This window comes from Candidatus Nitrosopumilus sp. bin_7KS (assembly GCF_054095835.1).
In genome coordinates, this window is sequence record NZ_JBSWSO010000002.1 from 282,855 (window position 1) to 340,525 (window position 57,671).

The 57,671-nt window shown below is 30.2% G+C and carries 57 protein-coding genes, 2 tRNA genes and 1 other RNA gene (2 of these 60 cut by a window edge); 33 read left to right on the forward strand and 27 right to left on the reverse strand.

Annotation, left to right across the window (positions count from 1 at the left end):
- Both ACW9W4_RS02050 and ACW9W4_RS02055 read right to left on the reverse strand, forming a co-directional pair.
- Nucleotides 1–650: the 5' portion of a glycosyltransferase family 2 protein gene (locus ACW9W4_RS02050; RefSeq protein WP_457760866.1), read on the reverse strand. The gene continues 241 nt to the left of window position 1, outside the view; only the first 650 of its 891 coding nucleotides appear in the window; its start codon is at nucleotides 648–650; its stop codon lies beyond the left edge, outside the window.
- Nucleotides 651–2,093, reverse strand: a complete 1,443-nt coding sequence (locus ACW9W4_RS02055) for a B12-binding domain-containing radical SAM protein (protein WP_457760867.1) — start codon at nucleotides 2,091–2,093, stop codon at nucleotides 651–653.
- 59 nt (nucleotides 2,094–2,152) lie between these two features.
- Between ACW9W4_RS02055 and ACW9W4_RS02060 the strand changes: the two genes are divergently transcribed.
- Entirely contained in the window at nucleotides 2,153–3,730 is a 1,578-nt protein-coding gene (locus ACW9W4_RS02060; RefSeq protein WP_457760868.1) for an ArnT family glycosyltransferase, read from the forward strand.
- Nucleotides 3,731–3,742: 12 nt separating this feature from the next.
- Nucleotides 3,743–4,885 carry a lipopolysaccharide biosynthesis protein gene (locus ACW9W4_RS02065; protein ID WP_457760869.1) on the forward strand — a complete coding sequence of 381 codons (1,143 nt, stop codon included), beginning with the start codon at nucleotides 3,743–3,745 and terminating at the stop codon, nucleotides 4,883–4,885.
- A gap of 29 nt (nucleotides 4,886–4,914) precedes the next feature.
- Here the strand turns inward: ACW9W4_RS02065 and ACW9W4_RS02070 are convergent, their stop codons facing one another.
- Nucleotides 4,915–5,904, reverse strand: a complete 990-nt coding sequence (locus ACW9W4_RS02070; RefSeq protein WP_457760870.1) for an NAD-dependent epimerase/dehydratase family protein — start codon at nucleotides 5,902–5,904, stop codon at nucleotides 4,915–4,917.
- Between the two features lie 364 nt (nucleotides 5,905–6,268).
- Between ACW9W4_RS02070 and ACW9W4_RS02075 the strand changes: the two genes are divergently transcribed.
- Together ACW9W4_RS02075 and ACW9W4_RS02080 are read left to right on the forward strand one after the other, a co-directional pair.
- Nucleotides 6,269–7,078, forward strand: a complete 810-nt coding sequence (locus ACW9W4_RS02075) for an FkbM family methyltransferase (RefSeq protein ID WP_457760871.1) — start codon at nucleotides 6,269–6,271, stop codon at nucleotides 7,076–7,078.
- A gap of 57 nt (nucleotides 7,079–7,135) precedes the next feature.
- On the forward strand, nucleotides 7,136–8,059 hold the full coding sequence (locus tag ACW9W4_RS02080; protein WP_457760872.1) for a GNAT family N-acetyltransferase: 924 nt from the start codon (nucleotides 7,136–7,138) through the stop codon (nucleotides 8,057–8,059).
- Here ACW9W4_RS02080 and ACW9W4_RS02085 read toward each other — a convergent pair whose 3' ends face one another.
- The gene (locus tag ACW9W4_RS02085; protein WP_457760873.1) at nucleotides 8,060–8,692 is read right to left on the reverse strand and encodes a PIG-L deacetylase family protein; all 633 of its coding nucleotides are present in this window, start codon (nucleotides 8,690–8,692) and stop codon (nucleotides 8,060–8,062) included. It lies immediately after the preceding gene.
- A 76-nt stretch (nucleotides 8,693–8,768) separates the two neighbouring features.
- Here ACW9W4_RS02085 and ACW9W4_RS02090 point away from each other — a divergent pair, with 76 nt between their 5' ends.
- The 3 genes from ACW9W4_RS02090 (at nucleotide 8,769) to ACW9W4_RS02100 (ending at nucleotide 11,443) form a co-directional block, all read left to right on the forward strand.
- Nucleotides 8,769–9,959, forward strand: a complete 1,191-nt coding sequence (locus ACW9W4_RS02090) for a glycosyltransferase family 4 protein (RefSeq protein WP_457760874.1) — start codon at nucleotides 8,769–8,771, stop codon at nucleotides 9,957–9,959.
- A gap of 69 nt (nucleotides 9,960–10,028) precedes the next feature.
- Nucleotides 10,029–10,439 (forward strand): hypothetical protein, encoded by a 411-nt coding sequence (locus ACW9W4_RS02095; RefSeq protein ID WP_457760875.1) that lies wholly within the window; start codon nucleotides 10,029–10,031, stop codon nucleotides 10,437–10,439.
- A 29-nt stretch (nucleotides 10,440–10,468) separates the two neighbouring features.
- Entirely contained in the window at nucleotides 10,469–11,443 is a 975-nt protein-coding gene (locus ACW9W4_RS02100) for a glycosyltransferase (RefSeq protein WP_457760876.1), read from the forward strand.
- 39 nt (nucleotides 11,444–11,482) lie between these two features.
- On the opposite strand, the gene ACW9W4_RS02105 is transcribed toward ACW9W4_RS02100, so the two are convergent.
- The 4 genes from ACW9W4_RS02105 to ACW9W4_RS02120 all read right to left on the reverse strand — a co-directional run bounded on the left by ACW9W4_RS02105 (nucleotide 11,483) and on the right by ACW9W4_RS02120 (nucleotide 15,388).
- Nucleotides 11,483–12,550, reverse strand: coding sequence for a GDP-mannose 4,6-dehydratase (locus ACW9W4_RS02105; RefSeq protein WP_457760972.1), 1,068 nt, complete (start codon nucleotides 12,548–12,550; stop codon nucleotides 11,483–11,485).
- A 110-nt stretch (nucleotides 12,551–12,660) separates the two neighbouring features.
- Nucleotides 12,661–13,683, reverse strand: coding sequence for a glycosyltransferase family 4 protein (locus ACW9W4_RS02110; RefSeq protein ID WP_457760877.1), 1,023 nt, complete (start codon nucleotides 13,681–13,683; stop codon nucleotides 12,661–12,663).
- A 35-nt stretch (nucleotides 13,684–13,718) separates the two neighbouring features.
- The gene (locus tag ACW9W4_RS02115; protein ID WP_457760878.1) at nucleotides 13,719–14,312 is read right to left on the reverse strand and encodes an HAD family hydrolase; all 594 of its coding nucleotides are present in this window, start codon (nucleotides 14,310–14,312) and stop codon (nucleotides 13,719–13,721) included.
- Nucleotides 14,309–15,388 carry a hypothetical protein gene (locus tag ACW9W4_RS02120; RefSeq protein WP_457760879.1) on the reverse strand — a complete coding sequence of 360 codons (1,080 nt, stop codon included), beginning with the start codon at nucleotides 15,386–15,388 and terminating at the stop codon, nucleotides 14,309–14,311. The genes ACW9W4_RS02115 and ACW9W4_RS02120 overlap by 4 nt, the downstream gene beginning before the upstream one ends.
- A 52-nt stretch (nucleotides 15,389–15,440) precedes the next feature.
- On the opposite strand from ACW9W4_RS02120, the gene ACW9W4_RS02125 reads away from it, so the two are divergent.
- The gene (locus ACW9W4_RS02125; RefSeq protein ID WP_457760880.1) at nucleotides 15,441–16,229 is read left to right on the forward strand and encodes a hypothetical protein; all 789 of its coding nucleotides are present in this window, start codon (nucleotides 15,441–15,443) and stop codon (nucleotides 16,227–16,229) included.
- A gap of 41 nt (nucleotides 16,230–16,270) precedes the next feature.
- Here the strand turns inward: ACW9W4_RS02125 and ACW9W4_RS02130 are convergent, their stop codons facing one another.
- Both ACW9W4_RS02130 and tes read right to left on the reverse strand, forming a co-directional pair.
- A complete protein-coding gene (locus ACW9W4_RS02130; RefSeq protein ID WP_457760881.1) occupies nucleotides 16,271–18,430 on the reverse strand; it encodes an STT3 domain-containing protein in 2,160 nt (719 codons plus the stop codon).
- A 72-nt stretch (nucleotides 18,431–18,502) separates the two neighbouring features.
- Entirely contained in the window at nucleotides 18,503–20,167 is a 1,665-nt protein-coding gene (tes, locus tag ACW9W4_RS02135) for a tetraether lipid synthase Tes (RefSeq protein WP_457760882.1), read from the reverse strand.
- Nucleotides 20,168–20,285: 118 nt separating this feature from the next.
- On the opposite strand from tes, the gene ACW9W4_RS02140 reads away from it, so the two are divergent.
- Genes ACW9W4_RS02140 through ACW9W4_RS02150 form a run of 3 tightly spaced genes read left to right on the forward strand, consistent with a single transcriptional unit; the run spans nucleotide 20,286 to nucleotide 21,713 of the window.
- Nucleotides 20,286–21,053 (forward strand): TrmB family transcriptional regulator, encoded by a 768-nt coding sequence (locus tag ACW9W4_RS02140; RefSeq protein WP_457760883.1) that lies wholly within the window; start codon nucleotides 20,286–20,288, stop codon nucleotides 21,051–21,053.
- Between the two features lie 2 nt (nucleotides 21,054–21,055).
- Nucleotides 21,056–21,505, forward strand: a complete 450-nt coding sequence (locus ACW9W4_RS02145) for a metal-dependent transcriptional regulator (protein ID WP_457760884.1) — start codon at nucleotides 21,056–21,058, stop codon at nucleotides 21,503–21,505.
- 43 nt (nucleotides 21,506–21,548) lie between these two features.
- Entirely contained in the window at nucleotides 21,549–21,713 is a 165-nt protein-coding gene (locus ACW9W4_RS02150) for a hypothetical protein (protein ID WP_457760885.1), read from the forward strand.
- Here ACW9W4_RS02150 and ACW9W4_RS02155 read toward each other — a convergent pair whose 3' ends face one another.
- Complete coding sequence (locus ACW9W4_RS02155) at nucleotides 21,714–22,133, reverse strand: secondary thiamine-phosphate synthase enzyme YjbQ (RefSeq protein ID WP_457760886.1); 420 nt, start codon at nucleotides 22,131–22,133, stop codon at nucleotides 21,714–21,716.
- A gap of 170 nt (nucleotides 22,134–22,303) precedes the next feature.
- Here ACW9W4_RS02155 and ACW9W4_RS02160 point away from each other — a divergent pair, with 170 nt between their 5' ends.
- Together ACW9W4_RS02160 and ACW9W4_RS02165 are read left to right on the forward strand one after the other, a co-directional pair.
- Complete coding sequence (locus ACW9W4_RS02160) at nucleotides 22,304–22,720, forward strand: hypothetical protein (RefSeq protein ID WP_457760973.1); 417 nt, start codon at nucleotides 22,304–22,306, stop codon at nucleotides 22,718–22,720.
- Nucleotides 22,721–22,752: 32 nt separating this feature from the next.
- Nucleotides 22,753–23,805: an mRNA surveillance protein pelota gene (locus ACW9W4_RS02165; protein ID WP_457760887.1), complete on the forward strand. Its 1,053-nt coding sequence runs from the start codon at nucleotides 22,753–22,755 to the stop codon at nucleotides 23,803–23,805.
- Here the strand turns inward: ACW9W4_RS02165 and cutA are convergent.
- On the reverse strand, nucleotides 23,802–24,113 hold the full coding sequence (gene cutA, locus ACW9W4_RS02170; protein WP_457760888.1) for a divalent-cation tolerance protein CutA: 312 nt from the start codon (nucleotides 24,111–24,113) through the stop codon (nucleotides 23,802–23,804). The genes ACW9W4_RS02165 and cutA overlap by 4 nt on opposite strands.
- A gap of 88 nt (nucleotides 24,114–24,201) precedes the next feature.
- On the opposite strand from cutA, the gene ACW9W4_RS02175 reads away from it, so the two are divergent.
- From ACW9W4_RS02175 to ACW9W4_RS02190, 4 genes are all read left to right on the forward strand, one after another.
- A complete protein-coding gene (locus ACW9W4_RS02175; RefSeq protein WP_457760974.1) occupies nucleotides 24,202–25,377 on the forward strand; it encodes a site-2 protease family protein in 1,176 nt (391 codons plus the stop codon).
- Between the two features lie 44 nt (nucleotides 25,378–25,421).
- Nucleotides 25,422–26,336 (forward strand): TIGR00269 family protein, encoded by a 915-nt coding sequence (locus ACW9W4_RS02180; RefSeq protein ID WP_457760889.1) that lies wholly within the window; start codon nucleotides 25,422–25,424, stop codon nucleotides 26,334–26,336.
- 33 nt (nucleotides 26,337–26,369) lie between these two features.
- Nucleotides 26,370–26,681: signal recognition particle sRNA (gene ffs, locus ACW9W4_RS02185), an RNA gene on the forward strand.
- Between the two features lie 31 nt (nucleotides 26,682–26,712).
- Complete coding sequence (locus ACW9W4_RS02190) at nucleotides 26,713–27,045, forward strand: DUF5655 domain-containing protein (RefSeq protein WP_457760890.1); 333 nt, start codon at nucleotides 26,713–26,715, stop codon at nucleotides 27,043–27,045.
- Here ACW9W4_RS02190 and ACW9W4_RS02195 read toward each other — a convergent pair.
- Both ACW9W4_RS02195 and ACW9W4_RS02200 read right to left on the reverse strand, forming a co-directional pair.
- Nucleotides 27,042–27,320 carry an acylphosphatase gene (locus tag ACW9W4_RS02195; protein ID WP_457760891.1) on the reverse strand — a complete coding sequence of 93 codons (279 nt, stop codon included), beginning with the start codon at nucleotides 27,318–27,320 and terminating at the stop codon, nucleotides 27,042–27,044. The genes ACW9W4_RS02190 and ACW9W4_RS02195 overlap by 4 nt on opposite strands.
- A gap of 50 nt (nucleotides 27,321–27,370) precedes the next feature.
- Nucleotides 27,371–28,105, reverse strand: coding sequence for a 50S ribosomal protein L2 (locus tag ACW9W4_RS02200; protein WP_179362848.1), 735 nt, complete (start codon nucleotides 28,103–28,105; stop codon nucleotides 27,371–27,373).
- 116 nt (nucleotides 28,106–28,221) lie between these two features.
- Between ACW9W4_RS02200 and ACW9W4_RS02205 the strand changes: the two genes are divergently transcribed.
- The 3 genes from ACW9W4_RS02205 to gatE are packed head-to-tail and all read left to right on the forward strand — an operon-like array spanning nucleotide 28,222 to nucleotide 33,656.
- Nucleotides 28,222–30,408 carry a CDC48 family AAA ATPase gene (locus tag ACW9W4_RS02205; protein WP_457760892.1) on the forward strand — a complete coding sequence of 729 codons (2,187 nt, stop codon included), beginning with the start codon at nucleotides 28,222–28,224 and terminating at the stop codon, nucleotides 30,406–30,408.
- Nucleotides 30,409–30,440: 32 nt separating this feature from the next.
- Nucleotides 30,441–31,730: a Glu-tRNA(Gln) amidotransferase subunit GatD gene (gene gatD, locus ACW9W4_RS02210; RefSeq protein WP_457760893.1), complete on the forward strand. Its 1,290-nt coding sequence runs from the start codon at nucleotides 30,441–30,443 to the stop codon at nucleotides 31,728–31,730.
- A gap of 12 nt (nucleotides 31,731–31,742) precedes the next feature.
- Complete coding sequence (gene gatE / locus ACW9W4_RS02215) at nucleotides 31,743–33,656, forward strand: Glu-tRNA(Gln) amidotransferase subunit GatE (RefSeq protein WP_457760894.1); 1,914 nt, start codon at nucleotides 31,743–31,745, stop codon at nucleotides 33,654–33,656.
- Nucleotide 33,657: 1 nt separating this feature from the next.
- Here the strand turns inward: gatE and ACW9W4_RS02220 are convergent.
- The 6 genes from ACW9W4_RS02220 to ACW9W4_RS02245 all read right to left on the reverse strand — a co-directional run bounded on the left by ACW9W4_RS02220 (nucleotide 33,658) and on the right by ACW9W4_RS02245 (nucleotide 39,279).
- Nucleotides 33,658–33,742: transfer RNA gene (locus ACW9W4_RS02220), tRNA-Leu, on the reverse strand.
- Between the two features lie 239 nt (nucleotides 33,743–33,981).
- On the reverse strand, nucleotides 33,982–34,521 hold the full coding sequence (locus tag ACW9W4_RS02225) for a 5' nucleotidase, NT5C type (protein ID WP_457760975.1): 540 nt from the start codon (nucleotides 34,519–34,521) through the stop codon (nucleotides 33,982–33,984).
- 8 nt (nucleotides 34,522–34,529) lie between these two features.
- Nucleotides 34,530–35,591, reverse strand: a complete 1,062-nt coding sequence (dnaJ, locus tag ACW9W4_RS02230; RefSeq protein ID WP_457760895.1) for a molecular chaperone DnaJ — start codon at nucleotides 35,589–35,591, stop codon at nucleotides 34,530–34,532.
- Nucleotides 35,592–35,639: 48 nt separating this feature from the next.
- Nucleotides 35,640–37,532: a molecular chaperone DnaK gene (gene dnaK, locus ACW9W4_RS02235; RefSeq protein WP_457760896.1), complete on the reverse strand. Its 1,893-nt coding sequence runs from the start codon at nucleotides 37,530–37,532 to the stop codon at nucleotides 35,640–35,642.
- A gap of 9 nt (nucleotides 37,533–37,541) precedes the next feature.
- Nucleotides 37,542–38,105, reverse strand: coding sequence for a nucleotide exchange factor GrpE (locus tag ACW9W4_RS02240; protein ID WP_457760897.1), 564 nt, complete (start codon nucleotides 38,103–38,105; stop codon nucleotides 37,542–37,544).
- A gap of 22 nt (nucleotides 38,106–38,127) precedes the next feature.
- Nucleotides 38,128–39,279, reverse strand: a complete 1,152-nt coding sequence (locus ACW9W4_RS02245; protein WP_457760898.1) for a hypothetical protein — start codon at nucleotides 39,277–39,279, stop codon at nucleotides 38,128–38,130.
- A 62-nt stretch (nucleotides 39,280–39,341) separates the two neighbouring features.
- Here ACW9W4_RS02245 and ACW9W4_RS02250 point away from each other — a divergent pair, with 62 nt between their 5' ends.
- The 3 genes from ACW9W4_RS02250 (at nucleotide 39,342) to ACW9W4_RS02260 (ending at nucleotide 41,314) form a co-directional block, all read left to right on the forward strand.
- Nucleotides 39,342–40,367, forward strand: coding sequence for a DUF354 domain-containing protein (locus ACW9W4_RS02250; protein WP_457760899.1), 1,026 nt, complete (start codon nucleotides 39,342–39,344; stop codon nucleotides 40,365–40,367).
- 69 nt (nucleotides 40,368–40,436) lie between these two features.
- A tRNA-Gln gene (locus ACW9W4_RS02255) sits at nucleotides 40,437–40,509 on the forward strand.
- 67 nt (nucleotides 40,510–40,576) lie between these two features.
- A complete protein-coding gene (locus ACW9W4_RS02260; protein ID WP_457760900.1) occupies nucleotides 40,577–41,314 on the forward strand; it encodes a GDP-mannose dehydrogenase in 738 nt (245 codons plus the stop codon).
- A 9-nt stretch (nucleotides 41,315–41,323) separates the two neighbouring features.
- Here ACW9W4_RS02260 and ACW9W4_RS02265 read toward each other — a convergent pair whose 3' ends face one another.
- Together ACW9W4_RS02265 and ACW9W4_RS02270 are read right to left on the reverse strand one after the other, a co-directional pair.
- Nucleotides 41,324–42,085: an ABC transporter permease gene (locus ACW9W4_RS02265; protein ID WP_457760901.1), complete on the reverse strand. Its 762-nt coding sequence runs from the start codon at nucleotides 42,083–42,085 to the stop codon at nucleotides 41,324–41,326.
- Nucleotides 42,069–43,007, reverse strand: a complete 939-nt coding sequence (locus ACW9W4_RS02270) for an ABC transporter ATP-binding protein (protein ID WP_457760902.1) — start codon at nucleotides 43,005–43,007, stop codon at nucleotides 42,069–42,071. The genes ACW9W4_RS02265 and ACW9W4_RS02270 overlap by 17 nt, the downstream gene beginning before the upstream one ends.
- Nucleotides 43,008–43,231: 224 nt before the next feature.
- Here ACW9W4_RS02270 and ACW9W4_RS02275 point away from each other — a divergent pair, with 224 nt between their 5' ends.
- Nucleotides 43,232–44,629: a single-stranded DNA-binding protein gene (locus tag ACW9W4_RS02275; RefSeq protein ID WP_457760903.1), complete on the forward strand. Its 1,398-nt coding sequence runs from the start codon at nucleotides 43,232–43,234 to the stop codon at nucleotides 44,627–44,629.
- Here ACW9W4_RS02275 and ACW9W4_RS02280 read toward each other — a convergent pair.
- Nucleotides 44,626–47,367, reverse strand: coding sequence for a DEAD/DEAH box helicase (locus ACW9W4_RS02280; protein ID WP_457760904.1), 2,742 nt, complete (start codon nucleotides 47,365–47,367; stop codon nucleotides 44,626–44,628). The two genes, ACW9W4_RS02275 and ACW9W4_RS02280, sit on opposite strands and share 4 nt — an antisense overlap.
- A 98-nt stretch (nucleotides 47,368–47,465) precedes the next feature.
- Entirely contained in the window at nucleotides 47,466–48,125 is a 660-nt protein-coding gene (locus ACW9W4_RS02285) for an ATPase domain-containing protein (protein ID WP_457760905.1), read from the reverse strand.
- A gap of 108 nt (nucleotides 48,126–48,233) precedes the next feature.
- Here ACW9W4_RS02285 and ACW9W4_RS02290 point away from each other — a divergent pair, with 108 nt between their 5' ends.
- Both ACW9W4_RS02290 and metK read left to right on the forward strand, forming a co-directional pair.
- The gene (locus ACW9W4_RS02290) at nucleotides 48,234–48,479 is read left to right on the forward strand and encodes a U6 snRNA-associated Sm-like protein LSm6 (RefSeq protein ID WP_179362835.1); all 246 of its coding nucleotides are present in this window, start codon (nucleotides 48,234–48,236) and stop codon (nucleotides 48,477–48,479) included.
- Between the two features lie 16 nt (nucleotides 48,480–48,495).
- A complete protein-coding gene (gene metK / locus ACW9W4_RS02295; protein WP_457760906.1) occupies nucleotides 48,496–49,662 on the forward strand; it encodes a methionine adenosyltransferase in 1,167 nt (388 codons plus the stop codon).
- On the opposite strand, the gene ACW9W4_RS02300 is transcribed toward metK, so the two are convergent.
- A complete protein-coding gene (locus ACW9W4_RS02300) occupies nucleotides 49,639–50,508 on the reverse strand; it encodes an SDR family oxidoreductase (RefSeq protein WP_457760907.1) in 870 nt (289 codons plus the stop codon). The genes metK and ACW9W4_RS02300 overlap by 24 nt on opposite strands.
- A gap of 79 nt (nucleotides 50,509–50,587) precedes the next feature.
- Here ACW9W4_RS02300 and ACW9W4_RS02305 point away from each other — a divergent pair, with 79 nt between their 5' ends.
- Genes ACW9W4_RS02305 through ACW9W4_RS02320 form a run of 4 tightly spaced genes read left to right on the forward strand, consistent with a single transcriptional unit; the run spans nucleotide 50,588 to nucleotide 54,155 of the window.
- Nucleotides 50,588–51,691: a cobalt-precorrin-5B (C(1))-methyltransferase gene (locus ACW9W4_RS02305; RefSeq protein ID WP_457760908.1), complete on the forward strand. Its 1,104-nt coding sequence runs from the start codon at nucleotides 50,588–50,590 to the stop codon at nucleotides 51,689–51,691.
- Nucleotides 51,692–51,722: 31 nt separating this feature from the next.
- On the forward strand, nucleotides 51,723–52,775 hold the full coding sequence (locus ACW9W4_RS02310) for a cobalt-precorrin 5A hydrolase (protein ID WP_457760909.1): 1,053 nt from the start codon (nucleotides 51,723–51,725) through the stop codon (nucleotides 52,773–52,775).
- Nucleotides 52,772–53,524, forward strand: coding sequence for a sirohydrochlorin chelatase (locus tag ACW9W4_RS02315; protein ID WP_457760910.1), 753 nt, complete (start codon nucleotides 52,772–52,774; stop codon nucleotides 53,522–53,524). The genes ACW9W4_RS02310 and ACW9W4_RS02315 overlap by 4 nt, the downstream gene beginning before the upstream one ends.
- Nucleotides 53,514–54,155, forward strand: coding sequence for a precorrin-8X methylmutase (locus ACW9W4_RS02320; RefSeq protein ID WP_457760911.1), 642 nt, complete (start codon nucleotides 53,514–53,516; stop codon nucleotides 54,153–54,155). Before ACW9W4_RS02315 ends, ACW9W4_RS02320 begins: the two co-directional genes overlap by 11 nt.
- Here ACW9W4_RS02320 and ACW9W4_RS02325 read toward each other — a convergent pair.
- Nucleotides 54,144–55,499, reverse strand: a complete 1,356-nt coding sequence (locus ACW9W4_RS02325) for a cobyrinate a,c-diamide synthase (RefSeq protein ID WP_457760912.1) — start codon at nucleotides 55,497–55,499, stop codon at nucleotides 54,144–54,146. The two genes, ACW9W4_RS02320 and ACW9W4_RS02325, sit on opposite strands and share 12 nt — an antisense overlap.
- Before the next feature lie 86 nt (nucleotides 55,500–55,585).
- Between ACW9W4_RS02325 and cobO the strand changes: the two genes are divergently transcribed.
- Genes cobO through ACW9W4_RS02340 form a run of 3 tightly spaced genes read left to right on the forward strand, consistent with a single transcriptional unit; the run spans nucleotide 55,586 to nucleotide 57,115 of the window.
- Nucleotides 55,586–56,119, forward strand: coding sequence for a cob(I)yrinic acid a,c-diamide adenosyltransferase (gene cobO / locus ACW9W4_RS02330; protein ID WP_457760913.1), 534 nt, complete (start codon nucleotides 55,586–55,588; stop codon nucleotides 56,117–56,119).
- A 41-nt stretch (nucleotides 56,120–56,160) separates the two neighbouring features.
- Nucleotides 56,161–56,958, forward strand: coding sequence for a translation initiation factor IF-2 subunit alpha (locus ACW9W4_RS02335; RefSeq protein WP_179362826.1), 798 nt, complete (start codon nucleotides 56,161–56,163; stop codon nucleotides 56,956–56,958).
- 1 nt (nucleotide 56,959) lies between these two features.
- A complete protein-coding gene (locus ACW9W4_RS02340) occupies nucleotides 56,960–57,115 on the forward strand; it encodes an RNA-protein complex protein Nop10 (RefSeq protein ID WP_457760914.1) in 156 nt (51 codons plus the stop codon).
- Nucleotides 57,116–57,297: 182 nt separating this feature from the next.
- On the opposite strand, the gene ACW9W4_RS02345 is transcribed toward ACW9W4_RS02340, so the two are convergent.
- Nucleotides 57,298–57,671: the 3' portion of a YbhB/YbcL family Raf kinase inhibitor-like protein gene (locus ACW9W4_RS02345; RefSeq protein ID WP_457760915.1), read on the reverse strand. Its footprint extends 79 nt past the window's final position; the window shows 374 of its 453 coding nt (coding positions 80–453); the start codon falls outside the window, past its right edge; it ends in the stop codon at nucleotides 57,298–57,300.

A 57,671-nucleotide genomic window follows, 5' to 3' on the forward strand; every position in this document is an offset into this window, starting at 1 on the left:
CTAAGAGTAACTGATGCTCCATGAGAAACTGGATGATGGGTGGAAGTATCACCTTCATATGAAACTTTTATGGGAATTTCAGTAATTTTGAATCCATTAGAGCTTGCTTTAATCAAAATCTCACTTGAAACACCCATTCCATAATCAGATGGTGTTAATTTTGAAAGTACCTCCTTACCATATGCTCTAAAACCACTTTGTGAATCTTTAATTTTTTCATTTAATGATGTGTTTGTAAGTTTTGTAATAATTTTAATTCCAGTTTTTCTATAAGATGGAATTGAGTCTTGACTATCATCAAGAAATCTTGAACCTATTACTAGATCAGCCTTTTTTTCTACAATAGGTTCAATTACTTTTTTTATATCTAAAACATTGTGTTGACCATCAGCATCAAATGTTACTAAAATATCGACATCAAGTTCTTTTGCTCTTAAGAATAAGGAACGAATTGCAGCACCATATCCTTTATTTTTTTCATGTTTAATCACATTGGCTCCCATTTTTGATGCTATTTTCCCTGTTAAATCAGATGAACCATCATCACATACAATTATCGTGTCAGTGATTTTTTCTAATTTAGTGATAATTGATGCAATATTTTTTTCTTCATTAAATGCCGGCAATCCTACTGCAATTTTCAAATTCAATCACGATGTATCTTTCTTTAGCATCTTATAACCATTGTAATACATTTTCAAATCTTGTAAAGATCGGATTTTTAACATTTTTTGGAAGATGTATGATGGTCTAAAGTAATATTCATGATATGCTTTTTTAGCCCATGCTGCTAAATCCTCTGCAGAAAGAGTTTGGGTAGTAAGTACTGGAGGTTGAACGCCACCAGTACCGATACCAGAATACACGAATTTATCCCAAGTATCATCTAATTGAATCATACCAGATTTAACGGCCTCATCATACAGTTTGTTTCCAGGAAAGGGCATAGTAATTGCAAATTGAGCATAAGTACAGTTTAGTTTTTTTGCAAAATCAATTGTTTTACGTATTGTTTCTGGAGTTTCTTTAGGCAATCCAATCATAAAATATCCTACAGTCTCAATTTTTGCATCATGAGTCCATTTAATGGCATTTTCAGCTTGCTCTAAAGTAGCTGTTCCACCCTTTATCTCATGAATAAATTCACCATGTTCAATCCCATAAGACATCATCCTACATCCAGCTTTTTTCATTGCAAAAAGCATTTCTTGATCTACCAGATCAACTCTAGTTTCAGCATCCCATATTAAATTAAAACCAAGATTTTCAGGGGTCATTTTTTCTAATAACTTCATGGTAGCTTTTCGATTAAGAGACATTACATCATCATAAAATGTTAGTTCTTCTATACCATATTCTGAATGAAGATATTTTATGTGATCGACTACATATTCAGGGGATTGATTTCTAAACTGTAATCCAAAACTGTTCTCTCTGTTACAATAATTACAAAAGAATGGACATCCTCTACTCCACATAATGCTTGACCATTTTTTACCAGTACTTTTTGGAGGGTGTGGATGATAACCATCTGGAAAATGAGGCAATTTATGATATGCAGGATAAGGTAACTCATCCATGTTTTTAATATAAGAACGTGGTTTTGTAGGAACTACTTTACCATTTTTTCTGATAAATAATCCTGGAATATCTTCTAAAGGTTTTCCTAAAACAATCTCTTCAATCTGTCCTTCACTCTCATCATAAGAAATAATATCTAAATCTGGACATTTTTGTAATGTGATATCAGCTAGAACAGCATGTGGTCCTCCTAAAACAGTCAAGATATCAGAATTAACTTCTTTAACAGCAGTTGCTGCTTCAAGTGCTGGATTTGCAAAAGGGGTAAAAGCACTAAACCCAACAAGATCAGGATTGTGTTTCTTTACAGCCATTTTTACATCATAAACATAATTTTCTGAAAAATTCCCATCAAGAATATCTAATACATTAACATCAGGTAGTCTTTCCAATACACCAGCAAGATATGCCAATCCCAAAGGAGGTTGAGGATGTGGATCTGCATCTGAGCCACCTTGTAAAGCATTTGAGCCTGTAGGAGGTCTAGTAAGAAGAATCTGCTTATATTTCATTTTAACAATTTTTCTCCTATTAATTATTATTTAAACGTCGGTGATTATGATTACAAAACATGCAAGGAAAACAACCTAATTTACGCACAAATTCAAGAATTTTTTCATTTTCAAAATATTTTTTAATTCTTTTATCAATAATTGGAATTTCATTAATAATTAGAGTTTACTTTTTTCCCACTCAAATTCCATTAACTGCTGATGCTCTATACTATTTTTGGTATAGTTCAGATATTTATCAGATAGGAAAATTACCTAATGATTGGATTCCAAACAATATTGGCTGGCCTATTTTTGTAAGTATATTCTTTACAATATTTGATTCAAAAGATGTTTTTACACTGATGCAAACTCAAAGAATAGTTTCAGTATTAATTTCTGTTTTAATAATAATTCCAACATATTTTTTATGTAAAAACTTTGTTGAAAGAAAATTTGCAATTATAGGTGCAGCGTTTGTTGCTTTTGATCCAAGAATAATGATTAATTCATTTTTAGGAATTGGTGATCCTCTTTACATTTTATTAATTACTACTAGTTTAGTTTCATTTTTTTCTTCCAACAAAAAAGTACACTACCTGTCATTTGTATTGGTATCTTTATCTATTTTAATTCGAGCAGAAGGTTTAGCATTTTTTATGGTTTTATCTATTATGTTTTTAATTAAACACAGAAAGGAAAAGATAGATGTGATTAAGAAGTATTTGGGAATTTTAGGAATTTTATTGGCGATAGTTTTGCCAGTTAGCGTTTATCAAATTGAGATTAATGGAAATGATGGAATTTTTATGAGAAATTTTGGTAGTGGTGAAAGGTTAGTATCAAATTTAACAAACAATGACTCTACAGAAAATTCTAACAATAATTTTTTGAACGGATTGGAATTATTTGGGAAATATTTAATCTGGATAATGATTCCAAATTTTATTATTTTTATGCCACTGGGATTATATCTAATTTTTAAAGATAGAGATTTTAAGAAACTGACTATAATTTTGTCATTAGGGTTAATGTCAATACCTGCATTGTATGCCTATACCATTCCTGCTCCAGATACAAGATATCTTTACGTACTTTTTCCAATATTTTCAGTTCTTGCTGTTTTATCAATAGAAAGAATTATTGGAAAATTGAATAAATCAAATTTTATCATAGTTATAATAATTTCAGCTATTATTTTTTCATCAGTCTTATTTTATGATTATAAAAAAATTGACTATGACCATGAAAGGGAATCTTTTGAGATAATGAAAGAAATATCAAAGAATGTTGAAGGAATTAACGTGTTATCTACTGAATCAAGGTATCTTAATTCAATTCAAACAATGAGTCAATGGCCTAGCCCATATTCTGAAATTAATCTATATTTTTTTATTGTTATGGATGAAAATGAAGATAGTTTACGGAACTTTATCTCAAATTCAAAAGAAAAAGGTTTGACGCATATCATGACTGATGGAAAGGAGAAACGTTCTGAAATTTTGAGAGAGTTATTTTTTGATGAAATGAAATATCCTTATCTCAAAAAAATTTATGATTCAAAAGATAATGGATTTGAATACCAAGTAAAGGTGTTTAAAATTGACTATAAATTATTTAATTCATTAAAAAATACTATGATTGAAGGGAAAAGATAGGTTATTAAAAAAATGAGCAACATAAAAAAGAAAATTTTTGATATTTCATCAATAGGAATTACAGATGGTGTTGGTGCAGGTATTGCAGCATTTTTCTGGTTTTATATTGCATCTGAATTAGGTCCAGAAAATTATGGTGAATTGACATTTCTCATTTCTATAGCAGCGCTAGTTTCAGGAATAACATTATTTGGTTCAAATAATACAATATTGGTTTTAACTGCTAAAAAAATTGACATTCAAGCAACTATCTATTTAATCACAATTATCGCAAATGTCATAGGTTCAATTATCATTTTTGTTTTATTTTTTAATTTAGGTATTAGTCTGGTCATTGTTGCGTATGCAATGTTTTCACTTGTTACCTATGATCTATTAGGTAGAAAGTTGTATCAAAATTATTCTAAATATATAATTATTCAGAAAATTCTTCTTGTTGGATTTGGAGTAGGTCTATATTATATTATTGGGGAAAATGGAATATTAATTGGAATTGGATTATCTCACATACATTTTATTTATCATATTGTAAAAACTTTTAAAAATTCAAAAATTAATTTTGGATTAATTAGAGAAAAAAGAAATTTCATATTAAATAATTTTGCAATCAGCATAAGTGGAACATTTTATGGGTCTTTGGATAAATTAATCATTGCACCATTGTTAGGCTTTGCTATTTTAGGAAATTATTCTCTGGGCTTGCAATTTTTTTCCATATTAAATCTCCTTCCAGCTATGTCAGTAAAATATCTAACAGCACAAGATGCTTCAGGAATTGCAAATAAAAAATTAAAGAAAATCATGGTTTTGATATCAGTAGGAATTGCTATTTTAGGTTCAACAATTGCTCCAATGGTTATATCAAGTGTTTTCCCAAAATTTATAGAGTCTGAAGATGTAATTAGAATAATTAGTTGGGCTGTAATTCCATCAACAATACAAGCTACATTTTATTTTCCTAGATTTTGGGCACAAGAAAAAAATAGATTAATTTTGTTCACATCAATAATTGTAGTTATTTCTCAAATCATTGGGATCTTAGTTCTTGGTCCAACATATGGCGCAATTGGAATTGCATTATCTTTTTTTATAAGTAACGTACTTGGTCTTGCTTTTACATCAGCAATAAGTAAATTTTACCTAAAATCTGATTAATAATTAATCATATGAAAATAATTTTAAAACTATTGATCATCCATTCGTGAGATTATTAATTCTTCAATTGCATTTTTTGGAGTTTGTAGAGAATCAATATCAAAATAATTTTTGATTTTTGAAATATCTAAATCTATTTTATTTTTATCATCAGGATTTCCAACTTCGGGTATTGATTTATCTACAATAGAGATTTCAGGATTTATTTTTCCATTACTTAGTCTTTTAACAATTTCTTGAACAATTTCAGCCAAATCTAAAATTGAAATAGGTTTTGGATATGCTACATTCATTATATGATCAATACTACTAGTTGAATTTGATTTGTGATTTAGGATATAATCAATGAATTTTTCTATTGTTATACAAACATCATTAACGGATACATAAAACATAGGTCGGTTCATACTATGTTTATATGGAGTGATAGGTTCGCCAGAAAGAGCTTTTTTGATAAAAACATTTGCTGCAGTACCTTTTGGCATATCTTCTCCAAGTGCAGTTCCAATTTTTATTGCGCCAAAAATTTTGTCTTCCTTCTCATCAAAAAATCTAACAATACATTCTTGAATTGTCTTTGATAAAGCATATAGTTTAGATCTTTCTTCAACATTGTCTGGATGATATCCAATATCTTCACTAATTTTTCCCAATAGATCTCTTTCGCCATATGTATGCCAAGAACTAATCAGAATCATTCCCAAGATTTCAGGATTAGATTTGACAATTTCACATAAATTTTGAGTTCCAATTACATTGACATCATAGCCCAATTTTTTGTCCTCAGTAATTTTAGGAATTTGAACAATAGCAGTATGAATAATTACTTTAGGATTCCCAATTTCTTTTTGTAATAATTCATAATTTGTAATATCTGCAATTTTATGGGATATTTTATAATTTTTTAACGATTCTGGTTGTGGGATTACATCTATGGTTGTTATTTCAAATTTCTCTGAAAAGTATTTTGCTAGAGTAGAACCAATAAAGCCACAACCCACAATTACAATATCTACCAATTCATTTTAACGCATAAATGCTTGTTTAAAAATCTTTGATGAATTATCTTTACTATTCAATAACTAAGACTAATTTTAAAATCAAAAAGTATTTTTTATTAACAAAAAGGCATTAGAAACAAGAATAATTAAATCACTATTAGTTAACCGATTTTTTGCTCTAAATTATTAACCTTCATTAAACAAATCATTCAGACATTATGAGGCTAAATCTTATCAAGGAAATGAAAAAAAATACTGAGGGAATTTTTGTAATATGCTCGATAAACAAAAACCAATAGGTATTCATATGTTTTAAAAAAATCAATTATAAAAATAAAAAACAATTGCAATAATTTAATAAACTCAAGAAAATATTGTAGTTATGTTTCTGTATAAGCTTTCATCATGGGGTTATATTATTGCACGTGTATCTGTAAGAGCAATTGTAGGAAAAGAAAAGAGAAATAAGATTTTTAGAGAAAAAAGAATTTCCCCAAGTTCATTTATGTTTAAAGATTTCATAGTTATTTCAAATAACAACATTAAAGCTGCTATAAGGAAAAATACAATGGATTATCAAACTTTGTTTAAAAGAGATGAAGGGATAATTTCTGAGATTAAATTACTTCCAAATGATACATTTGTAGATATTGGTGCAAATGTTGGCAGCTATACCTTACAATTAGGATCAAAGTATCCAAATAACAAGATTATTTCAATTGAAGCTCATCCTGAGGAATTCAAAGCCCTAAAAAGAAATATTGTTGATGTAAACAATATGAAGAATGTAGTTCTTGTGAATATGGGAGTATATAGCAAAAAAGATGAATTGGAATTGTATCAACAGGGGATTTGGACAGCAAGTTCCAGTGCTTTTGTAAAATCAGAAAATGCCATAAAGATTCCATGTGATACATTAGATAATATTTTTGAACAATTAAAAAATAATCAAAAATTTACAGATGAAGAAATTCTAGTAATCAAAATGGACATTGAAGGTTCAGAACATGATGCCCTCTTAGGAGCTACAGAATCTCTAAAAAAATGTAAAAAAATTTTCATCGAGGTTCATTACACAGATAAGCTAACTAGAGAAGAAAATCTTGAACAAGTAAAAAAAATTCTGGAACAGAACAATTTTAGTTTAGAAATATTACAAAAAGGATTACGAGTAATTGGGACAAAAATCTAAAAATAGATTTAATTTTACATAAATTCTAATATCTTTCTCATTTAAAAAAAACTAATTATGAATAAAAAATATCAAGTAATTCGCTTCAATAAATCCCATGTTCCAAAAATTAAAGATTTGTATCATTTAGCATATAAAAGAAAAAAATCACTAAAAAATTTTAATTATAAATTAGAAAGAACTCCTAATGGAAGTCCAATTGGGTATTTGATGAAGTATGGAAAAACAATCGTCGGATTTTATGTAATTATTCCCATTATTATTAAATTAAAAAATAGAAATGTTTTGGGAGGGCTTAGTTTTCTAACTATGACTCATCCAGAGCATCAACGAAAAGGAATTTTTAGAAAATTAGCAAAAAAAACTTTTAGTGCAGCTAAGAAAAAAGGATACAAGTTTATTGTAGGTTATAGTGCAAATGAAAATTCTATAGAAGGTTTTAGGAAATTAGGTTTTTTTTCAGGACCAATTTATTTAAGAAATATTTGTCTAGATAAGAAAAATTTAAAAAAATATCCTATTTCATATAAAAATAGGTTTCCAGAAGAGATTGGAAAAATGTGGGAAGATTTTGAAGAGAAAAATCAATTTAACATAAGATTATTTAAAAATAAAGAATATTTTGAATGGAGATATAAGAAAAACCCTGCAAATTATTATACAATTTTTGAAAAAGGAAAATATTTCATCATTGTAAAAAAATATAACAATACTTTAAACATAATTGATTTTTTTGGAAATATTCTAAATCTTAGTGAAGTTATAATTGATATAGCAATTCAAGAAGCAAAAAAATTGAAATGTGATGAAGTAACAATATGGTGGCCAAATATCAAAAATTTAAAAATTGAAAAAAATTTGTTAAGACAGATAAAAACTACAAATTATTTTGTTATTAAAAAATTAGATCATAATATAACATCAGAAATATTAGAATCAAAAAACTGGTATTTTACAATGGGGGATTCAGATGTTTTTTAATTATATTATCAATGAAACTATGTTATATGCCTCACAATAAGGGGATTCAATCTTAATTCCTGCAGTTTCAGACTGTGCTAAAATATTCCTAGATTGAAAATAGTTTTTGTTTTTATAAGTCTTGTAAAATTTTAATGATTTAATTTTTTTAGTAATTTCTTTGTTTGTTAAACTAACAAACAAAGAAGGTTTAGAATACAATGTACTTCTTTCAACATTAAATTCAATTATTGATGTATCTCTAAATGTTCTCTGACATTCCATATTACAAACTTGATGATCTTGATGAAGATCTGAAGAATTAACAAAAATACATGTTGGTTTAATTTTTTGTTTAATTTTCCATAGAAAATCACAGATTTCCTGTCTGGAATAAGAGAATTCGCGTGTTGTAAAATCTCCCAATAAAATGTGATTTTTCTTAATTCCCAAAAATTGTAAACTTTTATGATGTTCAGAAATGAGATTAGGATTTTTTGAATTTTGTTGATTCTTAGATAATGTCAAAGTAAAAATTTTTGATTTTTGATTAATTCGTGAAATTAATCCCCCACAACCTAATTCAACATCATCAGGATGACACCCTATGAAAAGAATTGGTCCTTTGCCCAAAATATTGAAATTATCTTGCAATAAATTTTTAGTAATTCAGTTATTATTATTCTTTAAAAAAAAGTTAAATGCTTATCACAAAAACAACATTAGATTAATGAAAATAAAGAAAATAGCTCTTGTTTCAGCATTTTTGGACGAAGGTGATGAAATTATTTTGGATGACTCTTATATGGAAAAATTTGTTTGTAACGACGATCATTTCTATCATAGAATTGCCAAGAGTTTAACTATACAAGGTTTAGAACCAGTACTATTTTTTCCATCAATTATTAAACAAACTAAAACTTTTCAACACAAATATGGACATTCCATAGTAAGAATTAATGCCAAAAAGATACCTTTTTTTCATGAGCCCATAGTTTATTCCCCAAAATTAGTAAAGAAAATTCTAGAATTTGATATTTGTCATTTTGTTTCAGGATATTATATCATGTACAAAGTTCCAGATTTATTTGATTATTGTACATCTAAAATTCATAACAAAATACCAGTTATTGCTAGATGGGCAGGTGGGAATTATAAATGGTTATATCCAATAAGAAAATCGATAAAGAGAAAAGCACTACAAAGATGTCATAAAATTATTTGTTCAGGGAAAGAAGAAACTCAAATTTTACAAAAAGAATTTAGAATTTCAAAAAATAAAATAAGATTTTTGATGAATCCCATAGATCTTGATACATTTCAAAAAAGAAAGAAAGAAGATATTTGTAAAAAATTAAATTATAATGAAAATGTAGATTATTTGTTATACATAGGAAGATTAGTTAGTGGTAAAGGAATAGAAAATACATTAAAAGCATTTAACGAAATTTTAAAAAATAAAAATAAAGTGAAATTGATAATTATTGGAAATGGGCCTTTAGAATCAGAAATTAAAAAATTTATTGAAAAAAATAGTTTACAAAAAGAGATTTTATTAAATAATCATATGAATCATAATGAAATTTGTTATTATTACAATATATCTTCTGTTTTAATAAATGCTGGAGGATCTGGAGGATTACCAAATGTAGTAATTGAAGCAATTGCATCAAAATTACCCATTGTAGCAACAGATGCTGGTGCTACAAAAGATTTTGTGAATAAAAAAATAGGTACGGGTATATTAATTGAAAATAATCAAAGTAAGAATATTAAATTAGCAATTTTAGAGATTCTAGAAAAAAAAGAATTATCAAAAAACTTTGATGAATCAATTTTGGAGCAGTTTTCATTTAAAAACTTTGGAGAAAAAATGAATGGAATTTATCAAGAAGCATATGAAGAATTTTCACAAATTTAAAAAAATAATTTTTAATATATGAATTAAAGCCCAAACAAAAGTTAAATCAAGATAATTTTATGGAATAATATGAAAAAAGTAAATTTGAAGGTAACTTTACAAAATAATGACAATAGAGGTTCAGTTTTTAGTGGTGATTATAATAAAAGAGAGGTTTTCTTAATAGCTGAAATAAAAAAAGGGCATGGAAGGGGTGGTCATTATCATAATAAAATAGTACATCATCATGTTTTAATTGGAAAAATTGTTTACAAAGAAATTCCTTTAACAAAAAATGGAGCTAAAAAGAAAAATTATAAAGAAATGAAAAAAATATTAAATGCAGGTGATGTTGTAAAAACTCCTGCACATGCAGCTCATCTTCTAATTGCACTTCAAGACAGCATAATTTTTGAATCTTCAGATGAACATAAAAAAACCCATAATTATCAACCTTATAGAGAACGAATAAAAATTGAAAGTACCCCTAAATCAAATTAGAATAAATATCTAACATCTCAGTGTTTTGTATGAATAAAGTTGTAATGACTACTGGATATTCGTTAAATCAATCAAATGGTTCTGTAGTAAGAGTCAAGCGAGAAGTAGAAGCTTTGAAGAGAAACAACTTTGCAAATATTTCAATTATTGATGAATTTAATGAAAATATGTCAAAACCGAAAAATTGCTTAATTCATGCACAGCAATTAACAGGTAGATTTTTTGATGAGAAATCCTACATTGCAGATGCTCATGGTATTGCAGCTTTTGAGACTAGAGCAAAAACACGTGAATTTCCCATTCATTCTTGGAAAAAATGGGGATATTTTGTTAAATCATATCAACTAAAAAAATTGGAAGAAAAAATCTGGAGAAATTCATTGCATGTTATTTGTGCAAGTGATGCAATTTTTGATAGAGTAAAAAATATTCAAAGTGCTACAGTTGTTAGACCTGCAGTAAAAGTAGAAGAATTTATTCCAACAACTTGTCAAAAATTGCGAATTGCTGTTGTAGGTCCATTTTTACCTGGAACCCAAAATTATGATTGGAAGTTAATTAGTTATTGTGTTCAGAAATTAAAAGATATTGAATTTGTTTTTATTGGTATTTCAGATAAGTTTTTTAGAAATCAATTAAATTTTTCTAATGCTAAATTTTTAGGAAGAGTAGACAATTATGTAGAATCATTATCAAGTTGTAGTGTTTTACTTTCACCATATCCAGAATCTTCACACATTATTGGCTCAAAAACAAAAATGTTAGAGGCAGGGGCATGTAAAATGCCCGTTATTACAACACCTACGGGTGCACTTGGAATGCCAGAGGATCTGCTTATTGTTAGTTCATCAAAAGAAGATTTTGTTAAAAAATTAGAATATCTTAAAGATGAAAAAATACGAGAAAGTTACGGAGAAAAGTTTCAAAAAGAAGTAAAATTGAAATACGATACAGATATAGAAATTAAAAAATTAATTAAAGTGTATAAAGAATTTTTGAAATAATTTTGCTTAGAAATCATAAAGGGATTAAAATTACATAATTCACTGCTTAGTCTTGTAAAATTTCCTAAACTGTAAATTAGCTTCGTTAATGTAATTATTTGCATCCCAAGGAAAATGCTCCCCTTTAATCCACCTACTCCATCGTTCTAAATCAGCATCTACCATAATTTCAACTAATTTTCTAAATTTTGTTTTTGGTTTCCAATTGATTTTTTTTCTTGTTTTTGTAGAATCACCTTTCAAAAAATTAACATCCAATAAACGATATAGTTTTTTATCCACCTTAACATGTTTATCCCATTTTAAATCAACATGGGAAAATGCTAATTCTGCAAATTCACGTACAGTATGGGTTTCATCTGTTGATAAAATATAATCGTCCGAAGATTTTTGTTGTAACAATTTCCACATTCCTTCCACATATTCTGGGGCATATCCCCAATCTCTAGCACTATCAAGATTACCTAAACTAATTTTTTTAATCAACCCAAGTTTGATTTTTGCTACATCGTTTGATATTTTTCTAGTAACAAATTCTAATCCTCGTAATGGGGATTCATGATTAAATAAAATCCCATTAGTTGCAAACATCCCGTATCCGTCACGATATAATTTTGTTGTCCAATATCCAAAAAGTTTTGCAATAGCATATGGACTTTGTGGATGAAACGGGGTTTTTTCATTCTGAGATTGTGAACTAGAATTTCCAAATAATTCACTTGATGATGCTTGATAAAATTTAATTTGTGGATCTGTTAACCTAATACTTTCAAGAACTCTATTTACAGCAAGTCCAGTGTGCTCACCACTTGCAATAGGCTGTTCAAATGATGCACCTACATAGCTTTGTGCAGCAAGATGATAAACCTCATCAGGTTTTGAAATTTTGATGGACTCTATTAGTGATGTAATATCAGATAAATCAGCAGATATCATATGTACATCGTTTTGAATATCTAATGACAAAATTCGCCAAAAATTAGGCGTAGATAACCTTCTAAACGTACCAAATACATTATAATTTTTTTTTAATAAAAATTTTGCAAGGTATGCTCCGTCTTGTCCAGTAATACCAGTAATTAATGCAGTTTTTTTATTTGCCAGAATTTTTCTAACTCAAATTTCATATAAACTATTTACATATTAGTTTTCTTAAAAAAGAAGTTTCTGATAATGAATTTGTTTCAAAGTAATAATCAAACTAAGAATTATAATAATTATTTTTTAAGAAGTGATTCATATAATTCCAAATAATTTAATCCTATTTTTGACCATTCATAATTATGAATCAATTCAAAAGATTTTTCGCCAAATTTTTTTGCAAGAAATTTATCCTCTAAGATCATCATAATTTTTTTAATTAGTTCATCAGCAGATTCAGGATTTATCAAAAATCCATTTTCATTATCCAAAATTAATTCTTTATTTCCCCCTACATTTGATGCAATTACTGGAATTTTACAAGCCATAGATTCTAAAATGGTAGTGCTAATTCCTTCATGTAAAGATGGTTGAATCAAGACATCAGAACCTCTGATTAGTTTTATAGAATTCATATGAGTTTGATAACCCATATAGTGAATATTATCCAGAGTTTCAGATAATTTTTTAATTTTTTTACTTTCAGGTCCAGATCCTATGATTAACAAATTAATGTCATTTGGAAGTTTTTTAGAAACTTCAACTATTGTTTCAATTCCTTTTTCTTTAGAAAGTCTTCCAACAAAGATTATTTGTTTTTCAAATCTTCTGTCTTCATCTAGTGGTAAATTTTTTAAATTTATTGCATTTGGGATTTGAATTGTTTTAAACCCTAATTTTTTATAATATTCATCTGCTTCTTTTGAAATAACAGTTATTACATCAGCCCATTTCAAAGCATTTCTTTCAAAATTATTTGTTAAATTTCCAGTAGTAGTACCATGTAAATGCTCTATTTGTTTTGAAAATATACCATGTTGAGTGAGAATCTTTTTTCCTTTAACATTTTTCATCGCATAAGCAGATGGAATGTTATGAGCATGAACAATATCAAAATTTTTTGCAAATTTAGTTTTAATATAAGATGAAATCATAAAACTTGGATTTTTCAATCCTTTAATTGGAATTGTAAATGTGTTTTCAGAAGAAATTATTTCAACATAATGTCCTTTATCATCTAAAAAATTTTTTAATTCCTTAACATGTTGGGCCACCCCTCCGATTCCTGATTGAGTAGGAGAAATAATTAAAATTTTCACAAAACAAAATTATTTGAATACCTTTTAAGGTCTTCCTATAAAGAAAGATTGATTCTTGTAAGTTCTGATAATTCCGAAATTACTTTAGATTCCTTAAATGAACCAAATTTTTCCTTGTTAAAGAGTATTGGATTACAACCAATTTTCTTAGCAGAATGTACATCATGTATTCGGTCACCTATAACCACGACCTGATCAGGTGAAAGTGATAAAAATTCAACTGATTTTTTGATTTGAAAAGGTCTTTCAAAACTAACATCTCTAGTAATCACACTAGAAAATAATTCAGAAACGTGCATTTTATCTAAAACTATTTTTGCTGCTTTCATACATTGCATGGTAATCAAGCAAATTGAATAATTCTTGTTTTTAAAATAATTAAGGGTATCAATCGCATCATCAATAATTTTAAAATTATTCGTAGCCATAGTTTCTTCATCACAAATCAAATCAAATGCTTTTTTGATTAAAATTAAATCATTATTTGCTTTTTCAATAATAGTTGGAATTAGAGGTTTAAATTCATCTCTAGTATCAAAAAGATTCTGTAATTTTTTTAAAATCTCATCATATCTTATTGGAAGGCGTACCAATGTTCCATCTAAATCAAAGATAATCCCTTTTATCATAATATTTTTTCCTTTGTTCCATCATCTTTGTAAATCCAAGTACCACAATCAATATGACGTAAAATATGAAGACCATCAGGATAGATATCATTTCCTATAAATCCCGGATCAGATATTTCTCCTAGACCTAACATGGTGTACAGATATGGTAAATTGTAAATGGGATCTTGTTTTAGAAATTTTGTAGAGATAAACCCCCATAATGGAGTAGTAGTATGAAATTTACCTGAATCAATTTCAGTAACATGCCAATTTCCATTACTGTCTTCTTTTAGATCAACAGCATAATTTCCATGAGGTTTTGCATCAACAGATTTAACAGATTTTTCTCCTATTTTGTTTACTGATTCATCAACAATTATTTTAGAAACAGTAGGAGTTCCCGTAATACCTGAGGGAGAAATATGTTTTAGCGGATATTCTAATCTTTCTCGTGTAAAAGAAGAAACTAATTTTCCATCATACCAAAAACTATCCCATGCAATATTTCTACCAGGCAAATATTGCTGTAGCATAAAATCACTAAAATCTGCCTTTCCTCTTAAGATCCATAATTTCATCCAATATTCAACTTCACTTGAATTGTTACATAGTAAACTAAGATTTCCACCAGCACCACTTTTTGCTCGTATCCAATGTGGCCCAATCCCTAATTCCTCAAATGAGTTTGATATTACATCATAATTTTCAATGGTTTTTGTTTTTGCGACAAATATTCCTGATTTTGATAAGATTTTTTGGGTCTCAAGTTTATCCGTAGAAATTATGTTTGGGGGAGGTAAAAGAGTACTAGTTGTGATTTTTTCTAAATTTTGTGATACTACAAGTGCCTCTGATGATGGCTGGGGATGTAAAAAGTCAATTTTATGTTTTTCAATTAATTGATTTAGGAAAGGGATAAAAGATTCATCAGAATGTTTTGGCGAGATGATACGCTCATCAAGTTCAGCAAATTGAAGATAATATTGGTTAAAGTCTGTACCTACAATGAAGAATTTTTCTGGAAATAGTTTTAGTGCTCGAACAAAATTTACTCCACCTATTCCGCCTGAGCCAGTTACTAGTATCCTTTTCATAATTGAATCTTATAACAATCTTATATTATTGATAATAAATGAATTGTATTTAATGAAAAAACAGTATATATTTTTGAGTCATGATGTAGATTGGAGTTTTGATGGACCATCAAAAGAGCATATTTTAGCCAGAAAAGACAGGTTTGATGAAAAATTATTTCAAAAAACACCAATGAATCAACTATATCGAAACTTTGAGGAATATATGGTGATTGAAGAGAGATTCCAAGTAAGATCAACATTCTTTTTTAGGACATTTTATGAAAATGGGGATTTCTATGAGTATAAAGATGACATTAAAACGCTAATGAATGGTGGTTGGGAGATTGGTTTGCATACAAATCCTTCATCAATTCATGATATTAATAAAATTAAGAAAGAAAAAATAAATCTTGAAAAAATTACAAATTCAAAAATTCAGGGTAATAGAGTTCATTATTTATCAAATGATAAACTATTGCAAAAAAAATTGTCAGAATTAAATTTTGTTTATGATTCATCAAATAGAAAAACTAAAGATAGTATTACGATTGAGGATATGGGATATCAGTTAATTGATGGTGTAATCGAATTTCCAGTTACATTGATGGATGCATATCTATTTACACATATGAAAATTACAGAAAATGAAATTATCCCTATAATTGAAAAAACATTAAATTCTTGTCGTAAATTAGATTCTGACTTTAATATAATGACAATTTTATGGCACGATAATGTTTTGAAAATGAAGGGTGGTAGAATGTATAAAAAAATATTAGAATTTCTTTCAAATCAAGAAGATGTCGTAATGTCTAGTGGAATTGAATTAGTAAAAAAAATAAAAAAATATTCATCATAAAATGGAAAATATATAATTTTTTTATTAGTTTAAATTTTCAATTATTTTTCTAAAATTAAATTTGATTCATTTAAAATCGGATCATAGTTTTTATTAATTTCATACACAAATACACCAATCATAGGTCCAGTTTTTTCTTCAGTAAAACTTGAAGATGCATAAACTAATCTTAGTGGCCCATTGTCATCAGAAGCATATTTGATGTCTTTTTCATATATGCCAATCATTCCAGGAATGTAACTTATTGACTGCTGATTTAGATTGTTCGGATTAACGTATCCCTTTAAAGAAAATGGAATCATTTTACCAAGTAAAGTTTGATTCCAAAAATAATCAGTACCACTTGATCCATCAGCATGTAGATATTTTCTTTCATCTAATCCTGCAATTCTCATGAACCATTGTTTTTTAGATTCATCACCTCCACCGCCTAATCTATAAAATGATTCAGGAGAAGAAAGATTCAATTTTTCAGCAGTAACAAAAATTAGAATATAATCAGATTCCAATTGATTTAGAGTGCTCCATGATGAATCGGGATTATCAAGTAGTAATTTTGCAATATTTTCAATTACATTTGTATGAACTGTAGAATTATCTGCTAGTGATGCTCTTTCTCCCATAGTTTGAATCCAATATCCATAATCCCACCACGATGCAATTACAGCATCCTTAGGAGTATTGTTTTTAATCCACTCCAATGCATCTAGCCAATCATTAGTTGCAATTTGAAAATGTGATCCACCATTCAATATTGTGGGAGACATATTGGAAATTGATGATGGTTCAGAACCTGAAGGATAAATCATGGGAATTAATAGTAAAATAATTATTCCTGCGACAAATGGGAGTTGTAATATTTTATGGATTGGTTTTTTAGATTTAGAACTGTTTTTAAAAAATTCTTTTATCAATACTGACAACCCCAAAGATGCCAAAACAATGACAGCAATTGAAGTAAAAACCTCCAATCTAACAAATGTTGAACCAATATAAGCACCAGAAATACCTAAAATTAATGAAAAAGATATCATGTCATTATTTATAAAATTAGAATTTTTTGTTTGAATATTTTTAATTATTAACCAAACTGCTAATCCTGCAAAAATCATCAATATTGAATGGAATAAAAAAGATTGTGAGATGGTAGTTGTTGCATGCTCAGACACTGAATCAACTAGTGGTTCGGTTGTAGTAAGAAGAGGATTAATTGCATTCAGGTAACGAAAGCTAGGTAAGGAAAGATAACTTCCAGATTCATTGACAATAAGGAAAGAAGAACCTAGGATAATCAATGTAAATAATAAAATTAATCCATTTCGTGTTTGATGTTCTTGTTTAATTTTTTGTATAACTATTAAACCAATCATAAATCCTGTTGGAATAATTAATGATAATCCGCCCATACCAAATACAAAACCTAATCCCGGTCTTTCAAATAGAGATGTTATTGAAAGTAATGAAATAACAAAAAGTGGAATAGTCCATATCAAAAAGTTGTGATCTTTTCTTACAAATGGAAGTATTAAAATTAAAATTCCAATTGGAATTATAAAAAATTGTAATCCTCCCCACGAAGCAAGACCAAATCCTAGAAATACTCCACCTCCAATTATTTTACATATTACAATTTTTTTATTTTTGGATTTTATTCCACTTAAAAAAAGATATAATCCCAGCAACCCATAGAATAATCCTAATGGTTCTGACTTGAACCAGCCAATTGTTCCACGAATTAGAATTGGTATTGATACAGAATAAAATATTGCTGCAAAAAGACCAGCCGTTGTTCCTCCTATCACTCGTACAAGTGCAAATATCACAACAGCTGTCAGTGAACCAAAAATTACTGGAAATAATATGGTAAAATGATAAAGACTGGAAGACCCTGCAAACATTTGATAGGTTATTGCAGCAGTTGTATGAAGCATTACTTGGGATGTAGCAGAAACGTCTCTTCCTTTGGGATACCAACTCAGATCATCATTCCACTCAAAATAGTCTAAAAAACCATTTTCTACAATATATTCAGTTGCTCTAAAATTAAAGTAAGGATCAAATTCATTTAGTTCATATCCATAATCTGCGCCTTGTGAACGAATCATAAAAGAAATTGAAAATGCAATGATTAGAATTCCAATGATTAACAAATGACGATATTGAAAATTAAAATTTCTAGCCGTAAACATTATAGATGACATATTACCGTTGATTACTAGATTAGTTATTACTGTTTTGTAACTATGAATGATTTATCGTTAAAGTTTTTGAAATTACATTGTTGCTTGAGCAGCGTCATGGAACATCTGACTCTTTGCACAGCCAGCAGCAAGTTCATCACCTGCTCCACGTCTCATGAGTCCTCTGTATAGACCATCTTCTAGTTTGACACCTTCTCGTTCTTCCCATTCCTCTACTGTGATAGAATATTTCTTTTGAATTCTATCTCTATACCATTCTGGAATTACATTGAATGCACAAAATGGAACTATTCTGAGGTCTGGAGTTACATAGTGAATATCACATCTTTGTAATCTTTCCAAGTCTTCATTGTATTTGTCTTGAAAATGCATCATACCAAGGAATAATCCTTTGACGTGCCATGAACCAACTGAATCAAATGATCTCTTCATGAGTATGTTACCAAACATTTTAGCTAAGTCTAATCCTGCTGGTTGTTTCTTTGTATCAACAAAACCTTTGAGTTTTCTTACAACTTCAAGCATTGTAAAGTACTTGTTTTTACCAGAACGAATTTCTTCTGCTTTATCTTCAAATAATTCCAACATTCCTTGAATATCACAGAATTTTGTTAATGGAACAAATTTCTTTGTATCTGCATCTTCAAAGATGTATGTTCCTGCACCACAAGCAAAGTGAATTGATAATTCGTATTTTGGTTTGCTTGAGAATGCTTCAATAACATTAGTTAGTGGCATACAACTTGGAACTGGGAACCAATCATCAACAGTTACTTCACCGTTTGTTTGTTCTTCAATTCTTTGAACACAGTCAGGAACTGTAATTCTGTATTTCTCACGTTCAGTTTTACCCATTCTTCCAGTTAGTGATACTGGTTGGAAGTTTACTGCATGAACTACATCCATGTTCTTTTGTGCATATCTGATAATTCCACCTAGTTCGTGGTCGTTAATTGATTTGATTACTGTTGGGACAAATACTACTGTAGTGCCTGTTTTTCTGCAACTATCAAGTGCATATGGAATTTCCCAGTGGTTTTTAGGATTTGTTCTTGCAGTTACACCGTCAAAGGAAAGATACAAGTTGTTACATCCAGCAAGTCTAACTTCTCTTGCTGCTTCTGGATCCATTGCATGTCTGATACCATTGGTATTCATTTGAATATGGTCAACACCTTCTTCTTTCATAATTTTAATAACATCAGCAATATCTTCTCTAAGCATTGGTTCACCACCAGTAATTTGCATAGAGTTTCCTGGAATTGGTCTCTCAGCTCTTAGAGTTTTCATCATTCCTCGAACTTGAGTATGATCTGGCTCGTACATGTAAGCACCTTCAAGTCCCTTCTTTACATAAAAGAAACAGTACCAACATGTTAAATCACATCTATTAGTTACAATCATGTTTGCTAATCCACTATGGGATAAGTGGTTTGAACATAATCCACAGTTGTTTGGACATGAACATTTGTCAATCATTACGTTTGGAGAATGAGCACCTTTGCCATCCATCCAATATGTACTGAATTTCTTGTACATTTCATAAGAACCAAAGTATAATTCCTCACATTCACCGTGAGTTGGACAAACTTTTGACATAAATACTTGATTATCTCTCTCAAAGACTTCAGCATCCAGAATCATGTTACAGTCTGGACAAATACTTTGAGTGAATCTAATTGTAGATTTTTTACCTAAATTTTTAGTTGATTGATTGGATATCTGAATTAGTGCCATGGCTGTATTGTTAATTTTTCCAAGATGGTATATAATCCATTTCCTACTTGCCCCCGTGGGGGATTTAGGAGGTAGGCATACCTGATTTAAATACCAAAACTGATCGACAAGATCGCATATGAGTATATCAGATAAAACACGAAAGTCATTAGAAAAAATTGGTCTTACCAGTTATGAAATTAGAACATTTTCAGCGTTACTCAAATCAGGAGAATTAACAGCATCAGATCTTAGCCAAAAATCAGGAGTACCATATTCAAAAATTTACGAAGTTTTAGGGACTTTGGAGGAGAAAGGATGGATTGGTTCAGATGATGCAAGGCCAACAAAATATTTTGCAAAATCTCCATCAACAGGATTAGAAACTACAAAACAAAAGATGGAAACGGATTTTTCACAGAATCAAAACATAATTCTAAATGAACTAGTTCCATTATACGAGAAAAGTGGTACTAGTGAAAGACCAGATATTTGGGTTTTATCTGGTGCAATAAACATTGCAGCTAAAATTTTGGAAATGGTAGATACATGTAGAAATGAAGTGATGATTGCATTACCTGAAGCAGGAGTAGATCTAGTAAAACAAGCATTACCAAAACTAAGATCACTTCATGATAAAGGAGTACAAATTACAATTCTCGCATCAGATAAAATGGATAAAGAATCAATTACAGCAATCAAACGAGTCGCCAAAGTAACAATCAAGAAAGGATTGTTTGGAGGAGGTATAATTTCAGATAAAAGATATGTAGTGATTCTCTTAGGGCCAGAATTAGGAGGAGTGAATTCTTCAGAAGTTGTTGCTATTTGGGCAGATCATGCAGGATTAGCAGGTTTTGCACGTCAATACTTTGAATATTTATTAAAAGATTCAAAGAAGGTATAGACATGGATGCAATAGATGAAGAAACACTCTTTGTTGGTACTGCTGAAGCAGAACACGTAGAGATGTATCTTAAAGCAATTTGGCACATTAAAGAAAGAGGAGAAGATGTGAAAATTAGTACAATTGCAAAAATGCTCAATGTAAGACAACCAAGTGTTGTTCAAATGCTCAAAAAATTAAATCTCAAAAATCTTGTAAATTATAATAAAGCAGGTGTAAAACTTACAGAAGATGGGGAAAGAATAGGTTCCAGTATGATGAGAAACAGTAGATTACTAGAGGTGCTCATGGATAGTGCACTCAAAGTAGAAATTGATGAAGAGATGGTTTGTGGAATTGAACATCACATGAACAAACAATTTACAGATGCTCTTTGTATAATGTTAAAACATCCAAGAAAATGTCCACATGATCATGAAATTCCCATGGGCGAATGTTGCAAGTCAGCATAATCTTAACCCAAAAGATATATCATCTTAGAAATTATATTTAATTATGGCATGTTTCTGTGGTTGCGAAACCTATGAAAAAAATGATGATGGATTCAAAATTGCATGTGTAAAATGTGGACATGGGCCTCAAAATCACAATGATGAATTCAGAGATGCTGCAAGAAAGAATGAATCACAAAGTCAAAAACGTGATGCAGACTTTGGATAATTATTCGCCAATAATTTTAACTAAAACTCTTTTTGGTCTTTTACCATCAAATTCACCATAGAAGATTTCTTCCCATGGTCCAAAATCTAATTTGCCTTTTGTAATAGCAACTACAACTTCTCTTCCCATTACTTGTCGTTTTAGATGAGCATCAGCATTGTCTTCACCTGTTTTATTATGATCATATTGTGTAGTTGGTGCATGTGGAGCCAATTCCTCTAACCATTTTTCATAATCATGTAACAATCCGCCTTCATTATCATTAATGAAAACACTTGCTGTGATGTGCATTGCATTTACAAGACAAAGGCCCTCCTGAACTTTACTTTTAGTTACTAGTTTACTCACATCAGGAGTAATATTGACAAAGGCTCTTCTAGTTTTAACTTCAAATGTCAGATATTCAGTAAGTGATTTCATGATTTTTTAATTAATAACATTAATTAAAATCCTAAGCAGGCTCAGAACTCAAGATCCTCATCATCAATCAAAGGGATAGGTACATCACAGCCCGCATGGCATATTTCAAGCAGTTACCTATTGAGTCTTTCAAGAAGCTTGATAAATGGCCAATAGTTCAATCATTCCAAATGGTTGCAATAGATACCCCAGCATCATTGGAAAGTTTTAGACGATTTGTCATTTCTAGTACATGTATGTCTTATGCGCCAAGAGCATATTTGGAAGATACTGAGGTTTTTGCTGAAAGAGAAGATAATCTTGGAGCAATTTATGTTGAAGCAGCTGATAAAGTTACTTTAAAAAAAATCAGAGATATTACTTTTGTTAATGGAAAAGATGTTTTAGGAATAATCTATAATTCAAAAAGTGGTAATACATCTCTAAAATGGAGACAATTAAAAAGAAACAACGGTAAAGTTTCAGGAGAAGCTTCTGCAAATTCTTTAACAAATTTATCTGAATCAGGAGTTCTCACTTTAGAGTGGGTTGAAAATTATCTAAAAAAGAAATCAGAAGAAGCAAAAGCAGAAGAAACAACAAGTTAAACTCTTTTCTTTTTGAAAATTAGAATAATATCATGATTACAAAGACAATAGACGATAATTCAATATCTGTTATTCCAGAAGACTCTGAAGATCTTTTGAATTTACGTCGTATTATCAAAAAAGATGACAAAGTAATTGGAGATACAACAAGAGTTCTAAAACAAGATAAAGATTATGCAAGGCCAGATAAAGGTGAGAGAATTAAAGTTAGAATAGCATTAACAGTAGAAAAAATTTCACTTGATGATGTCTTAGATAAATTAAGAGTAGGCGGTACAATTTCTGAATCAAGTAATGAATCAGTACCACATGGATCACATCATTCATTTATTCTAAAATTAAATGATGGAATTACAATTTCAAAAAAAAAATGGTTACCAATAGAAAAAAAACTTTTGGAATCAAGTAATGATCAAATTAGTTTTGTTTTAGTAGCAATTGACACTAGTGATAGTGGAATTGCTAGATTAAGAGGTACACATTTGGAATTTATGCCAAATATCTATTCAGGTTCTGGCGGAAAAAGATACAAGACTAGTTTCAATATTGAAAAATTCTTTGAACAGGTACAGCAGGCATTATCATCTATTTTCAAAGAAGGAGACACGATAGTAATTTTTGGTCCAGGTGAAACAAAGAAAAGATTTGCAAATTTCATAGAGAAATCTCAAAAACTTCAGAAATTTAAAATTCAACTTGTTGATGGAATTGATTCTGGAGGAGAAGATGGAATCTACATATTCACAAAATCAAAGACAATGCAAGAAATAATGTCAGATAGTAAATTGGCCAAAGCTTCCTCAATAATTGATGAAGTAATGATTTTAGCAAACAAGAAAAGTAGAAAATTTACTATGGGATATAATGAAACTTTTAATGCAAACCAAATGGGTGCAGTTGAATCATTAGTATTTTCTGATAAAGCAATACAAGATAATGATGAACAACAAATAATGGATTTTCTAAATGATGCAGAAAACAAGGGAGTAAAAATTTACAGTGTTGACTCTTCAACAGATATTGGTCTTAGAGTTACAGGTTTAGGCGGAATTGTTTCTTTGTTAAGATATTCAGTTGAATCCTAAGAAGTTGATTCAACTAACCATTTTAGATAAGTTTTGTTAATTGATGTGATATCAATTTCTGCTATTTCAGGAACATTATATGGATGGGTTTCTTTAATTTTCTTTTTCAATAGGGTCTTATTTTTTGTAACAGTTTTGAAAATAGCTAGATATTCTGAAGAGTTTTTTATTTTTCCTTCCCAGGAGTAAATTGATGAAATTTTAGAAATATTTACACATGCAACTGTCTTGTTTTTTACAAGTTCATTTGAAATTTTAGAAAGTGATTTTTTGGTAGGATATGTGGAGATAATTATCACTGGTTTCATAGTAAACGATAAATGGCCGTACTTTAAAAAATTAACAATTAGTTTGGAACTTGATTTTATTACTCAGAATGCAATAATCTATGTCTTAATGGCATGGGTAGTCATCATAGTAATTGCAAAAGCTCTCAAATTAGAAAAATATGGTTTTGAATTAAAGGCGTATAGTCTTGTATACAAGAACAAAGGTGTCAATGATGTTTTAATCAAAGTACTTGGACGAACGAAAAGAGGTATCAGAGTTTTTGCAGATGTGAGTGTAATTGCTGGTTTCATAATGATGGGATTTGCATTTTACTTTTTGTTAAACAATGTTTCAAACTATTTTGTTGCACAATCAAATTTTTCAGAATTAACAGTGTTAATTCCAGGTGTTACATTAACTTCAGCTCCAGCTATTACGTATTTTTTGCTTTCAATTCCAATTGTATTAGTTATGCATGAAGGGGCACATGGTATAGTAGCTGCATTAGAAAAAATAAAAATTAAGACAGGTGGATTTGCAGTATTCATTGCATTATTTGCAGGATTTGTAGAACCAGATGAAGAAGAATTTGATAAAGCTAAAAGGATTTCAAAATTACGAGTAATTGGAGCAGGGGCAACATCAAATGTTTTATTTGCAATTGTTTTTGGGGCAATTTTATTAACAAATCCAGTTTTTGGAATGGTTTTAGAAAGCATTCCATTATTTGGAGATGTTATCTTAAACACATTTTATGAATTATCACAAGGAGTTTTGATACTTTCAATTATAGAAAATTCAGGTGCTGAACAAGCAGGATTGCTTGCAAATGATATAATTACTACAATTAATGATGTTCCGATTCGCGGTCCGGCGGATTTCCCTGTCTTAAATCCAGGAGAAACAGCTAGTGTATCTATACTAAGAGATGGTCAAGCATTAGAAAAAACATTACAAGTAATGGCATCACCAGATGATCCTGAAAGAGGATTAATAGGAATTATGAGGGATAACTCTATCCCATACAAACCTATAATGAATTTCATTGATTGGACAAATGTGGATTTCAACATTTCAATGTTCTTGTTATGGCTTTGGATGATTTCGTTTTTCATTGGAATTATCAATATGCTTCCACTACCAATTTTAGATGGAGGTAAATTCATTCATACTATTATTGATAAAAAAATCTCAGATAAATCAGTCAACATTGTAATGTGGGGAATATACGCATTCACATTTGCCCTATTTGGCCTCAACATTGCCTTGTCATATTTGAAATCTGGCTGGTTTACAATATAAAAAATACCTAAAGAATCATTAATGAAAAAAACTCATTTGATTTCATGAATTGTGATAGATGTGAAAATCCTGCAGCATATACAAGAAAATATTCTGGGGAAAAACTTTGCTCACAATGTTTCTCAAAGTCAATTGTAAGAAAAACTGCAAAAACCATTTCAAAATATAATATGATAAAACATGATGATTTAGTAGCTGTTGCAGTATCTGGAGGAAAAGACTCTCTAGCACTATTAAAAATTATTAATGAAATGGCATTAACTCATAGTTTTAGAATAAAAGCCATTACCATTGATGAAGGAATTCCAGGATATAGAAATGAAGCATTAGAAATTGTAGAAAAATTTTGTGCAGAACTAAATGTAGAACACAAGGTTTACGCATACAAAGATCTTTTTGAATTAACACTAGATGAAGCCCTTGATTTAAGAGAAAGTGAGAAAACATCATCATGTTCAATCTGTGGAACTCTAAGAAGAAGAGCAATAGATTATGCAGCAAAAGATATTGGTGCAGACGTAATTGCAACAGGTCATAATCTTGATGATACATTGCAAACATTTGTCATTAACATGATTTCTGGTGATACAACTAAGATCGGATGGATGGATCCAGATACTTCTGCAAATGATTTAAGAAAAATAAAACCATTTTGTGAGATTTATGAGTCTGAAATAGTCTTTTACGCATTTACAAATGACATGCCATTTCAATCTGAACCATGTCCACACATGAATGAGGGCATACGAACAGAAATTCGTGAATTTTTAAATTCGTTAGAAAATCAACATAGCGGAATAAAAAATAATTTGTATCAATCAATTCTCAAAGTTTCAATGGCAATAAAAAATTTTAGTTCTAAAGAAAAAATGAAATGTGAAAAATGTGGAAATGATTGCACAGGAAAAGTATGCTCAGTATGCAGCGTAGTTCTAAAACTAAAAGAAAATCAAACCTAATGCAAATATAACATACTTTCTTAGGAAAATTGGTAGTAGGTAGGATCAGGGTGCCAGCCGTGCCCTATTCTGAAACCGGCTATATGCAGAGATCAGCAACTGTTGGGTAAATCTCTAGATGGGTAATTCCCGCTTGGTGTGCGGAAATGAAATCACGCCGAGGCGGGTGGTTGCAGGACTAGAAATATCCGAAGGGATAACTTCTAAGACCGAACCATCGAAAGGGATGAGGTCCGGGAGGGAGCAATCCTAAGGTGGAGCATCCACGCTTCCTCGTCAACGTGGCGGATCTTGTACGCCTTGAAATGGGGCTATTCGTCTAGACTGGAGCCAACAGATCTACTACCTTTATAATTAAAATAAAAATTGGAATTTCATGGAAGGGATTATCTCATTTGGAACTAAAAGAAGTTATGAAGACTTTAAGAAACAAATTCCAACCACAGTATTACCATTATTTGATTCAATTAGAGAATTTTGTTTATCTTTAGGTGATAAAGTGGTTGAAGATGTACGAATGCATAGAGTTGTTTTTTGTAAAACAATGACATTTAGATGGTTTGCAGATGTTGAACCAGAAAGAGAAGGAGTTATTATAAAAATTCAGAAAAGCAGAAAAGATCCAATTCAAATAATTCAAATAAAAATAGATCAAGAAATTTCAGAAATTACTCAAACTATTAAAAATGCATTTGAAGGAATTCACTAGTATAACACATCAAATTTTGAAAATTCATCAGTAAATTTTTCATTACGTATTTCTACATCCTCTACTCTTGCATTTGCAGGACCACCATGAGCCCATTCAATTAATCGGTCAATTTTTTCTCCTTCACCTTCTAAAACAGCTTCAACTCTACCATCTTTGAGATTTTTTACCCAACCAAAAACATCATTTTTCTTTGCCATTACTTTCAAAGTTTGACGAAAAAAAACACCTTGTACCTTTCCAGTTACAAAAAGTCTAACACGTTGTTTTATCACGAAAATAGTAATTAGATGAGCTATTAATCAATTTTAGGTTAAAAGAAAAACTACTTTCTTTCTTTGATTCTGGCTCTTCCAGTCTTTCTTGCAGCAATGCTACCGACCTTTGCACCAGGAGGAGCATCTCTTGAAACTGTAGAACTTTGTCCAACGTGTTGATGACGACCACCACCGTGTGGGTGTACATATGCTGCTTGAGCAACACCTCTTACAATCGGATATTTCTTTCCTTTAGCTTTAAAACTACGCCACTTGTTACCTGCACTCATAAAATGTCGTTCACTTGCTCCACCACCAGCTAACGTACCTATCATAGCTCTGTTTTTAGGATTAAGAGTAGCAAACTTACCAGATGGAAGTTTAACTGTTACACCATCATCACCATGAGAAAATATGGTTGCATCAGTACCTGCTGATTTAACAATAGCACCGCCATCACCAAAGTGTTTTTCAATATTACATACAATTGTACCATCAGGTATATTTTGAACACTGATGACATTTCCTTTTTTAATTTCTGATTTTAATCCAAATTGTAAACTTGCACCTACTGTGGTTCCAAGAACTGCCGGTACAAATGAAACAGAACCATCTTCAAATCTAATTTTGGATAATGGTGCTTCTCTTCCACGCTCATGAACTAGATCGATGATTTCGCCTGTGTGCTGTTCAGATAGTGGAAAACGTGGATAATTTGCTTTTGCGCCTACTTTTCCAGTAGATGTAGATCTAAATTGATTACCTCCACGGCCTCGTCTTCGTACTAATGGTCTTTTACCCAAGTTGATCGTTTCCGACGCAAAGAGAATTTTAAGCTTGTGGTGTTATCTGGTAGTTTTACCTGTTAGTTTTAGTAATTACCACAAAGGTATAAAAATTAGAATTCAGGCCAGTATGTATGAGTCAAAATGCTCTTTCTCTTAAAGTTCTTGAAGCGTATACACGAGATGTTGGAAGAGGCGTAGCAAGAATCGATTATGATTCAATGGACACATTAAATGCCTCAACAGGTGATGTTATAGAAATTAAAGGTAAAAGAAGAACAGTAGCAAAATGTCTTCCACTTTATCCTTCAGATGAAGGTAAGGGAATTATCAGAATTGATGGACTAGGAAGAAATAATTCGGGAATTGCAATTGGAGATACAATATCTGTTAGAAAAATAAAGGCAGTTGCTGCAGAAAAAGTAGTTGTCGCACCGCTTGAAGCAATTCCTCCAATAGATGAAAGATATCTTGCAGATGCTTTAGAGAGTGTTCCTTTGATTAAAGGTGATAATGTAATGGTTCCATACTTTGGTGGACGTTTAACTTTTCAAGTAATCGGAGTTAATCCAGCAGCTGATGCTGTCTTAGTAACTCAAAAAACTGTTTTCCATATTGCAGAAAAAGGAGAAACATTACGTGGAGTTCCTCAAGTAACTTATGAAGACATTGGTGGAATTTCAAATGAAATTAAAAAAGTTAGGGAAATGATTGAGCTTCCATTAAGACATCCTGAAATCTTTGAAAAATTAGGAATTGAAGCTCCAAAAGGCGTATTGTTGTATGGTCCACCAGGAACTGGTAAGACACTACTTGCAAAAGCAGTAGCAAATGAAAGTCAAGCACATTTCATTAGCATTTCAGGTCCTGAAATTATGAGTAAGTTTTATGGTGAAAGTGAAGCAAGATTAAGAGAAATCTTCAAAGAAGCAAGAGAAAAAGCTCCATCAATTATCTTTGTTGATGAAATTGATTCTATTGCTCCAAAAAGAGAAGAAGTTACAGGAGAAGTTGAACGAAGAGTTGTTTCTCAAATGTTATCATTAATGGATGGTCTAGAATCTAGAGGAAAAGTAATTGTTATTTCTGCAACAAATAGACCAAATGCAATTGATCCAGCACTAAGAAGACCTGGAAGATTTGATAGAGAAATTGAAATTAAAGTTCCAGATAAAAAAGGAAGAAAAGACATCCTTGCAATTCACAGTAGAAACATGCCTTTATCAGATGATGTTAACATGGAAAAAATATCCTCAGTCAGTCATGGATATGTTGGTGCAGATTTAGAATATCTTTGTAAAGAAGCTGCAATGAAATGTTTGAGAAGATTATTACCAGTTTTGAATTTGGAAGAAGAAAAACTCCCACCAGAGACTTTGGATAAACTAATTGTAAATCATGAGGATTTCCAAAAAGCATTGATAGAGGTAACACCATCTGGAATGCGAGAAGTTTTCATTGAAAACCCAGATGTAAAATGGGAAGATGTTGGAGGTTTAGAAGAAGTCAAACGAGAGTTACAAGAAGCAGTAGAATGGCCAATGAAGTATCCTGGTCTTTATGATAAACTAGGACATAGTATGCCAAGAGGAATATTGCTTCACGGTCCAAGTGGTACTGGTAAAACTTTACTTGCAAAAGCAGTGGCTACTCAAAGTGAAGCAAACTTTGTTTCAGTTAGAGGTCCCGAACTATTATCTAAATGGGTCGGAGAATCAGAGCGTGGAATTAGAGAAATATTCAAACGTGCACGTCAGTCTGCACCATGTGTTGTATTCTTTGATGAAATTGATTCTATTGCTCCAATTAGAGGTGCTGGTGGAGAGACCGCAGTTACTGAAAGAGTAGTAAGTCAATTACTAACAGAATTAGATGGAATGGAAAATATGCACGGAGTCATAGTATTAGCAGCAACAAATAGAGCAGACATGATTGATCCTGCATTGTTAAGACCAGGAAGATTTGATAAAATTATTCAAATCCCACTTCCAGATAAAGAAAGTAGAAAGAGTATATTGAAAATTAATGCTGAAAAGATTCCATTCATTAGTGATGAGAGTGATCCTCAACATGTTAATTTCGATAAACTATCAGAACTAACTGATGGACTTAGTGGTGCAGATACAGCATCTATTGCAAATACAGCAGTATCTTTAGTTATTCATGAATTCTTAGATAAAAATCCAGATGTAAAAGATATTGAAAAGAAGGATGTTGATGCTAAAGTTACCATGAAACACTTTGAAGAAGCAGTAAAGAAAGTAAGAGAACAAAAAGACCTCAAGATAGGCGAAAAATTAGTAGCTTCCTATTACAGGTAGTTTTAATAAAATAACAAATCTAATTCTCATAAATGTCAGATTATACTGGATATGAAGGAAAATCCTTAGAATTTCTTAAAACAAACAAAATTTCAATTAGGGATTCTGTAAAAATTCTAGCAGATATAACTTATTTAGGAATTATTATGCCCAGATATGAACATAGTGACGATAAACATATTGTTTTAAAATTAAAGAGTGGATACAACATTGGTTTAGAAATATCTAAAATTGAAAAGATTGAGAAAAATGAAACCTCAGAAAAAATCGTTGAGAAGGTTGAGAAGATTGAGAAAAATGAAAAGTTGCCAAAAATTCTATTATTATCAACTGGAGGTACAATTGCAAGTAAAATCGATTACAGAACTGGAGCAGTTACACCAGTATTAACTGCTGAAGAATTAAATTCGTCTGTTCCTGAGCTTGCTAAAATTGCAAATATAGACACCAAAGTATTGTTTTCAGAATATTCTGAAAACATTATGCCTGAACATTGGTTAAAAATTGCTCAAACAGTAAATGAATATTTGAATTCAGATTATACTGGAATTATCATTGCACATGGTACAGATACCATGCATTACACTTCTGCCTATCTTTCTTTTTCATTGGCAGGATTTCAAATTCCAATAGCATTGGTGGGTTCACAAAGATCATCAGATCGTGCATCATCAGATGCTGCACTGAATCTCATCGGAGCTGTAAAATTTCTTACAGAATGTAAAACAAATGGAATCTACATAGCAATGCATCAAGATGAAAACGATGAAACAGTTGCATGCCATATTGGAACAAGAGTAAGAAAAAATCATACAAGTAAAAGAGGAGCATTTCAAACAATAGGAAAAGATCCTGCATTTTTAATTGTAAATAATGAAATTCATAGCAATATGAAAGATAATTTTTTTACAATAAATGAATACACTCCCAAAATAAAAATAAATGAAAAAGTTGCCCTAGTAAAATATTATCCAGGATATAATCCAACTTTGATGAAAAATATCATAGATGTAGGATACAAAGCAATAATTTTTGAAGGAACTGGGTTGGGCCACATTGGAGAAAACATGTATCCAATGGTAAAAATGGCAAATGAAAAAGGCATCTTTATGGGAATGACTTCACAGTGTATTGATGGTAGAGTAAGAATGACAGTTTATGAAAGTGGCAGAGATCTTCTCGATTTGGGAATAATTCCTCTAGAAAATATGATACCTGAAATTGCCTTGGTAAAAGCAATGTGGGCTACAGGAAACACTGAAAATCGTGAAGAAATTAAAGAAATCATGCTAAATAAAATAGCATCAGAATTTTCAACATAATCAGGTGTCAATATGGAAGAATTTTCAATAAAAGATGTAGGTGTAAAAGTTGGATTAGAAATTCATCAGCAGTTAGCAACAAACAAGAAATTATTTTGTAATTGCAATCCAATAGAATCTAATGAATATTCAATTAAATTTCAAAGAAAATTACGTGCATCTAAAAGTGAATTGGGTGAATTTGATCCTGCAGCATTATTTGAAAGTACAAAATCAAAAACTATTATGTATTATGCAAATGATGAAAGTAGTTGTTTAGTTGAACAGGATGAAGAGCCACCGCATGAATTAGATGAAGATGCTAAAAAAATTGCATTGATTATTTCTTCTGCTTTAAAATCAAATATTTTCAGTGAAATTTATCCAATGAGAAAAACAGTAATTGATGGTTCTAATACGACCGGATTTCAACGTACTATGTTGATTTCCCAGGGGGGATTTTTTGATACAGGAGAAATAAAAATAGGAGTTCAGTCAATTTGTTTAGAAGAAGATGCTGCTAAAAATTTGGGAGATGAAGGTTCTGTAAGAAAATTTGGTTTAGAACGTTTAGGGGTTCCTTTAGTTGAAATCGCAACAGATCCTTTTGAAGTTGAATTAACCGAGATTAAAAAAATTGCACTGTCATTAGGAAGAATTTTGAGGAGTACAAAGAAAGTAAAAAGAGGATTAGGCTCAATAAGACAAGATGTTAACGTATCAATAAAAGATGGGGATGGAGTTGTAATTGAAGTAAAAGGTGTACAACAATTAGATCAATTAGAAAAGGTTGTAGAATATGAAGCAAAAAGACAACATGGTTTATTAAAAATTTCAAAGAAAATCCAAGAAAAAAATTGGATTTATGATAAGGAAGATAGAAAAGATATTACAGAATTATTTTTAGAGTGTAAATCAAAAATTATTCAAACAGCATTAAAGAAAAATCAGAAAATAATGGCAATTACATTTAGAAACATGGCCGGAATTTTTGGATATTCTCCTTATGAAGGCATAAGATTAGGTAAAGAAGTAGCAGAATTAGTCAGATTTTTTGGAATTGGAGGAGTTTTTCATTCAGATGAATTACCAAACTACGGAATAGAAGAAACAGATTTAGAAAAATTAAAGAAATTTTCTGGAATTAATGAAAATGATGCTTTTTTGATTTTAGCATCTCCTGAGGAAAAAATTCTTACCATAATTGATCAAATAATTTTAAAAATTAAGTATATCAAAAATCATGGAATACCAATAGATACAAGATTAGCTACTCAATCAGGTGAAACAAAATTTCTTAGACCAAGACCAGGAGCTGCAAGAATGTATCCAGAAACAGATATCCCCCCAATAATTATTACAAACGAAGAATTATCAGATGCTCAAAATAATATTCCAAAATCTTGGGATGATTCTATCAAAGAATTAGAAACAAAATACAAACTTAATCCACAATTAGCAGAACAAATTTTTGATTCACGTTATATTGGATTATTTGAAGAAATTATTCAAAAAATTAAAACTAATCCTACATTTGTTGCATCAATTCTTTGTTCAACAATTACAAATTTAGAAAGAAGTGGATTAAATTCTAATTTATTAAAAAATGATGAAATTTTCAAATTGTTCGGTTTATTAGAAAATGATAAAATTGCTAAAGAATCAGTTGAAATAATATTTGAAAGTATAATGTCTGGAAAATCAAATAACACAGAAGAAGCAATGAAAAATGCATCAATTGAATCCATAAATGAAGAAGAAATAGAAAAAATTATTGTAGATATAGTAAATAAAAATCAAGAAATTATCAATAATCAAAAAGAGAGAGCAGTTGGACCTTTGATGGGAATTGTCATGAAGGAATTAAGAGGAAAAGCATCTGGTGAAATAATCAACACACTACTTTTAAAAAATATCAAGGCTAAATTAGAAAAAATTAATCAGTAAATGCGGGAAGTGGGATTTGAACCCACGAACTCCTAGAAGATAAGGATCTGAACCTTACACCGTTGACCAGGCTGGGTGACTCCCGCATTGGAAAAATTTGAGATCTAGAATAAGTTTCTTTATTATACTATGAAGCAACCATATCAGAATAATCAAGAAATAAAATGGAATTCAGTGAAGTATATTGTTCTAATTGTAAGAAAGTTTTGGGGCGTTACAATACTAAATTCTATAGTGAAGACAAAATTGGTGAATTAGTAAATACAACACATTCTACACACATTAGAAATGGTCATCAAGTTAACATTAGGAAATTTGAGAAAAATTAAAAGGATTTTATTTTTTTAATTGCTTCTGAAAGATTTGAAACTCTGTTAATATTATTTTCAGAAAAATTTTGGTTCCATGGTTGTGAATAAAGAATTACTTTTTTCTTATTTGTAAGAAATTTTTCTGCATTTAATGGAGAATCATCAATAAAGACATCATAATCTAAATCAGCCTTCATTGGACCATCAATTACTGATATATAATTATCATATGCAATATTATGATGATCCAACCAAGATTTTACAAATGAATTAGTTGAACGTTCCCTTGCAGTAACAATATCTACTTGACCAAGTTCAGTGAGAGATTTTGTTATAGATGATAAATTTTTTTCAGTGGTAGGAATTGAAGGCCAATTTTTCCAACAAGAGCTAAGCTCAGTGTAAAAATCATAACGATCGATATTAAATTCATTCCAAAATTCCCAACTAGTTATCTGATGTTTAGCAATTTCTGGTCTAATAGAATTACTATAATTTAACCAAGAAATTATAACATCTGCAAGTACACCATCAACATCTAATGCAATTTTCATATTATTCATTAATCACTAGTTTTTCTAAATTCATCTAAAAGATTTTTTTGATGTTTATTGAGTTTTTTAGGAACATTTACCACAATTCTTACAAATTGATCTCCTTTTCCTCTATAATTGATATGGGTCACCCCTTTCCCTTTTAATTTGATAATTGTATTTGGTTGACTACCTGCATCAACCTTAATTTTTTCTGTTCCCTCCAAAGTTGGAACAGTAATTTCACAACCTAAAGCAGCGTCAATCATAGAAAGATCATGATCGTAAAAAATATCTTTTCCATCTCGATTAAATTTTGAATGTGGTTGTACTCGTATTCTAACAATTAAATCTCCATTTACACCATCTGGAATTTCATTTCCTTCTCCAGATACAGTATAATCTCCTGAATCAATTCCAGGAGGAATATCAAAGGTTACAGTTTTTGAACCTTTTTTCCTTCCTTGTCCTTTACATTCATTGCAAGGTGTTTCGATTATAGATCCCTGACCTCTACAAGCAGAGCATGGTGCAGCAGTAACAAATGAAGCAAATCCCATGTTACGAGTTTGTCTTACTTGTCCTTGACCATTACATGTTCCACATGTTTTCTTGTTTGTACCTGGCTTTGCACCAGAGCCATTGCAAATATCACATTGAACCTGTTTTTGTAAATTAATTTCCATTTTTTTACCATGTAATACTTCTTCTAATGTCACATGAGTCTCATAGAGAAGATCAGAACCTTGTTGCTGTTGTTGATTAAAACCAAATCCTCCACCTCCACGACCAAAAATAGATTCAAAAATAGAATCAAAACCTCCTCCTTGTGCCCCTTGAAAAATATCTTCACTAGAATATTTTCCATCTACACCAGCATGCCCGTGTTGATCATAGATTTGTTTTTTTTCAGGATCTGAAAGAACTCCATATGCTTCAGAAATTTCTTTAAAATGTTCCCCAGCTTCTGAAGATTTGTTTCTATCAGGGTGAAATTTTAATGCTAATTTTCTAAACTGTTGTTTAACTTCATCAGGTGAGGATGATTTTGAGACACCTAGAACCTCATAATAATCACGTTTTGCAGCCATGAATCATTCCTTTATCATAATTACAGTATAAATGATTGAATTAGAAAACTAACTAGTTTTTGATTCATCAGTTGAAGATGATTCATTAGTTTGTCCTTCTGCACCAGGTTGTCCTTCTGCACCAGGTTGTCCTTCTGCACCAGGTTGTCCTTCTGCACCAGGTTGTCCTTCTGCACCAGGTGGTGGTGATGCATTTTTGTAAAGTTCTGTTGTAACTTCATTTACCAATGTTTGTAATGCTTCAAGTTTGGGTTTTAATTCATCTGGTTCTTTATCTAAAACTTCTTTAACTTCCTTAACAGCGTCACTGATTTTAATTCCTTGTTCTTGTGAAATTTTATCTTTAAGATCATGATTTACTAGTTTTTCTACAGTGTAAATGTAACTTTCTGCTTCATTCCTTAAATCAATTTTCTCTTTCTTTAGTTTATCTTCATCAGAGAATTTTTCTGCATCTTCTTTTAATTTTTCAATTTCATCTTTAGAAAGTTTTGATGTAGATTCAATTGTAATTTTTGCTTCTTTTTGAGTTCCCAGATCTTTTGCTGTAACATTGATTATTCCATTTGCATCAATATCAAATTTAACTTCAATTTGAGGAATTCCTCTAGGAGCTGGCGGTAAATCAGTAAGATTAAAACTTCCTAATGATACGTTATCAGTTGCCATAGGTCGTTCACCTTGAACAACATGGATTGTAACTGCTGTTTGATTATCAGCTGCAGTTGTGAATACTTTACTCTTTGATGTAGGAATAGTAGTATTTCTTTCAATTAATGGTTCTCTAACACCACCTAATGTTTCAATTCCTAATGTTAACGGAGTTACATCAAGTAAAACAATATCACTACTTACATCTCCAGCAATAATTCCAGCCTGAATTGCTGCGCCCATCGCTACTGCTTCCATTGGATCTACTCCTGATTCAGATTCTTGACCAACTAATTCACTAACAAATTTTTTCACTAGTGGAATTCTTGTTGGTCCACCAACCATCACAATTTTATTAATATCAGAATTGGAAAGTTTTGCATCCTCAAGTGCTTTAAGTACAGATGGTTTACATCGCTCAACAATAGGACCAATCAATTCATCTAATTTCGCTCTAGTGATTCTTAATTCTAAATTTTTTGCACCAGATGAAGGATCATGTGCAATAAATGGTAAATTAACATCGGTTTCCATTACAGTAGATAATTCAATTTTAGCTTTTTCAGAAGCTTCTCTAATTCTTGTCATTGCAGTTGAATCTTGAGAAAGATCAACACCTTCCTTTTTCTTAAATTCATCAATAATGAAATCAATTAGGACTTTATCCATATCTGTACCACCTAGCTGTGTATCACCAGATGTACTAAGAACTTCAAAAACACCTCCACCCATTTCCATTATAGTAACATCTAATGTACCACCACCAAAATCAAAGACAAGGATTTTCATATCTTCTTTTGTTTTATCTAAGCCAAATGCTAAAGATGCAGCAGTTGGTTCATTTATTATTCTAACAACATCAAGACCAGCAATTGTTCCAGCATCTTTAGTAGCCTGTCGTTGATTATCATCAAAGTAAGCAGGAACAGTAATGACTGCTTTACTAACTGGTTCACCAATAAATGCTTCAGCATCTTTTTTAATTTTTTGAAGAATGAATGCAGAAATTTGTTGTGGTTTGTATTCTTTATCTAAAATTTTAAACATATGATCTGAACCCATTTTTCTTTTGGCAGCAACTATTGTACTATCAGGATTGGTAACTGCTTGCCTGCGTGCTGGTTCACCAACCAAAAGATCTCCATCTTTTGAAAATGCTACTACTGATGGGAATGCTTTACCACCTACTGTGGAACCTTCTGCTGCAGGAATAATCGTGGGTTTTCCACCCATTACAACTGCTGCTGCAGAGTTACTTGTTCCTAAATCAATACCAATTATTTTAACCATATTTTATCATCATCCTTTTTTTGAAATTTCTACTAGTGTCGGTCTTATAACTCTCTCATGAGAAATATATCCTTTCCTGAGCTCTTTTGTAATTGTATTATCATCTAAAGTAGGATCTGTAATTATCGATATTGCCTCATGGAAATTTGGATCAAAAATTTCCCCTAATGCATCAATTTGCTTAATATTGTATTTTTGTAATAATGAATCCATATTTTTTAAAATAGAATCAAGACCATCAGAATTAACTTTACTTTCAGAAAAAACTTCTTTTGCTCTAACAAAATCATCATAAATTTGTAAAAAATCTAATGCAAATTCATTAATTTTTGAATTTACTCCATTTTCTATATCAGTTTGTGTTTTTCTACTTAGGTTTTGAAAGTCAGCCAATACAAGTTTGAATTTTTCTTCATATTCAGATGATCTTTTTTGTTCTAATTCTAATTGTGTAGTCAATTCATCAATATGTGATTCTAAAGAATTTGATTCGATCTTAGAAGAATTATTTTCATCTTCATTTTCAGATACTACATTAACTGGTATTTCATCAGAATTAGATTCATTGGACAATTCAATGAAAATAGTAATTTAGCTAATTTATACTATTATTGATTGTTTCACATAAAGGATTGGCTTTTACAATAATTAAATCAGAATCCTGTTTTGTTTTTTCAATATTATCAAAATCAGATTTTGAACAAGCTACAACTATTGTTGTTTTATCACTATGAAAAAGATCAAAGTTTGGATCTTCGTAAGCTTCAACATCACCAATATAATCACGTAATCTAGATGTTAGATTTTGAAGCATCTCAATTTTATCTCCACGCATTGCATGTTGATCAAGTGTCCAAGACAATGCAATCTTTGTTCTACTTGCTTTTAGATCATTTTTCTTTAATGTTGAACGTATCTCATCAATTAAACGCTTGATGTATCCATCAATTCCTTTAACACTTCCATTAATTAGATACATGAGAGAATTTGCACCTTCAAAGGATGAGCCTAGAGATTTTAAATCAAATAATCCACTAACCATATTGTCTAAAAATATTTCCTGAAAATCATCTGAAGAAAGATCATTTTTGGTAATATCATCTTGAGCATATTTACAAACTTCTAAAACGCTGCATAGACTAGAAAATCTGGATAAAACATCAATTGCATGAAAATGCTCAGATGATGAAATGGCTACAAACTTTTTCTCTTTTTTACCTACTGTAAGTAATTCAGCTAAAATTGGATCTTCTTTTCCATTAAAGGACCCAATAATTTTAGGTTGTTCTTTAAGATCTTCAAGAGGGTAGTAAAAATATGAAATATGTTTTCCAGTCTCAAGACCTGTTACATGTTCAAGTAATGAAATATTTTCATTGTTACCTCCAAATCCTGTTGGAAGTGTAAAAATTACTGAGCTATTTTTTTTCATTGATGCAACTGCATCCTTAAATTTGGAATGAATTTCAGTTTTAATATCTTGACCAGTTTTTCTAATTCTTGGCGTAAAGAAAAGATATTGTGCTTTTGAAATTGCTACATCAATTGGTTCCATAGCTAATAGAGGTTCATCTTCTTTGAGAGAAGATACATTTGGATATGTTTTTGCAATTTCAGCTTTTAGTGAAATTGCTGACGGAGTTGATTCATCAATTATGTAAACATCAGCACCCTTTATTGCCATTTGAGATGCAATTGCATATCCTTCTGTACTAAGACCATAAACAACAACTTTTGCTCCCCCCATACATTAGAGCTAGTATTGGACTAAGAAAAACTTATTGAACTTACCATAATTAGAGAAATCACTTGAAAATTTGGATAGATATTCTTACACCAAAACAATTATTGTTTTCTGAACCAATAGTTAAAAAATTAGTGGAAAAACACGATCTTTTGTGTACTTCAAGAGATTATGAGGAAGTTTCAAAATTGGCAAAAATACGTAATTTTGACCTAATTTTTGTTGGGAAACACGGTGGAGGAGACAAAGAATCTAAACTCAAAGCCAGTATTGACAGAATGGAGAAACTGTCAAGAAAAATTAAGACATTTTCTCCAGATATTGCAATTAGTTTTTGTTCTCCTGAAGCAGCAAGAATAGCATATGGTTTGGGAATTAAACACATAGCATTTTGTGATTCTCCACATGCTGAAGCAGTAATGCGATTAACATTACCATTAATTCAAAAATTATTAATTCCTTTTACAATACCTAAAAAGGAATTTTCAAAATATGGAATTGATAAAAAAAATATTATTCAATACAAAGCAATTGATGCATTTGTTACAATCCAACGAAAAATAAATAAAAAATCAAAATTACCATTCAAAAATAACAATAGAAAGAATATTTTGATTAGAGTTGAAGAAGAAGAAGCATCGTATACATCAAAATCTAGTAAAATCATTCCAATTATAAAAAAGATAGAAAAAGAGTTTGAAAATGAAAATATTGTAGTTTTGGGCAGATATTCAAAACAAATTGAAAATTTACAAAAAATTATTGATAAAAAAGTAAAAATTGTAAAAATGACATATGATGGAAAACATTTGTTAGAAAATACAGATATTTTTATTGGATCTGGTGGAACCATGACTGCTGAATCTGGATTAATGGGAATCCCGACAATATCATATAATGCAGTTCCAAACATAATAGAAAATTTCTTGGTGAGAAAAAAATTGGTGAAAAGAGAAACAAGTCCCAATAAAATTTCAAATTACATTAAGAAAAATTTTGAAAATAATAATGAGAGTCAAAAAAGAGCACAAAAAATTAGAAAACAAATGGAAGATCCCATTAAAAAATTGATCAAGACAATTAAAGAATAGTTGAATTTACTTTTAAGAGTCAAATTCAAATAAAAAGTTCATTAAGGGAATGAGAGTGCTCGATTTAGCAGCCCGGTAGTGTAGCGGTCAAGCATAGAGGCCTTTGAAGCCTTTGACCCCAGTTCGAGTCTGGGCCGGGCTACTTTCTTTAAAAATAATCAAGTTTTGTACACGAATATAACATAGAGAGTTTTTCTGAAATTAGGCATATGACTGATATCATTTTAGGAATGGGGGAAGTTGGAGAAACTCTATTTCATCTACTAAAAGAAAGAAATTTTGATTGTGTTGGAATTGATGTAGATAGTTCAAAATGTAAGAATTATTCAGAAAATAATCAAATAAGTAATCCAGAATACCTTCATGTTTGTCTACCAGGAGAATTAACAAATTTTGAAGACATCACAGTAGATTGGATAAAAAAAATTATAGGATTAAAAGTTGTTCTAATTCATTCTACAGTAAAACCTGGTACAACAAAAAACATACAAAACAATTCTCAAATACCAATTTTATATTCACCAGTAAGAGGTGTGCATAGAAGATTTTTAGATGATATTAAAAAATATACAAAATTTATTTCTTCAGATGAAAAACAAATTGAACCTAAAATAAAAATAGATTTAGAAAAACGATTTAAAAAAATTGAATGGATGTCAACTACAAAAACTGCAGAATTAGCAAAAATTTTAGTTGACACAACTTACTATGGGTGGTTAATCAATTATGCTCAAATTACAAAAATGATTTGTGAAAAAGAAGGTGTAGATTTTGATGAAATGTGGAAATTTGCAGATGAAATTCATGAAAATTTAGGTAATAGACCAAAAATGTTTCCAGGTATCATTGGAGGACATTGTGTTATTCCTAATCTAAATTTAGTAGATTATGACAATTTAGATATTGTTAAAAAGATTAATGAACTATATGAAAAATTTAACAAATGATTTTTATTTTTAAAAGTCTAATTTTGTAAGTAATCGTGAAGCGATAACAAATAAAGTTGATGCAATTGCCACTAGAATAATCATTTCAATAATTACAAATTCATCGATTGTTCCAAAAATTCCTGCTCTAATTACATCTACAAGATATGTTAATGGATTTAGATAAAATGCAGTACGTAATGGTTCTGGAGCCCCATCAGCTGGATAAAATGCAGTACTAACAAAAGCAAAGAAAAGAAAAACAGTATTAATAATTACATTAAATCCTTCACTTGAGCGTAATCTAGTTGAGATAATTGATGCCAAAGAACCAAAAAGAACCGAGCCTGTAATAGCACCAAAAATGATTATTGGAATTGTAACAAATGAAAATTCTACAGATTCAAAAAATACAGGATATCCAACTACAGCTATTAATCCTGCACTAACTAATCCAATAATCCCAATTGTGCAAATATTACTTAGGATGTAATGACTCCTAGTAAATGGTCCAGACATAATTTGTTCAAACATTCCATGTTTTCTATCATTCCAGATTATGATACCAGAGATCAGTGTACTGTTCATTATGTTAAACCCAATCATTCCAGATGCTAAAAATGCAGGATAATCAAGTTCTTTATTTCCAAATGGAACAGCATTAATTAACGGAGCATAAGCAAAACCAGCTACAAAAATATAGATTAAAGGAAAAATTACTTGCCAAATTAAAAACCCAGGATTAAGAGAAATCGTAAGATTTCTATTTACAAGTCTAATTATTGGATGCATTTTCTTTTACCATATTCAAAAAGATTTCTTCAAGATTTGTGGGTACAGCTGAAAGATCTTCAATATCAATTCTATTATCATTAAGTATTTTCAATACTTTTAACAATACTAATTCAGATTGCTCTGAGCGAATAATTATATTTGTTCCAGTTTCAAAATCAATTTTACAATCAGCAATACCAGATAAAAGAGAACTTATTTCAGGTTGTTTTTCTAATAAATGAATTTTAATAGTTTTTTCTTTTCCAAATCTATTTTTTAATGCATCAGGGGAATTAACAGTGACAATTTTGCCTTTATCAATAATAGCTATTTGATCACACAGATATTCTGCTTCAGATAGAATATGTGTAGTGTAAAAAATTGTCAAACCTGTTTTAACTTTATTTTTTAAATAATCTAATAATTTTCGTCTAGCACTTGGATCTAATCCAACTGTAGGTTCATCTAAAAATAATAATTCCATATCATGCATAAATTCACGTGCAACTTGCACTCTTCTTCTTTGACCAATAGATAGATCTTCATTTCTTTTTTTACGAATTTCAACTAGATCAAAGTCATTCAAGAGTTGCTCCATTCTTTTTTTACGTTCAGTTTTAGGAACATTCCACATCATCCCATATTTTTCAAGAGATTTTTCCACTGATAATGTAGGTTCATAGCTGGGTTGTTGTAATACTACTCCAATTTTATGACGAATTTTGAGAGGTTCTGCTACAGCATCAATGCCCAAAATGGATAATGAGCCACTTGAGGGTGGAATGAGAGTAGTAAGAAGCTTAATTGTTGTGGATTTTCCTGCACCATTTGGACCTAAAAATCCAAAAACTTGACCTGATTTTACTGATAGAATTAGATCATCCACTGCATGAACTGAGCCATATGATTTTGATAGATGATTAACATCAATACAAGACATACCAAAACTGCGATCTTCCTATTAATTTAGTTAATGAGGTAAATCAAGATATTTTTTAGAAAATTTGAATTAATTATGATAAATCATGTAGAGATTTTGAAAATAGACGAACTTTATGATTTTGAAATTGAATAAAAATATGTTCAAGCGATCATTTTGTTAAAAAAATAAAATTTTATCTTAATGAAATTTTTATTAATAGATTAAGTTTATCAAAAAACGAATTGTCTGAATTTGAAAATCTTATTGATAAATTACTTGCACAAAAGCCAGAATTAACTAAAAATGATCTTGAAGAACAAATTAAGCAAAAGAAAGAAAAAATCGGTGCAGGTTATCTAACGGATCAGGGAGCATTATTTCTAATTGCATCAGATTACGGAATTACATTATCAGAGCCAGAAAAAGTTGAAATTAGTTTAAAGGATCTATACGCTGGAGCAAAAGAAATTTCATTAGAGACAAGAGTTTTGAATCTTTCACCTGCAAAACAATTTTCTAGAAAGGATGGCTCTCCATTTTATCTTAGAACAATGACTGTATACGATACAAATTCTACAGCTAGTGTAAAATTATGGGATGAAAAAGCAAATCTTCCTGGCCTTGAAAATCTAAAACCAGGAGATTTAATTAAAATAATCAAAGCTTATGTAAAATCTGATCTAGATGGCTCTCCAACAATCAACATCGGTTCTGGATCAAATATAGAAACTACAGATACTAAAAGTGAAATTCCAACTATTGATACTATTACAAAAGATGTTAGTGAATCTAAAGAAGGTCAAAAAGATCTAGTAATTTCTGGAACTATTGATGGAGTGATTAGTGGAATGGAATTTACAAATTCTCGCGGCATGCCTGGAAAAGCACTAAGAATGAGAATTAAAGGAAAAGATGGGAATGGAATGAGAGTAGTTCTATGGGGGAAAGATGAATCTGCCATACCAAATATGATTTCACAATCTGCCAAAGTAAGACTACTTGGTGTTAGAGTAAAATCTGGAAATCAGGGCCTTGAAATTCATGGAAATGATTCTACAATAATTGAAATTGAAGGTGGTAAAGAAGCAGAGCCAATAATTACAAGAGTTCTTTCTATAATACCAACAGAAAATGGTAAAAGTATGATTTTAGCTGTTGATAATAAAAAGAATTTATTCAACATTAGTGATTCGTCAAACTCAACTAGTATTTGTGTAGAAGGAGATATCATTGAATGCATGCCATCAAAAGTTTATGGAAATTCAATATCATTAGATGAAAATTCTTTTGTAAGAAAATTAGAAAATGATGAATCCATTCCTTCATTGTCTCAACTTAGAACAAAAATTAATGATGTCAAAATAGATGCAAGTTATTGTATTGAAGCAATAGTTTTGAAAGTTCCTGAAAGACGCGAAGTTCAAACAAAATCAGGTGAATCAATAGCACTTTCAGAAATGTTTGTTGAAGATGATACAGGTCAAATTTGGGTAAAAGGTTGGAGAAATCAAGCAAGAATTATTGATAAATGTGAATTGGGAGAAATTATTTCAATTACAGGACTAAATGCAAAACCAGGACTAGAAGGTAGAATAGAACTTTTCATTACCCCATTTTCTAAAATTACAAAAAAGAATTAAGAATCCCAAAAACCTCTTGTCACAACATATTGTCTTTCTGCTTCATAGATTTGTTTAAACAAATGTTCTTCATCAACCATATTTCTTAAAATTCTTGCAGCAGTGTCAGCACCCACACCATATCCAGAAATTACAGTAATAGCAGTTTTACCAAAATTTTCAACTAATGAGGCAACTTTCCAGGCACGAACAAACTTGTGTTTTTCTTCTGCAGAAAGTTTTTTTCCATCATGTTTTTTTCTAATTATTTTAGGTAGATCATAATCTGAATAATATGTAGCAGTGATTTGTCTTGCCTTACAATAAGGACAAATCATTAAATCTTTTACCTCAAAGGTTTGCATTACACGTTCCCATTTTCCACAACGAGCACAAATCAAACGATGTTTAGTTTTTTCTAGTCTAGCTTTAACAAGATCAATAATTCCTTTATCAAGATTTGCTGGAGAGGCATAATATTTTGCAGTATGATCTAAAATAGGTTCAGCCAATTTTGAAAATTTATCAACTTCTAACCAAGTAACATGAATTTCATCATCTTGGATCTTTTTTAGAATTTTTTCAGTATTTTTAAGATCATATTTATCATGAAATAATTCACGTAACGCTTCATGTACAAGTGCTGTTTTAGAATATCGTTCATACAAAAATCTAGCAGATTTTCTTTCATATACTGCACCACGACCAACAACCCCAAATTTTTTTGCGACACACCAAGTTCGCCAATTTACATTATGTGTTCCAGTTAAAGATGCAGTAACAACAGATTGTAAATCATAATCATCTTCTAGAATTTCTATGAAGAGTTTTTCTGAAATTCTTGCTGTAGAAGACAAAAAAATTCTATATCCATCAGAACGAGAATCAACTATTGAGCCCAACATTGTAGATAGCATTGAAGAAAGTATTGTAGATAGTGTGGAATTAATTTTTGAGCCCATACAGGAATGAATTACTATTGATCCTTGAGAGCGATTAGATTCTATTACAATGTTATTTTGATCTGGAATTGGATCGATAGTTAATTTTTCAATTATTTTATTTGTCAATACAATATCTCTATTCTTAACTTTGCTGCGAAAAGATCCTACTTTTCTTGCAGTCTTATAATCAATTGGAATACTTTCCCCTTCCCAATATGGCACAGTGATTCCTCCCCCTCTGAAAGGCTCAACATTTACACTGAATGATTTTTCATCTACATTGAGAATTCTCCATTGTGAACCTTTTAAGACAAAAATATTTCCTGAATCACCAAAATCACCAACAAATCTTTGATCTAAAGATCCAATAATTTTTTTTCCAACACTATCAAAAACTTTGAATTTCAAAATATCAGGTATTGTTGAAAGATTCTCAAAATAATATTTGAAAGAACCGCCTTTTTTCCAATAAGTCATTTTTATTCTATCAAAAAATATCAAATAATTTGAATCAAGTAAATTTATCACATCAAGTAGATCTTCAATTTTTAAATTTCTGAACGAGTATGCTTTGGTTACTAAATCAAAAGCTTGTTCTATTGAAACTTCACCAATTTGCATTGATAATCCAACTAAATGGTGAGCTAAAACGTCAAGAGAACCTTCATGAATTGTTTGCTCTTCAATCGAACCTTCATGAATACGATCAAGAATAGCTCTTGTTTCAAATTCATCATCAGGATTATTTGTAATAATTATTCCTTGGGCTGATGCATCTCGATTATGTTTACTTCTACCAATTCTTTGAACAAATTTAGACACTTGTCTAGGAGAACCATAATGAATTACCAATTCAATTGATCCAATATCTAGACCTAATTCTAATGAAGATGTACATACTACAATACCACGTTTTCCTTCACGTAAAGTTAGTTCAGTTTCTTCCCTTACTTGTTTTGAGAGAGATCCATGATGTAATTCAATAGGCAAAGATGATTTTTCTTTTAAGATTGATGCTAAAAATTCAGCTTCCCCTCTAGTATTTGTAAAAAGAAGAATTGGAGAATCTAATTCTAACTCTACAACATAATCGATAATTTTTTGAGCAACATCTGAAATAGTCCCATCAACATATTTTACTTCTACATCATATTTTCTCACAGAAGTATCTCGAATAATCTCACATTTTCGTTTAGTACCTACAAGAAATTTGCCTGCCTCTTCAAAATTCCCAACGGTAGCAGATAATCCAACTTTTGTAAGAGGATATCTTGAGTTAATTTCTAGTCTTTCAATACTTAGTGATAGTTGCGAACCTCTTTCACTAGATAGTAATTCATGTACTTCATCTATTACAATCCATTCTAAATCAGTTAATGCAGAGAGCATTTTGACTTGTGTTAAAAGAATAACAAGTGTTTCAGGAGTTGTAATTAGAATATCAGGTGGATTTTCAGTTATTTTTTTTCTATCTTTTTGACTAGTATCACCATGACGAATTTCAAGTGTTAATTGATTTTCATTAGCATATTTTGTAATTCTTCTAAAGACATCACGATTTAATGCTCTTAGTGGAGTGATGTATAGAGTTTTGATTTTTCCAGATTTTTTGACATTTTTTACAAGTGAAAAAATTGGAATCACTGAGCATTCTGTTTTACCAGAACCAGTAGGTGCAATTACAAGACAATCTTTTTTTTGTAATATTATAGGTGATGCTTTTTTTTGAATCTCAGTTAGTTTAGAAAAACCAAATTTTCCAAATAAAGAATTAAGAAGTTGATTCGACTGGCGTATTTGATCGTGATCTTTCATAAACAATTACACCTACTAAGCCAAGTGCAAATAAAACTACAGTGATAATTGGTATTGAATCAAAAATTCCTGCCATAATTTATCATTAGAAAAGACCGTTAAAAATCTTCACTATTATCAGATAATCCAATTTTATTAATTGTGTAAGAGAAATTTTCTTTTTTTAAAGCCCAGTAGATTTTACCATTAAATTTGGATGAATTTTTAAAAAGATGAATTTTGATATGAGTGTAAGGATCAATTGCATTTTGCATATTTTCTACCTCAGTATCATTTAGTATTCTAATCATATTAGTAATAATTATTGGGATTTTTTTTCTGATAGCGAATTTTGATAATTCATGCATGTATTTCATAAATAGTAGATTTTTTTCAAATGTAGATTCATCTTTTTGATATTCATAAGAAAATAAATCAGTTATATTATCAATTACTATTAAAGAAAAATTACTTTGTTCAAGAGAACTAAAGGATTTGATTTGTTCTGAAGTATTTGTAATTCTAGACACAGTAATTTTTTCCAATAAATTAATCTCTATTTCTAATTCTTTTTGAATTTCAATAATTCGTTCAGGTCTAAACCCACCTGTGGTATCCAAATACAGAACATTGCCACCATTTTTAATTGAATTTATTGCTAATTGTAACAAGAAAAGAGTTTTTCCAGTTCCATTTCCACCAAATACATCTACTATCACATTATCAGGGATTCCCCCTGACAAGAATTTGTCTAATTTTTGTAAACCAGTAGAGATCATTTGTATAATTATTAGAAATAGAAGAAAAAATTTAAGGAATTTCAATTTTCATAAAAGAGGTAAGGCTTTTATGCTAGAGAACAAAGTTGCAAATTAAGTGAACAATTAGTGTCCCAACCAACTAGCGCAAAAAGACCTCTAACAACTCTTCAAAAAAGTACCAAGAAGAAAGTTACTGTAAGACTGAAAAATGAAGTTGAGTATAAAGGAAAAATGGACAACGTAGATTCCTATATGAATTTGATTATGACTGATGCCGAAGAAATTCATGATGGCAAGACAATTGCAAATTATGGCAGAGTTATCGTAAGAGGCAATAACGTATTATTTATCAAACTAGAAAACGAACTCTAGTTAATAGTGAAGTTTTATGACCAATAGTTTTCTATTTACATCTGAATCAGTAACCGAAGGACATCCAGACAAAATATGTGATAATATTTCTGATGCATTTTTAGATGAATATCTTAAACAAGATCCTAATTCCAGAGTTGCAGTTGAAACAATGGTTACAACTGATTATGTAGTAGTGTCAGGGGAAGTTACATCAAAAGCAGAATTTGATAAAAAAGCTCAAGAAGAATTAGTTAGGAAAACAATCAGAGAGATCGGTTATGATAACAAAGATTTGATGTTTGATGGTGATAGTTGTAAAGTTGAGTTAAAACTACATTCACAAAGTCCAGATATCAGTCAAGGTGTTACAGCAACTGAAGAAAAAGAACAAGGTGCAGGAGATCAAGGTTTGATGTTCGGTTATGCGTCAAATGAAACTAAAGAATTAATGCCTATGCCAATTTTACTAGCACATAAACTTATTCAAAAATTATCACAAGTTAGAAGAGATGGTACTTTACCATGGGTTAGACCTGATGGTAAATCACAAGTATCTGTGAGATATGAAGATAACAAACCTACAAAAATTGAAACAGTCGTTATTTCAACACAGCATGCTCCAGAAGTTTCTCAAGAGGAAATATCAAGAGAAATTATTGATAAAGTAATCAAGCCAGTTTTAGGAAATCTTTGGAATGAAGAAGTTAAAACTCACATTAATCCAACAGGAAAATTTGTAATTGGTGGTCCACATGGAGATGCAGGATTGACTGGAAGAAAAATAATTGTTGATAGTTATGGTGGATTTGGAAGACATGGTGGTGGAGCTTTCTCAGGAAAGGATCCGTCTAAAGTAGATAGATCTGCATGTTACATGTGTAGATATATTGCAAAAAATCTTGTAGCTGCAGGATTAGCAGATAGATGTGAAGTTCAATTAGCGTATGCAATAGGGGTTGCAGAACCAGTATCACTTTATGTTAATACATTTGGAACAAATAAAATTCCTGAAAGTAAAATTGAGGAATTAGTTAGAAATAATTTCGATATGAAACCATCTGGAATCATATCTCAATTAGATTTGAAAAGACCTATTTACAAAAAAACTGCTGCTTATGGTCATTTTGGAAGAAATGAACCAGAATTTACTTGGGAAAAAACCGATAAATCTGAAACATTAAAGCAATCTGCTGGATTGTAGTAATTTCAATACTGATTTAAATTCAATTTTAGATATTTTAGATAATCTCTTGTGATTTCCTTTAAAATTACCAATTAGAATATTGAGATCATCAATTCCAAAATCAAATTTTGAATTAATTATTGCATTATGATATGCCTCTTCAAGTTTAATTTTTCTAATTTTTGTTTTAGTTCCTTTAGAAAAGAGTTTAACATATTTTTCAAAAGTTACATAATCAGGCCCCACAAGATCAATAATTTTATTATTAAATTTTAATTCTAATACTGATTCAAAAATAACTTTTACAACATCAGAGATATGGATAGGTTGAATTGAATAGTTCCCAGAGCCAGGAATTATAATTTCTCCAGATTTAATTTGTTTTTTCAAATTTCTTGAAAACAAATCATCTTTTCCAATAATATATGAAGGTCTAAAAATTGTATAATCTAAACCAGAATTGATAATTTGTTTTTCTGCATTATATTTTGAAATAAAGTAACCTAATGATGTGCTTGATGAAACTCCCAAACCACTTAAAAAAATAATTTTTTTTATTTTAGATTTTTTACTTAAATTTACAATATGTTTTGTTAATTCAGTATTTATCATATCATAATCAGTGTTTACAGATTGTTTTCCTATTCCAACAAGATGAATTAATGCATCTGAATTTTGTATTTTTTTAATGAGATCTTTTACTTCATAATTTTTTGAAATAATTTTAGTTTCACATTTATAATTCTTAAAGTCATTTCTAGATATTGAAATTAATTCAAGATTTTTTTCTGATAAATATTTTCGAAGGTTTTTTGCAATAAATCCACTAGCTCCAGTTACAACAATCTTCAGAGGTTTAACCATAATAGAACCAAGTTTGTTTTAATTTTAAATCTATTTGAATAATTTTTAAAAATTAAGAAATAAGAGTTAATACCATAAAATGAATACAACTAATGTGGAAGAAGAAAAGACAAAATTAAAGACAGGTTATACTACAGGAAGTTGTGCAACTGCTGCATCAAAAGCTGCATTATTATCAATAATTAATCAAAAAAAAATTGAGAATATAGATATTTTATTACCAAAAAAATCCTATATTCAAATTCCAATTGATTCATGTGAATTTGAGTCTGACAAAGCAAAATGTATTGTAATTAAAAATGGAGGGGATGATCCTGATGTTACTCATGGAGCAGAAATTATTGTAGAGTTGTCTTTTACTGAAAAAATTAATGAAATTGAGATTGATGGTGGAAATGGAGTTGGCATAGTAACTAAACCAGGATTAGGTTTGGAAATTAACAAACCTGCAATAAACCCAGTTCCTAAAAAAATGATTACTGAAAATCTAAGAGAAGTAGGAAAAGAAATTCTCTCAGAGAAAGGAATTAGAGTAGTTATTTCAGTACCTAAAGGAAAAGAGTTAGGACCAAAAACGGACAATCCAAGATTAGGAATTATAAACGGAATTTCAATTTTAGGAACTAGTGGGATTGTAATTCCATTTTCTACAGCAGCTTATGCAGCATCAATTAGACAAAATTTGGATGTAGCTATTGCAGCAGGAAATAACACAGTAGTACTTACAACTGGTGGAAGAAGTGAAGATTTTGCAAAAAAAATAGTAGATTTACCAGTACATTGTTTTGTACAGATAGGTGATTTTTCAGGATATGCAATTCAACAATGTGGTAGAAAAGATATCAAAAGAGCGTATGTTGTAGGTTTTATTGGAAAGCTGGCAAAAATGGCAGCAGGGGTAAAACAAACTCATGTTAAAGGATCTAAAGTGAATATGAGTTTCCTAGCTGAATTAGCTCAAAAATGCAACGCTAATCAAAATGTAATACAAGAGATAAAAAAAGCAAATACAGCAAGACATGTTTCAGAAATTATTCAAGAAAATAAGATTGTAGGATTTTTTGACTTGATTTGTGGTGAGACGTATAAACATATGAGAAAACATTCTGAAGAAAACGTTCCAATTGATGTAATATTGTTTGATTTTGAAGGAAATATTTTAGCTAGAAAATCTGAACAGTAAGGTATTTTATTAAAGTTGGAAGATTTTGATTATGGAAAAAACTACTGTTCTTGCTATTACTAAAAACGGAGTAAAAATTGGAGAAAATTTGAAACAGTTATTTCCTGATTGGGATGTATTTGCTCCATCAAAATTAACAACTGATGCAATAGGAATAATATGGTACTCTGAGCCTACAACTGAGAAAATCGTTGAACTTTTTAAAAATAATAATGCATTAATCTGTATTTTTTCATTAGGGGCAGTAATTAGATTAATTGCTCCATATTTGAAAGATAAAAAAACAGATCCTGCAGTGATTGTGATTGACGATAAAACAAATTTTGTAATCAGTGTTTTATCTGGACATATAGGTGGAGCCAATGAACTTACTGAAGAAATTGCAGAAAAATTGGGAGCTTTACCTGTAATTACCACAGCAGCTGATGTAAACAAAACAATTGCAGTAGATCTTGTGGGAAGGGAATTTAATTGGAAAATAGATGATGATTCAACTGTAACTAAAATTAGTGCTCATATGGTAAATGAAGAACCAATAGGAGTATTTCAGGAAACTGGAGAAAAAAATTGGTGTAAAAAATTACCAAAAAATGTTACAATTTATGAAAATATTGAAGGATTAAAAAAATCAAATTCTAAAGCGCATTTAATAATTTCTGATAAAACTATTGACGATGATATATCAAAGGAATCTGTGATATATCGTCCACCAAGCTTAGTAATTGGAATTGGATTGCATTGGGATACTTCAAAAGAAACAATCAGGGAAGGTATTGAGTTTTGTTTAGAAAAATTCAAACTAAGTTCAAAATCAATTGCAAAATTAGTATCAATAAAAAAACCAGAGGATGTAAAAGGATTAATTGATCTTGGAATAGAAATGGGAATTCAAGTAGAGTATGTAAATAGAGAAGATTTAGCAGAGATTTCTGCTCCAAATCCTTCTGAAACTGTAAAAGCATTTGAAGGAACTGCAAGTGTATCTGAAGCTGCTGCCATCAAAGTATCAAATGGGAAATTGATAGTAGAAAAGCAGAAATTCCCACCAAATTTGACTATAGCTATAGCGAGGATTATGAATTGAAACGAGGGTTATTACTTATTGATAGAGGTAGTAGAGAAAGAGAAGCATCTGAAGAATTAGATGTAATTTGTAAGGGAATAAAAGCAAAAGGAGACTATGTTTTTACAGATTATTGTTTTCTAGAGGTAGAACCACCATATATTGAGGATGTAATTCCTAAATCTCTGAAACAAGATATTGATTCTTTAACCATAGTTCCTTACTTTTTGTATCCCGGTAGAAAAGTGAAAATTGCAGTTACTGAAGTAATGAAATATCAAAAAGATACCAAAGTAAAATTTGTAGTTACAAAACAAATGAGTATGCACAAAACTATGTCGGATATTGTAGAAAGTAGAATAGCTGCAACATTAAAAGAAAACAAAATTTCTCTTCCAAATAGTGAAGTAGATGTAATGATTATTGGACATGGAAGTAAAGATCCTAATGCACAAAGATCATTAGATTACATTTTAAATGAATTAAAAAATCATTACAGAAATGTTAGTAGATGCTGGCTAGAAATAGAACAACCAGATATTTTTGAGGGAATTAAAAAATGTGAAAAAGATAATCCTAAAGTTTTGATAATTGTTTTTTATTTTCTTCATGAAGGAGCACATGTAAAAACTGACATTAATAATGATTTGATTCCAGCACTTGAAAAATCCACTATAGAAAAATCATACATTACTAAACATATTGGAACGGATCAAAAAATGATAGATTTAATTTTAGAGAGAGCAAAAGAGGTAGAAGATGCAAACTAAGAAAGGTCAATCAATCGAAGATGCAAGTATGCAAATGATTGAGAACGAGATAGGATCACATAATTTTAGTGAAAAAGAATGGCCTATTGTTAGAAGAATAATTCATTCAACAGCAGATTTTGATTTTGCAAATAAAAATAAATTAATTTTTCATAAAGATGCAATTGCAAGTGGAATGGAAGCTTTGAAAAATGGATGTAGTATAGTAGTTGATGTTAACGGAGTAATTGGAGGAATGAATAAACAAAATCCAAAAGATTTTGGAAATAATATAATTTGTAATATTTCAAAACCAGAAATAATGGAATTGGCTAAAAAAGAAGGTAAAACTCGATCCCAAGTATCCATGAGAGTTGCTGCGTCAGATATTGATGGAGGAGTTGTAGCGATAGGAAATGCCCCAACTGCACTTCAAGAAGTAATTCAGATGGTCAAAGAAGGCATAGTAAAACCAGCTTTAATCATTGGGATTCCAGTAGGATTCATCTGTGCTGCAGAATCAAAAGAAGAGTTATCAAAGTTAGAGGAGGCACCATTTATCACCAATATCGGTAGAAAAGGGGGAAGTTCTTCAGTCTCTGCTACAATTAATGCAATTTTCAAATTAATGAGAGCAGAATCATCTCTTTGAAGATTTTATACAATTTTTAACAAAAATTTCTGCATAGTTTGAGCTATCAAAGTAAAGATGACCGTAAGATGCCAATGTGTTATCTTGAATTAATCCATCCTGATGTTTCTTTATTCCATCACCTATTTCTAAAATATAAGCAAATTTTGAATCAGATGAAACTGAATCTAAATGTGAATAATGAAATTCATGTCCATGAAAATTATGTAGTTTTTCAGATATTGGGGTTTTAGAAATTATCTTACCTTTTGTGTAATTTAGTCTCATTTTTTTTGTCATTTTAGTTTCAGCATCAAATAGGCCAATCATTTTGTATTTTTTATTTTCAGATAAAATAGATTTTGTCAAATACATTAATCCACCGCATTCAGCATAAATGGGAAGATTATCTTCAGATAACTTCTTTATTGATTTTTTCATAACTTGATTTTTTTCCAGAGCATTTCCTAAAACCTCTGGAAAGCCACCACCAATGTAAAGACCATCACACTTTGGAATCTTTTTGTCTTTTACAGGACTAAAAAATTTTAGATTAGCACCTTCACGACGTAATGCTTCTAAATTATCTTGATAATAGAAATTAAATGAAGTGTCAAGTGCAACTGCAATGGTAGTTACAGATTTTTTAGATATTGGTTTAGATTTTTTAGTAAAATCAGATGAATTTTTTGCAATTTTTATTATTTGATTAATATCAATATTTTCTGAAATAATTTTAGAGATTTTCTTAATTTGTTTTTTAAGAATATTATTTTCTAAGGTTGAAATTAATCCAAGATGTCTTGATGGCATATTTAGTAAAGGATTTTTTGGAATCACGCCAATTATTGGAATTTTAGTTTTTTCTAGAGCACTTCTACATAGTAGTTCATGTTTTTTACTACCTATTTTGTTTAAAATAATGCCAACAATACGAGAATTTCTATGAAATTTTATGAATCCAAGTGCAGTTGCGGCAATAGAACGAGAAGTTTTACTTGCATCTAAAACTAGCAGTACGGGGGATTTTGTTAATGATGCCACGTGATGTGTACTAGCATAATTTGAATCTCCACCAAATCCATCATAAAATCCCATCACACCTTCAATTACAGATATGTTAGATTTTGAATTTGAAGTAAAACTATTCAGTAATTGATTTTCACCCATAAGCCATGCATCCAAATTGTATGTTTTATTTTTTGAAATACTAGATAGATAACTGGGATCAATATAGTCAGGTCCAACCTTAAATGGCTGAACAGAAAAACCATGTTTTTGTAATCCATAAATTATTGAACATGTTATCGATGTCTTTCCAACCCCACTAGTAGCACCTGCAATTACAATTCTAGGAATTCTCAATTTGCATGACTAGGATGATTTTTTATTTAAATTGATAGATTATAGATATCCTCAATGTTTTTAGTAAGATCCATTGAATAGAAATTATGGAAAATGATGGTTTAACCATAGTATACACTGGAAAAGGTAAAGGAAAAACAACTGCAGCTTTAGGAATTGCTTTGCGTGCAACTGGATATGCAAAGAAAACGTGTATGATTCAATTCATTAAAGGTTCATGGCATTATGGTGAAATGGATTCATCAAAGAGACTTGAACCGGAATTTGAAATGGTTGCAGTTGGTAAAGGATTTGTTGGAATAATTGATGATAAAAGTCCAAAAGAAGATCATGAAAAGGTGGCACAAGAAGCAATTAGAATTAGTAATGAAAAAATTCAATCAGGGAATTATGATATTGTAATTTTAGATGAGATAAACTATGCAGTAAATCTTAATTTAATTTCAGTTGATGATGTATTACAAATAATAAAATCAAAACCAAAAGGAGTAGATTTAGTATTAACAGGAAATTATGCTAAAGATGAAGTTATTGAAATTGCAGATCTTGTAACAGAGATGAGAGAGATAAAACATCCATTTCAACAAGGAATTAAAGCAAAAAAAGGCATTGATTTCTAGTCAGCAAACATTAATTTACGCATGAAGGAGTTTTAGAAGAAATGTCTACTGAAATCCAAGAAATGCCAGAACCAGGAGAAATTATTCTTGCAACCATTACCAAAGTGATGGATCATGGAGCATATGTCACACTAGATGAATATGATGACATTCAAGGATTTTTACACATATCAGAAATTGCTCCTGGATGGATAAGATCGGTAAGTAGATTTGTCAGAGATGGGGAGAAAAAAGTTCTTCTTGTAAAAAAAGTAAATGCTCAACGGGGCGATATAGATCTTTCATTAAAACAAGTTTCAAAAGACCAGAAAAAACAAAAGCTCAAAGAAGTCAAAAAATTTGAAAAAGGTAAAACTCTATTACAAAACGTTCAAGAAAAAGCCAAATTATCAGATGAGGAAGTTGAGAAATTAGAAGATAATATTTATTCAAAATTTGATTCAGTGTATGATGCTTTCATATTAATTGGAAGAAATGGAATTGAATCAGTCAAAGAACTAAAACTTGCAAAAAAAACTGCAACTGTAATTGAAGATATTTGTTCAAAAATTAAACTTCCATCAGTAGAAATTAGAGGAATTATGGAAATTACAAATAATCAGTCTAATGGTGTTGAAATAATTAAAAAAACATTATTAGATATTATTAAAAAAGATTCTACTATAGATATTACATATTTGGGTGCACCAAAATATAGACTCTCAATTACTTCAGAAGATTTCAAGTCAGCTGAAAAATTATTAAAACCAATAATAGAAGAAATTGAAACAAACATAGAAAAGAAAAAAGGTTCATTCAAATTTACAAGAGAAGATTCAAAGAAAACAAGAGAAAACTAAAATGAGATTTTTACTAAGAAAATGTTCAAAGTGTTATCATTATACATTAAAAGAAAAATGTACAAAGTGTAGTGAAGAAACAATTTCAGTACATCCAGCTAAATTTTCACCAGATGACAAATACATGAGATATAGATTAGCTGAGAGATACTCTTAATCTAAGATATTAGTTTGTAATCCTTGTTCACTTCATAAATAAAAACACCAATAATTAAAAAATGATTTAATTTTAAATCAAAATTACCTACAGAAACAAGTTTAGTATTTGCTTGTAAGTGATGTTTTTGAAAAAACTTTGTTTACTATTCTTAGTATAAAAAATCTTAAAAATTTTTTAAATTAAGGAGCAAATCTTCCCTGGAGTATAGTTTCTTCAATAATATGATTTTTCATAGATGATTCAATTTCTTGTTTAGTTGAACCTTTGATGACATCTAACTTTTGATCTAAAGCATATAATTTGAAAATATACGTGTGTTCTTTATCTGGAGGAGCAGGACCCCCATAACCAATTTCACCAAAGTCAGTTTGACCTTCACTACAATTTTCAGGTATAGAATTTTCTTTAAACTCACAATTTTTAGGATCTATATTCCATACAACCCAATGCACCCAAACTTTACCAACAGCTCCCATTGCATCAGGATCATCCATTATCAAAGCAAGAGATATTGTATTTTCAGGGATTTTATTTATTTTTAGAGGAGGACTAA

What these genes read in the sequence shown, in the direction of transcription:
- ACW9W4_RS02245 (WP_457760898.1), bottom strand. Translation starts at nt 39,279, where the DNA reads ATGGGGGGAGCAAAAGTTGTTGTTTATGGTCTTAGTACAGAAGGATAT.
- ACW9W4_RS02340 (WP_457760914.1), top strand. Translation starts at nt 56,960, where the DNA reads ATGAGATTTTTACTAAGAAAATGTTCAAAGTGTTATCATTATACATTA.
- ACW9W4_RS02100 (WP_457760876.1), top strand. Translation starts at nt 10,469, where the DNA reads ATGAATAAAGTTGTAATGACTACTGGATATTCGTTAAATCAATCAAAT.
- ACW9W4_RS02165 (WP_457760887.1), top strand. Translation starts at nt 22,753, where the DNA reads ATGATTACAAAGACAATAGACGATAATTCAATATCTGTTATTCCAGAA.
- ACW9W4_RS02090 (WP_457760874.1), top strand. Translation starts at nt 8,769, where the DNA reads ATGAAAATAAAGAAAATAGCTCTTGTTTCAGCATTTTTGGACGAAGGT.
- ACW9W4_RS02145 (WP_457760884.1), top strand. Translation starts at nt 21,056, where the DNA reads ATGGATGCAATAGATGAAGAAACACTCTTTGTTGGTACTGCTGAAGCA.
- gatE (WP_457760894.1), top strand. Translation starts at nt 31,743, where the DNA reads ATGGAAGAATTTTCAATAAAAGATGTAGGTGTAAAAGTTGGATTAGAA.
- ACW9W4_RS02125 (WP_457760880.1), top strand. Translation starts at nt 15,441, where the DNA reads ATGAAAAAACAGTATATATTTTTGAGTCATGATGTAGATTGGAGTTTT.
- ACW9W4_RS02320 (WP_457760911.1), top strand. Translation starts at nt 53,514, where the DNA reads ATGCAAACTAAGAAAGGTCAATCAATCGAAGATGCAAGTATGCAAATG.
- cutA (WP_457760888.1), bottom strand. Translation starts at nt 24,113, where the DNA reads ATGAAACCAGTGATAATTATCTCCACATATCCTACCAAAAAATCACTT.
- tes (WP_457760882.1), bottom strand. Translation starts at nt 20,167, where the DNA reads ATGGCACTAATTCAGATATCCAATCAATCAACTAAAAATTTAGGTAAA.
- ACW9W4_RS02260 (WP_457760900.1), top strand. Translation starts at nt 40,577, where the DNA reads ATGACTGATATCATTTTAGGAATGGGGGAAGTTGGAGAAACTCTATTT.
- ACW9W4_RS02225 (WP_457760975.1), bottom strand. Translation starts at nt 34,521, where the DNA reads ATGAAAATTGCATTAGATGTTGATGGTGTACTTGCAGATGTTATAATT.
- ACW9W4_RS02155 (WP_457760886.1), bottom strand. Translation starts at nt 22,133, where the DNA reads ATGAAATCACTTACTGAATATCTGACATTTGAAGTTAAAACTAGAAGA.
- cobO (WP_457760913.1), top strand. Translation starts at nt 55,586, where the DNA reads ATGGAAAATGATGGTTTAACCATAGTATACACTGGAAAAGGTAAAGGA.
- gatD (WP_457760893.1), top strand. Translation starts at nt 30,441, where the DNA reads ATGTCAGATTATACTGGATATGAAGGAAAATCCTTAGAATTTCTTAAA.
- ACW9W4_RS02270 (WP_457760902.1), bottom strand. Translation starts at nt 43,007, where the DNA reads ATGTCTTGTATTGATGTTAATCATCTATCAAAATCATATGGCTCAGTT.
- ACW9W4_RS02065 (WP_457760869.1), top strand. Translation starts at nt 3,743, where the DNA reads ATGAGCAACATAAAAAAGAAAATTTTTGATATTTCATCAATAGGAATT.
- ACW9W4_RS02205 (WP_457760892.1), top strand. Translation starts at nt 28,222, where the DNA reads ATGAGTCAAAATGCTCTTTCTCTTAAAGTTCTTGAAGCGTATACACGA.
- ACW9W4_RS02305 (WP_457760908.1), top strand. Translation starts at nt 50,588, where the DNA reads ATGAATACAACTAATGTGGAAGAAGAAAAGACAAAATTAAAGACAGGT.
- ACW9W4_RS02285 (WP_457760905.1), bottom strand. Translation starts at nt 48,125, where the DNA reads ATGATCTCTACTGGTTTACAAAAATTAGACAAATTCTTGTCAGGGGGA.
- ACW9W4_RS02115 (WP_457760878.1), bottom strand. Translation starts at nt 14,312, where the DNA reads ATGATAAAAGGGATTATCTTTGATTTAGATGGAACATTGGTACGCCTT.
- ACW9W4_RS02120 (WP_457760879.1), bottom strand. Translation starts at nt 15,388, where the DNA reads ATGAAAAGGATACTAGTAACTGGCTCAGGCGGAATAGGTGGAGTAAAT.
- dnaJ (WP_457760895.1), bottom strand. Translation starts at nt 35,591, where the DNA reads ATGGCTGCAAAACGTGATTATTATGAGGTTCTAGGTGTCTCAAAATCA.
- ACW9W4_RS02140 (WP_457760883.1), top strand. Translation starts at nt 20,286, where the DNA reads ATGAGTATATCAGATAAAACACGAAAGTCATTAGAAAAAATTGGTCTT.
- dnaK (WP_457760896.1), bottom strand. Translation starts at nt 37,532, where the DNA reads ATGGTTAAAATAATTGGTATTGATTTAGGAACAAGTAACTCTGCAGCA.
- ACW9W4_RS02190 (WP_457760890.1), top strand. Translation starts at nt 26,713, where the DNA reads ATGGAAGGGATTATCTCATTTGGAACTAAAAGAAGTTATGAAGACTTT.
- ACW9W4_RS02150 (WP_457760885.1), top strand. Translation starts at nt 21,549, where the DNA reads ATGGCATGTTTCTGTGGTTGCGAAACCTATGAAAAAAATGATGATGGA.
- ACW9W4_RS02335 (WP_179362826.1), top strand. Translation starts at nt 56,161, where the DNA reads ATGTCTACTGAAATCCAAGAAATGCCAGAACCAGGAGAAATTATTCTT.
- ACW9W4_RS02265 (WP_457760901.1), bottom strand. Translation starts at nt 42,085, where the DNA reads ATGCATCCAATAATTAGACTTGTAAATAGAAATCTTACGATTTCTCTT.
- ACW9W4_RS02300 (WP_457760907.1), bottom strand. Translation starts at nt 50,508, where the DNA reads ATGGTTAAACCTCTGAAGATTGTTGTAACTGGAGCTAGTGGATTTATT.
- ACW9W4_RS02055 (WP_457760867.1), bottom strand. Translation starts at nt 2,093, where the DNA reads ATGAAATATAAGCAGATTCTTCTTACTAGACCTCCTACAGGCTCAAAT.
- ACW9W4_RS02180 (WP_457760889.1), top strand. Translation starts at nt 25,422, where the DNA reads ATGAATTGTGATAGATGTGAAAATCCTGCAGCATATACAAGAAAATAT.
- ACW9W4_RS02095 (WP_457760875.1), top strand. Translation starts at nt 10,029, where the DNA reads ATGAAAAAAGTAAATTTGAAGGTAACTTTACAAAATAATGACAATAGA.
- ACW9W4_RS02280 (WP_457760904.1), bottom strand. Translation starts at nt 47,367, where the DNA reads ATGAAAGATCACGATCAAATACGCCAGTCGAATCAACTTCTTAATTCT.
- ACW9W4_RS02080 (WP_457760872.1), top strand. Translation starts at nt 7,136, where the DNA reads ATGAATAAAAAATATCAAGTAATTCGCTTCAATAAATCCCATGTTCCA.
- ACW9W4_RS02075 (WP_457760871.1), top strand. Translation starts at nt 6,269, where the DNA reads ATGTTTCTGTATAAGCTTTCATCATGGGGTTATATTATTGCACGTGTA.
- ACW9W4_RS02160 (WP_457760973.1), top strand. Translation starts at nt 22,304, where the DNA reads ATGGTTGCAATAGATACCCCAGCATCATTGGAAAGTTTTAGACGATTT.
- ACW9W4_RS02175 (WP_457760974.1), top strand. Translation starts at nt 24,202, where the DNA reads ATGGCATGGGTAGTCATCATAGTAATTGCAAAAGCTCTCAAATTAGAA.
- ACW9W4_RS02130 (WP_457760881.1), bottom strand. Translation starts at nt 18,430, where the DNA reads ATGTCATCTATAATGTTTACGGCTAGAAATTTTAATTTTCAATATCGT.
- ACW9W4_RS02310 (WP_457760909.1), top strand. Translation starts at nt 51,723, where the DNA reads ATGGAAAAAACTACTGTTCTTGCTATTACTAAAAACGGAGTAAAAATT.
- ACW9W4_RS02060 (WP_457760868.1), top strand. Translation starts at nt 2,153, where the DNA reads ATGCAAGGAAAACAACCTAATTTACGCACAAATTCAAGAATTTTTTCA.
- metK (WP_457760906.1), top strand. Translation starts at nt 48,496, where the DNA reads ATGACCAATAGTTTTCTATTTACATCTGAATCAGTAACCGAAGGACAT.